The sequence below is a fragment of the Caballeronia sp. SBC1 genome, assembly GCF_011493005.1.
GTDB lineage: Bacteria > Pseudomonadota > Gammaproteobacteria > Burkholderiales > Burkholderiaceae > Caballeronia.
In genome coordinates this window covers 1-57671 of record NZ_CP049158.1, presented here as the reverse complement: position 1 = coordinate 57671, position 57671 = coordinate 1, and the positions used below count along the sequence as shown (strand labels likewise).

At 60.1% G+C, this 57671-nt stretch carries 47 protein-coding genes and 1 pseudogene (1 of these 48 running past the window's edge); 15 read left to right on the top strand and 33 right to left on the bottom strand.

Going from position 1 to position 57671, the window contains the following annotated elements:
* The 4 genes in view from SBC1_RS27160 to SBC1_RS27145 are tightly spaced (at most 52 nt apart) and all read right to left on the bottom strand, a layout consistent with a single transcriptional unit that may run on beyond the window.
* Positions 1–1913 carry the 5' portion of a sarcosine oxidase subunit alpha family protein gene (locus SBC1_RS27160; RefSeq protein ID WP_165989072.1) on the bottom strand. It extends 1090 nt beyond the left edge of the window, so only the first 1913 of its 3003 coding nucleotides appear in the window; the start codon lies at positions 1911–1913; the stop codon falls past the left edge of the window.
* Positions 1910–2212, bottom strand: coding sequence for a sarcosine oxidase subunit delta (locus SBC1_RS27155; RefSeq protein ID WP_165101915.1), 303 nt, complete (start codon positions 2210–2212; stop codon positions 1910–1912). Before SBC1_RS27155 ends, SBC1_RS27160 begins: the two co-directional genes overlap by 4 nt.
* A gap of 21 nt (positions 2213–2233) precedes the next feature.
* Positions 2234–3478: a sarcosine oxidase subunit beta family protein gene (locus SBC1_RS27150; RefSeq protein ID WP_097268962.1), complete on the bottom strand. Its 1245-nt coding sequence runs from the start codon at positions 3476–3478 to the stop codon at positions 2234–2236.
* A gap of 52 nt (positions 3479–3530) precedes the next feature.
* Positions 3531–4925, bottom strand: a complete 1395-nt coding sequence (locus SBC1_RS27145) for an L-serine ammonia-lyase (RefSeq protein WP_165101912.1) — start codon at positions 4923–4925, stop codon at positions 3531–3533.
* A 302-nt stretch (positions 4926–5227) separates the two neighbouring features.
* On the opposite strand from SBC1_RS27145, the gene SBC1_RS27140 reads away from it, so the two are divergent.
* The 3 genes from SBC1_RS27140 (at position 5228) to SBC1_RS27135 (ending at position 7293) form a co-directional block, all read left to right on the top strand.
* The gene (locus SBC1_RS27140) at positions 5228–5509 is read left to right on the top strand and encodes a hypothetical protein (RefSeq protein WP_165101909.1); all 282 of its coding nucleotides are present in this window, start codon (positions 5228–5230) and stop codon (positions 5507–5509) included.
* Positions 5510–5753: 244 nt separating this feature from the next.
* The gene (locus SBC1_RS40425) at positions 5754–5888 is read left to right on the top strand and encodes a hypothetical protein (RefSeq protein WP_255541718.1); all 135 of its coding nucleotides are present in this window, start codon (positions 5754–5756) and stop codon (positions 5886–5888) included.
* Positions 5889–6186: 298 nt separating this feature from the next.
* Positions 6187–7293, top strand: coding sequence for a GlxA family transcriptional regulator (locus SBC1_RS27135; RefSeq protein WP_165101906.1), 1107 nt, complete (start codon positions 6187–6189; stop codon positions 7291–7293).
* A gap of 74 nt (positions 7294–7367) precedes the next feature.
* Here the strand turns inward: SBC1_RS27135 and SBC1_RS27130 are convergent, their stop codons facing one another.
* The 4 genes from SBC1_RS27130 to SBC1_RS27115 form a co-directional block, all read right to left on the bottom strand.
* Positions 7368–8267: a choline ABC transporter substrate-binding protein gene (locus SBC1_RS27130; RefSeq protein WP_370469705.1), complete on the bottom strand. Its 900-nt coding sequence runs from the start codon at positions 8265–8267 to the stop codon at positions 7368–7370.
* A 134-nt stretch (positions 8268–8401) separates the two neighbouring features.
* Positions 8402–9406 (bottom strand): GlxA family transcriptional regulator, encoded by a 1005-nt coding sequence (locus SBC1_RS27125; protein ID WP_165101899.1) that lies wholly within the window; start codon positions 9404–9406, stop codon positions 8402–8404.
* A 63-nt stretch (positions 9407–9469) separates the two neighbouring features.
* On the bottom strand, positions 9470–10372 hold the full coding sequence (gene choW / locus SBC1_RS27120) for a choline ABC transporter permease subunit (protein ID WP_165101896.1): 903 nt from the start codon (positions 10370–10372) through the stop codon (positions 9470–9472).
* Positions 10365–11543, bottom strand: coding sequence for a glycine betaine/L-proline ABC transporter ATP-binding protein (locus SBC1_RS27115; RefSeq protein WP_165101892.1), 1179 nt, complete (start codon positions 11541–11543; stop codon positions 10365–10367). Before SBC1_RS27115 ends, choW begins: the two co-directional genes overlap by 8 nt.
* A 454-nt stretch (positions 11544–11997) precedes the next feature.
* Between SBC1_RS27115 and SBC1_RS27110 the strand changes: the two genes are divergently transcribed.
* On the top strand, positions 11998–13983 hold the full coding sequence (locus SBC1_RS27110; protein ID WP_165101889.1) for a methyl-accepting chemotaxis protein: 1986 nt from the start codon (positions 11998–12000) through the stop codon (positions 13981–13983).
* A gap of 68 nt (positions 13984–14051) precedes the next feature.
* Here SBC1_RS27110 and SBC1_RS27105 read toward each other — a convergent pair whose 3' ends face one another.
* The 4 genes from SBC1_RS27105 to SBC1_RS27090 form a co-directional block, all read right to left on the bottom strand.
* Complete coding sequence (locus tag SBC1_RS27105; RefSeq protein WP_165101886.1) at positions 14052–14672, bottom strand: flavin reductase family protein; 621 nt, start codon at positions 14670–14672, stop codon at positions 14052–14054.
* Positions 14669–15568 (bottom strand): 3-hydroxyacyl-CoA dehydrogenase family protein, encoded by a 900-nt coding sequence (locus SBC1_RS27100; protein WP_241202390.1) that lies wholly within the window; start codon positions 15566–15568, stop codon positions 14669–14671. The genes SBC1_RS27105 and SBC1_RS27100 overlap by 4 nt, the downstream gene beginning before the upstream one ends.
* A 313-nt stretch (positions 15569–15881) precedes the next feature.
* Positions 15882–16190, bottom strand: coding sequence for a hypothetical protein (locus tag SBC1_RS27095; RefSeq protein WP_165101880.1), 309 nt, complete (start codon positions 16188–16190; stop codon positions 15882–15884).
* A gap of 571 nt (positions 16191–16761) precedes the next feature.
* Complete coding sequence (locus SBC1_RS27090) at positions 16762–16914, bottom strand: hypothetical protein (RefSeq protein WP_165101877.1); 153 nt, start codon at positions 16912–16914, stop codon at positions 16762–16764.
* A gap of 421 nt (positions 16915–17335) precedes the next feature.
* Between SBC1_RS27090 and SBC1_RS27085 the strand changes: the two genes are divergently transcribed.
* A complete protein-coding gene (locus SBC1_RS27085; RefSeq protein ID WP_165101864.1) occupies positions 17336–19456 on the top strand; it encodes an FUSC family protein in 2121 nt (706 codons plus the stop codon).
* A gap of 149 nt (positions 19457–19605) precedes the next feature.
* On the opposite strand, the gene SBC1_RS27080 is transcribed toward SBC1_RS27085, so the two are convergent.
* From SBC1_RS27080 to SBC1_RS27070, 3 genes are read right to left on the bottom strand one after another with little or no spacing between them, the layout of a single operon-like run.
* Positions 19606–20961 carry a DUF3100 domain-containing protein gene (locus tag SBC1_RS27080; protein WP_165101861.1) on the bottom strand — a complete coding sequence of 452 codons (1356 nt, stop codon included), beginning with the start codon at positions 20959–20961 and terminating at the stop codon, positions 19606–19608.
* A gap of 55 nt (positions 20962–21016) precedes the next feature.
* On the bottom strand, positions 21017–22528 hold the full coding sequence (locus tag SBC1_RS27075) for an aldehyde dehydrogenase family protein (RefSeq protein WP_165101858.1): 1512 nt from the start codon (positions 22526–22528) through the stop codon (positions 21017–21019).
* A 36-nt stretch (positions 22529–22564) separates the two neighbouring features.
* Positions 22565–23434, bottom strand: a complete 870-nt coding sequence (locus SBC1_RS27070; protein WP_165101853.1) for an NAD(P)-dependent oxidoreductase — start codon at positions 23432–23434, stop codon at positions 22565–22567.
* Between the two features lie 168 nt (positions 23435–23602).
* Here SBC1_RS27070 and SBC1_RS27065 point away from each other — a divergent pair, with 168 nt between their 5' ends.
* The 3 genes from SBC1_RS27065 to SBC1_RS27055 all read left to right on the top strand — a co-directional run bounded on the left by SBC1_RS27065 (position 23603) and on the right by SBC1_RS27055 (position 26313).
* Entirely contained in the window at positions 23603–24514 is a 912-nt protein-coding gene (locus tag SBC1_RS27065) for a LysR family transcriptional regulator (RefSeq protein WP_165101850.1), read from the top strand.
* 116 nt (positions 24515–24630) lie between these two features.
* The gene (epsC, locus tag SBC1_RS27060; RefSeq protein ID WP_241202344.1) at positions 24631–25416 is read left to right on the top strand and encodes a serine O-acetyltransferase EpsC; all 786 of its coding nucleotides are present in this window, start codon (positions 24631–24633) and stop codon (positions 25414–25416) included.
* A 9-nt stretch (positions 25417–25425) separates the two neighbouring features.
* Entirely contained in the window at positions 25426–26313 is an 888-nt protein-coding gene (locus SBC1_RS27055) for a VOC family protein (protein WP_165101847.1), read from the top strand.
* Positions 26314–26380: 67 nt separating this feature from the next.
* Here the strand turns inward: SBC1_RS27055 and SBC1_RS39665 are convergent, their stop codons facing one another.
* Together SBC1_RS39665 and SBC1_RS27045 are read right to left on the bottom strand one after the other, a co-directional pair.
* Positions 26381–27817 (bottom strand): hypothetical protein, encoded by a 1437-nt coding sequence (locus SBC1_RS39665; protein WP_206366134.1) that lies wholly within the window; start codon positions 27815–27817, stop codon positions 26381–26383.
* A 162-nt stretch (positions 27818–27979) separates the two neighbouring features.
* The gene (locus SBC1_RS27045) at positions 27980–28663 is read right to left on the bottom strand and encodes an MgtC/SapB family protein (protein WP_165101844.1); all 684 of its coding nucleotides are present in this window, start codon (positions 28661–28663) and stop codon (positions 27980–27982) included.
* Between the two features lie 224 nt (positions 28664–28887).
* Between SBC1_RS27045 and SBC1_RS27040 the strand changes: the two genes are divergently transcribed.
* Positions 28888–30009 (top strand): AGE family epimerase/isomerase, encoded by a 1122-nt coding sequence (locus tag SBC1_RS27040; protein ID WP_165101840.1) that lies wholly within the window; start codon positions 28888–28890, stop codon positions 30007–30009.
* Positions 30010–30359: 350 nt separating this feature from the next.
* Positions 30360–30803 carry a PaaI family thioesterase gene (locus SBC1_RS27035; RefSeq protein ID WP_165101837.1) on the top strand — a complete coding sequence of 148 codons (444 nt, stop codon included), beginning with the start codon at positions 30360–30362 and terminating at the stop codon, positions 30801–30803.
* Between the two features lie 344 nt (positions 30804–31147).
* Here the strand turns inward: SBC1_RS27035 and SBC1_RS27030 are convergent, their stop codons facing one another.
* From SBC1_RS27030 to SBC1_RS27010, 5 genes are all read right to left on the bottom strand, one after another.
* Positions 31148–31996: an ureidoglycolate lyase gene (locus SBC1_RS27030; RefSeq protein WP_165101834.1), complete on the bottom strand. Its 849-nt coding sequence runs from the start codon at positions 31994–31996 to the stop codon at positions 31148–31150.
* 418 nt (positions 31997–32414) lie between these two features.
* Positions 32415–33263 (bottom strand): amidohydrolase, encoded by an 849-nt coding sequence (locus SBC1_RS27025; protein WP_165101831.1) that lies wholly within the window; start codon positions 33261–33263, stop codon positions 32415–32417.
* Entirely contained in the window at positions 33260–34369 is a 1110-nt protein-coding gene (locus SBC1_RS27020; RefSeq protein ID WP_165101828.1) for an aldo/keto reductase, read from the bottom strand. The genes SBC1_RS27025 and SBC1_RS27020 overlap by 4 nt, the downstream gene beginning before the upstream one ends.
* Before the next feature lie 74 nt (positions 34370–34443).
* Complete coding sequence (locus tag SBC1_RS27015; RefSeq protein ID WP_165101825.1) at positions 34444–35733, bottom strand: UxaA family hydrolase; 1290 nt, start codon at positions 35731–35733, stop codon at positions 34444–34446.
* Between the two features lie 4 nt (positions 35734–35737).
* Positions 35738–36076 (bottom strand): UxaA family hydrolase, encoded by a 339-nt coding sequence (locus SBC1_RS27010; RefSeq protein WP_241202343.1) that lies wholly within the window; start codon positions 36074–36076, stop codon positions 35738–35740.
* A 224-nt stretch (positions 36077–36300) separates the two neighbouring features.
* Between SBC1_RS27010 and SBC1_RS27005 the strand changes: the two are divergent.
* Together SBC1_RS27005 and SBC1_RS27000 are read left to right on the top strand one after the other, a co-directional pair.
* Positions 36301–37077, top strand: a pseudogene (locus SBC1_RS27005) (IclR family transcriptional regulator); the annotation flags it as partial.
* 372 nt (positions 37078–37449) lie between these two features.
* Positions 37450–37995, top strand: a complete 546-nt coding sequence (locus SBC1_RS27000; protein ID WP_165101816.1) for a hypothetical protein — start codon at positions 37450–37452, stop codon at positions 37993–37995.
* Between the two features lie 98 nt (positions 37996–38093).
* Here the strand turns inward: SBC1_RS27000 and SBC1_RS26995 are convergent, their stop codons facing one another.
* On the bottom strand, positions 38094–40472 hold the full coding sequence (locus tag SBC1_RS26995; protein WP_165101813.1) for a GNAT family N-acetyltransferase: 2379 nt from the start codon (positions 40470–40472) through the stop codon (positions 38094–38096).
* A gap of 282 nt (positions 40473–40754) precedes the next feature.
* Between SBC1_RS26995 and SBC1_RS26990 the strand changes: the two genes are divergently transcribed.
* Entirely contained in the window at positions 40755–41624 is an 870-nt protein-coding gene (locus tag SBC1_RS26990) for a LysR family transcriptional regulator (RefSeq protein WP_165101810.1), read from the top strand.
* Positions 41625–41860: 236 nt separating this feature from the next.
* Here the strand turns inward: SBC1_RS26990 and SBC1_RS26985 are convergent, their stop codons facing one another.
* From SBC1_RS26985 to SBC1_RS26945, 9 genes are all read right to left on the bottom strand, one after another.
* The gene (locus tag SBC1_RS26985) at positions 41861–44554 is read right to left on the bottom strand and encodes a fimbria/pilus outer membrane usher protein (protein WP_165101805.1); all 2694 of its coding nucleotides are present in this window, start codon (positions 44552–44554) and stop codon (positions 41861–41863) included.
* A 184-nt stretch (positions 44555–44738) separates the two neighbouring features.
* On the bottom strand, positions 44739–45482 hold the full coding sequence (locus tag SBC1_RS26980) for a molecular chaperone (RefSeq protein WP_165101802.1): 744 nt from the start codon (positions 45480–45482) through the stop codon (positions 44739–44741).
* 85 nt (positions 45483–45567) lie between these two features.
* A complete protein-coding gene (locus tag SBC1_RS26975) occupies positions 45568–46128 on the bottom strand; it encodes a fimbrial protein (protein ID WP_165101800.1) in 561 nt (186 codons plus the stop codon).
* Between the two features lie 382 nt (positions 46129–46510).
* Complete coding sequence (locus tag SBC1_RS26970) at positions 46511–47920, bottom strand: MFS transporter (RefSeq protein WP_370469685.1); 1410 nt, start codon at positions 47918–47920, stop codon at positions 46511–46513.
* A gap of 95 nt (positions 47921–48015) precedes the next feature.
* Positions 48016–49461 carry an NAD-dependent succinate-semialdehyde dehydrogenase gene (locus tag SBC1_RS26965; RefSeq protein ID WP_165101798.1) on the bottom strand — a complete coding sequence of 482 codons (1446 nt, stop codon included), beginning with the start codon at positions 49459–49461 and terminating at the stop codon, positions 48016–48018.
* Entirely contained in the window at positions 49458–50495 is a 1038-nt protein-coding gene (locus tag SBC1_RS26960; protein WP_165101796.1) for an aldo/keto reductase, read from the bottom strand. Before SBC1_RS26960 ends, SBC1_RS26965 begins: the two co-directional genes overlap by 4 nt.
* A gap of 95 nt (positions 50496–50590) precedes the next feature.
* Positions 50591–51130 carry a formaldehyde-activating enzyme gene (gene fae, locus SBC1_RS26955; RefSeq protein WP_165101793.1) on the bottom strand — a complete coding sequence of 180 codons (540 nt, stop codon included), beginning with the start codon at positions 51128–51130 and terminating at the stop codon, positions 50591–50593.
* A gap of 187 nt (positions 51131–51317) precedes the next feature.
* A complete protein-coding gene (locus SBC1_RS26950) occupies positions 51318–51608 on the bottom strand; it encodes a DUF1272 domain-containing protein (protein WP_165101789.1) in 291 nt (96 codons plus the stop codon).
* 67 nt (positions 51609–51675) lie between these two features.
* Complete coding sequence (locus SBC1_RS26945; protein WP_165101785.1) at positions 51676–53061, bottom strand: gluconate:H+ symporter; 1386 nt, start codon at positions 53059–53061, stop codon at positions 51676–51678.
* A 1402-nt stretch (positions 53062–54463) separates the two neighbouring features.
* Here SBC1_RS26945 and parA point away from each other — a divergent pair.
* Together parA and SBC1_RS26935 are read left to right on the top strand one after the other, a co-directional pair.
* Positions 54464–55126 carry a ParA family partition ATPase gene (gene parA, locus SBC1_RS26940; RefSeq protein WP_165101782.1) on the top strand — a complete coding sequence of 221 codons (663 nt, stop codon included), beginning with the start codon at positions 54464–54466 and terminating at the stop codon, positions 55124–55126.
* 24 nt (positions 55127–55150) lie between these two features.
* Positions 55151–56215, top strand: coding sequence for a ParB/RepB/Spo0J family partition protein (locus SBC1_RS26935; RefSeq protein ID WP_165101779.1), 1065 nt, complete (start codon positions 55151–55153; stop codon positions 56213–56215).
* Between the two features lie 106 nt (positions 56216–56321).
* Here the strand turns inward: SBC1_RS26935 and SBC1_RS26930 are convergent, their stop codons facing one another.
* Complete coding sequence (locus tag SBC1_RS26930; protein ID WP_165101774.1) at positions 56322–57671, bottom strand: replication initiation protein; 1350 nt, start codon at positions 57669–57671, stop codon at positions 56322–56324.

Sequence of the window (57671 nt, the reverse complement as noted above, 5' to 3'; positions counted from 1 at the left end):
TAGTACCACGGCCGTTTCCAGTTGCCGACGTCCTCGAATGCCGCCCCGTTTTCCACATGCCATTCGTGCACGGCAGTCTTGCGGACCGGATCGAGGAACTCACCCAGTTCGCGGCCGGCGAAGGTGCCGAATGTGACCGGCGTGTAGTTCGGACGGAACGTCGTGGTGCCCGTTTCGGGGATCGTCTTGTTCAGCGCCTGAGCAAGAATCGCCATGCCGTTGATGTTGCCGAGCTTGCCCTGATCCGTGCCGAAGCCCATCGCCGTGTAGCGCTTCACATGCTCGACCGACTCAAAACCCTCACGCGCGGCGAGGAAAATATCGGCGGCCGACACGTCGTTTTGGTAATCGATAAATTGCTTAGGACCCCGTGTCGCCAACTCGCGGCCACCGACCAGCCACAACGGCATGAGCGGGGCCTCGCCGACCTCGGCCACTTGTACAGGCGTCGGGCGTGCAACGATCAAACCAGCGGCACGCGCAGCGTCCACGCCGGCATCGACCGCGAAACGGATCGCACGGGCGAGTGTGAATTCGCCAGCGCACGCGCCCACGCTGCTCTCGGCCTGCATCGCTTTGCCGGGTACAAAGCAGAGCTTTTCGTCATGCCAATGTGCCTTGCCGCCGGACTGCGCGAACAAGTGCAGGATCGGGCTCCAGCCGCCGGACACAGCGAGCAGGTCGCAAGACAAATCAGCTTGCTTCACGCCAACCGTACCGTTCGAATAGGCGCTGACTTCGACCGACGCCACGCGCAACTTGCCATGCGCCACCGTGACAACCGATCCATTCAGAACCTTCACGCCATAGCGTTTGGCCTGGGTCTGCAACGCGCCCTTGTTGTCTGCGAGACGCGGGTCCACTACCGTCACCTGCGCGCCTGCCGCCTTCAGGTCGAGCGCGCATTGGTAGCCGCTGTCATTGTTCGTGAAGACGACCGCGTTGCGTCCCGGCAGCACAGCATAGCGATGCAAGTACGACGACACCGCCGACGCCAGCATCACGCCGGGAAGATCGTTGTTGCCGAACACAATCGGGCGTTCCTGCGCGCCCGTCGCGAGAATGACGCGCTTGGCGCGCACTTTCCACAGCAATTCCCGCGTGCCTTTGCGCATCGATACCGGCAAGTGCTCGGTCAAGCGCTGCGTGATGGTGACGAGGTTGTGGTCCTGATAACCGAACGCCGTGCTGCGGCACAGGATCTTTACCTCCGGCATCTTGCGCAGTTCGGCTTCAATTTTTTGCGCCCATTTCAAGCCGGGCGCGCCATCGATTTCCGTGCGATACGACAGCAACGAACCGCCGAGTTCCGGCTGGTCATCGACGAGAATCACGCGTGCACCCGACAAACCCGCCGCATGCGCCGCAGCCAGACCCGAGGGCCCCGCGCCGACCACGAGCACGTCGCAATGCGCGAAGCACTTGTCGTAGCGATCCGCATCCAAGTGTTCCGGTGCCTTGCCGAGACCCGCCGCATCGCGGATCACTTCTTCGTATTTCGGCCAGAACTTGCGCGGCCACATGAATGTCTTGTAGTAGAACCCCGCCGGAATAAAGCGGGCTATCTTCTGGTTCACCGCCATGCGATCGTTCTCGATGCTAGGCTTGGCATTCACGCTCGTGGCCACCAGCCCCTGATACAACTCAATCTCGGTGGCGCGCGCATTGGGCACGGTATAAGCGCCGGTTTCGAGCTGAACAACGGCATTCGGTTCTGCCACATCAGCCGTCACAATGCCGCGCGGCCGGTGATACTTCCAGCTACGCGCAACGAAATGCACGCCGTTCGCGAGCAGCGCGGAGGCGAGCGTGTCGCCCTGATGGCCCTGATACGTCTTGCCGTTGAACGTGAACGTGAGCGCGATGGCACGGTTGATGCGCCCGCCCGTGGCGAGTCGGTCTTTCTGGCTCATTTCGGTTGTCCCTCTTCTTTCTGTTCCATCACGGCGAGCGGCCGGGCGAACGTTTCATAGCCCTGGAATGCGTAGCTCACGGTGTCGCGTTGCGCCATGAACCAGCGGCGGCATCCTTGCGTGTGCATCCATTGCTCGCGGTGCACGCCACGCGGGTTTTTGCGCATGAACAGGTAGTCGCCCCATTCTTTGTCCGTGAGTTTTTCGGTGTCGAGCGGGCGCGCGATATCGGCTTCACCGCCGCACGAGAATTCGCTTTCAGCGCGTGGGCCGCACCAGGGGCATTCAATCAGCAACATGTCTTCTCTCCCAAATGCCGGTTAGTGGGCAACGGCCGCAGCGCCGTGCTCGTCGATCAGATGACCTGTGTAGAAACGGTCGATGGAGAACGGCGCGTTCAACGGATGCGGCTCGTCCTTCGCAATGGTGTGCGCGTAAGCCCAACCGGAACCCGGTGTCGCCTTGAAGCCACCGGTGCCCCAGCCGCAGTTGAAGTACAGGCCCTTCACGTCGGTCTTGCTGATGATCGGGCACGCATCCGGCGACACGTCCACAATGCCGCCCCACTGACGGTTCATGCGCACGCGTGAGAACACCGGGAACATCTCGACGATGGCCTCAAGCGTCCCTTCAATGATGTGAAAACTGCCACGCTGGCCGAAGCCCGTGTACTGGTCGACCCCGGCACCGATCACGAGATCGCCCTTATCGGACTGGCTGATATACGCGTGCACCGCGTTCGACATCACCACCGTGTTGACCACGGGCTTGATCGGTTCGGACACAAGCGCTTGCAACGGATGGCTTTCCAGGGGAAGCCGGATGCCGGCCATATCGGCGAGCGTGGAAGTGTTGCCGGCAGCCACGACCGCGACCTTCTTGGCCTTGATGAAACCCTTCGTTGTATCCACGCCGATCACCTGACTGCCGTTACGGCGGATACCCGTGACCTGGCAGTTCTGCACGATATCCACGCCGGCCTGATCCGCACCGCGCGCGAAACCCCACGCCACGGCGTCGTGACGAGCAACGCCGCCGCGTCGCTGGATGGATGCACCGAGCACCGGATAGCGGCTATTCAGGTTGATGGTCGGCTCGATCTGCTTGATCTGTTCAGGCGTGAGAAATTCGGCATCGACGCCATTCAAACGGTTTGCGTTCACGCGACGTTCAGTATCCCGAACATCTTGCAGCGTATGCGCGAGGTTCATCACGCCGCGCTGGCTGAACATCACGTTGTAGTTCAGGTCTTGCGAAAGCCCTTCCCACAACTGCATCGCCTTTTCGTACAGCGCCGCCGATTCGTCCCACAGATAATTCGAGCGCACGATGGTCGTATTGCGCGCCGTATTACCGCCGCCGATCCAGCCTTTCTCGAGCACAGCGATGTTGCGCACGCCATGTTCCTTGGCAAGATAGTAGGCTGTCGCCAGGCCATGGCCGCCGCCGCCGACGATCACCACGTCGTATTCCTGCTTCGGCTCCGGGCTTTTCCACTGGCGTTCCCAGTTCTCGTGATACGACATGCCGTTGCGCAACAGGCTGAATATCGAATAGCGGCTCATGGTGTTTCCTTAAACTTGTTGATGTTGCCAACGCGGTTGCCAAACCTAAAAATCAGCACTCGATGACGTTCACGGCCAACCCGCCGCGTGACGTCTCCTTGTATTTCGTCTTCATGTCCGCGCCGGTTTCGCGCATGGTCTTGATCACGTTGTCGAGCGATACATAGTGCGTGCCGTCGCCTTTCATGGCCATGCGCGCCGCGTTGAGCGCCTTGATCGCGCCCATCGCATTGCGCTCTATGCACGGGATCTGCACGAGCCCGCCAACCGGGTCGCAGGTCATGCCGAGGTTGTGTTCCATGCCGATCTCGGCGGCGTTCTCGACTTGCGTCGGCGTGCCGCCCATGACAGCGGCCAGCGCTGCTGCGGCCATCGAACACGCCACGCCGACTTCACCCTGACAGCCAACTTCGGCGCCGGAAATGGACGCTGTTTCCTTGTAGATGATCCCGATAGCCGCAGCCGTCAGCAGGAACGTGACAATGCCCTCGTCGGTCGAGTTGTGCATGAACTTCACGTAGTAATGCAGCACTGCGGGGATCACGCCGGCCGCGCCGTTCGTGGGTGCGGTAACCACGCGACCACCGGCGGCGTTCTCTTCGTTCACGGCCATTGCGTAGAGGTTGACCCAGTCGAGCATGGAGAGCGGATCACGCAACGACTCCTCCGAGTGCTTGCGCAGTTGCGCGGAGAGATCAGCTGCACGACGCTTCACGTGCATCGGGCCGGGCAACTCGCCTCGCACCTTGCAGCCGCGTTCCACGCACGCCGCCATCACGCGCCAGATCGCGAGCAGGCCGTCGCGCACTTCACGCTCCGAGCGCGATGCGCATTCGTTGCGCAGCGTAATTTCAGCGATAGACAACCCCGTCTCGCGGCACACGCGCATCAGGTCGTCGCCGGTGCGGAATGGGTGTGGCACCTCGCCGCCGGATTGCACGCCGTTCACGCGCGTGCCCTCATTGTTGATCACGAAACCGCCGCCAACCGAGTAGTACTCCTTTTCGACGACGAGTTGGCCGTTTTCATCGAATGCCTGGAAGCGCATGCCGTTCGGATGCACCACGCTCGAACCCGGCGCGCCGGGCATCAGCTTGCGAAAGAAGCCAATATGCTCGCGTTCGTCGAATTTAATCGGGTGCTTGCCGAGCAGGTTCAAGCTCTTGCACTCGCGGACCTCCCGCAGACGCGGTTCGATCGCATCCGGATCGATCGAGTCGGGGAGATTGCCTTCGAGTCCAAGCAGCACGGCTTTATCGGTCCCGTGGCCCTTGCCGGTTGCGCCCAGCGAGCCGAACAAATCCACCCGCACTCGGCGCACGAACGCGAGCAGGTTGGCGTCCTCAATATGCGAGGCGAAGCGGCACGCTGCGATCATCGGGCCGACCGTATGCGAACTTGACGGACCGATGCCGATCTTGAACAGATCGAAAACGCTGACGTTCATGGGGTGCCCTTTTCGGTGGACTGCATGGGATTTCACTAGGTAGCCATTGCACCGCACGCCAATTTCCGCTGATAGAACAAAAACGGCATGCACGTGGGATGGCGGCGTCAGTAGGGCAATACGGGCAGATGGAGAGGCGCTTTGGCGACGATCGGCCGCGAAAACTGGCAGGCGGCCCGTGGCGCCGCAGCGGTGGCACGTCACATGCTGAATAGGCTGTCGAGCAAGCTAGAGAGCGTCCGCTTGCCCGCCATCGACAATCCATGGACGTCTCTCCCCGTCTTACAGAAAGGAAACCAGGCATGAAGCAATTCTCAATGGCATACGCGATCAGCGCCGTACTTTTAGTCTCCAGCACGGCTTTCGCCCAAACCAATCCGCCAAGCTCGAGCACCGGCTTGCAGGCTGGTGACAACGCCCAGACCACTAGCCAGTCGCCGGGAACCACGGCAAATCCTGGCATGTCGCACAAGAAAAAGACGCAGCACACCAAGACTTCATCGACAGGAAGCAAAGCCGGCATGGGAACCGCGACTCCGAGTGGTCCCGGGGCTCCGGTGACAGCGAGCGGTTCGGGCAGTTAAGCGCAGCATGGCGCTTTATCGATCTTGACTATCGATCTTGATACATGGGGTGTCGCAACAAATCGGGCAGAAATCAGAGACGGAAAATCGGCGCAAATTTGACGTGTCGGCGGTATACAACACTTTGAACGCAGGTCTTATTTACCCTTTCCGGGTTACAGAATCGCTGCGATACACTGTGTCCGCATTTTTAAATGCGCTTGAATTAACCAGTCATCAAACTCTCGCCCATCAGGTTCGCTCCATGAACAATATTCTGAAGAAAGTCCTCGCGGTCTTTATCGTTGCGGCTGTTGCTGCGCCGGCTGTGTCGTACGCAAAGCCGCATCATCACCACAAGTACACGAAAGCTAAGCACGTCAAGCACGTCGCTCATTAATTCGGCTTTCAACCCCAGCTTTGAAGCCGGCATTAAGCTCGTACTAAACTCACTGCAATGCTTTAAGAAATAGCCGGGCAGTCAGCCGGCTATCGGAAACGGCTTGCCCTGACTGGGGCAAGCCGTTTCCCGTTTTGGGTTATCTCCAGCGCTTAGCCCAATCCAGAACGCCGCGATGCCCGCGTGAATTCCGGTATTTCAAACTGGTTAATGACGGTGATATGCTGGATGATTACCGGGTCGGCATATCACCCATCACCCATGGCCCGAATGACGGCTGCACATCAACGGCAAGCGCATGAATCCCGCTGACCTTCTTCCCGCTCAATCGCCCGACACGGCGTCCAAACAGCGAATCCGTTTTGGCATTGTGTTGCTGCCAAATTTCACGTTGACAGCGTTTTCCGGCTTCGTCGATTTATTGCGCCTGTCTGCCGATGAAGGCGATTTCAGCAAGCCGGTGCGGTGCTCATGGAGCGTGATTGGGGAAACGCTTGCGCCGGTGCGCGCGAGTTGCGGCATCCAGATCACGCCGTGGGAAACCTTCGAGAAAGCTGAGCCCTTCGACTACGTGGTGGTCGTGGGTGGCTTGCTGCATTCCGGCCCGGGCGCGAGCGATGCCACGCTGCAATTCATCCGCCGCGCCGCGACCACGGACGCCACGCTTGTGGGCATTTGCACGGGGGTGTTTTCCCTGATGCGGGCGGGCGTACTGGATGGTTATCGCATTTGCGTCAGCTGGTTCCACTACTGGGATTTCGTCGAGCGCTTTCCCGGTGTGAATGAGGAGATGCTGGTCGCAGACCGTTTGTTCGTGATGGATCATCGGCGCATTACGTGTTCGGGCGGACGGGCATCCATAGACGTTGCCGCGGCAATCCTGCTGCGCCATTTCGAGGCTGCCACGGTACAAAAGGCGCTACGCATTTTGCTGGTGGACGACATGCAGAAGGGCAATGCGCCGCAGCCGCATCCGCCGGGGCTCGCGCCTGCCACGCATCCGAAAGTGAAGCGGGCAATCCTGCTGATGGAGCAGCACGTGGGGCGTTCGTTGACACTCGATGAGCTTGCGCACAAGCTGGATTTATCGACGCGGCAGTTGGAGCGTTTGTTCAAGGCGGAGACCGGCAAGGCGCCGCAGGCTTATGCGAAGCAGGTCAGGTTACGGACGGCGGCCTGGTTGCTGACGAGTTCCGACAAGACGGTGGCGGACATTGCATCAAGCTGCGGTTTTTCCGATGCATCGCATTTGGGGCGCGAGTTCAGAAAGCAGTTCGGGCTTCCGCCAATGATGTACCGCGAGCAGCGCGGCACGGCAGCGCCGGACAACGCAGCGAGCACTGCGACGCTCGAACTTGCGGCGGATTTCGATGAGACTTTTCCGGGGCGGGCTCAGGCTATTTAGATTTTGTCCGTGCGCACTGATCAAGTGTGTCACCCGCGCCAGCAGCCCCCTTGGCCCGCTGGCGCAGACGAAATTTACTGCGCTGCTACATAAGCCTTCACAGCCGGCAACCCATCCTTGCCGTCAAACGTCTTCACCCCCGCCAGCCACTTGTCCAGCACAGCCGGATTCGCCTTCAGCCACTGCTTCGCAGCAACATTCGGGTCGGTCTTGTTCATGATCGGCGTCATCACGTGATTCTCGATGTCCGTCGAAAACCGCAGATTATCGACCAGCTTCGCCACATTCGGGCATCGCGCAGCGTAATCCGGCGGCGTCACCGTCATGACCTTCGCCTCGCCGTAATTCGGCCCGAACACGTCATCCCCGCCACTCAGATAATCAATCTTCATCGTCACGTTCATCGGATGCGGTTCCCAACCCAGGAACACAATCCACTTCTTCTCGCGGATCGCGCGACCCACTTCCACCAGCATGCCCGCCTCGCTCGACTCGACCATCTTGAACTTGCCAAGCCCATACTGATTCGAATCGATCATCTTCTTGATCAACGCATTGCCGTCATTGCCCGGCTCTATTCCGTAGATCTTGCCGTCAAGCTTGTCGTAGTTCTTGGCAATATCGGCGAATGACTTCAGGCCGCCGTTATACGCATAGTCCGGCACCGCCAACGTGTATTTCGCGCCCGTCAGGTTAGGCGCCGTCAATACCTTGACCTGACCAGCCTTCTGGAACGGCTCGACAATGGGATCCATCGTCGGCGACCAGTAACCCAGGAACACATCGATCTGCTTGTTCTTGATACCGGCAAAAGTAATAGGCACCGACGCGATGGTCTTCGTCGGCTTGTATCCAAGGCCCTGCAGCACGGTGGTCGCCAGACCCGTGGTCGCGGCAATATCGGTCCAGCCCACATCGGCGAAACGGACGTTCTGGCACGTGGCCGGATCAGCCGCAAACGCGCCGCCGGACATCGTGACATTCAGCAAGACAGCCAGCGCGCACGATGACGCGATTCCGTGAAGTTTCATGATTCTCCCTATTTTGGAAACTGCCAGACACGACGATGCCGCGCCCCAACGAGCGCACCACGTCTGAAAATGGATCATCAAGCCGTCTGCCTGCGCTCAATACTCGGCGCGTGGCCAAACTGCGCGCGGTACGCCTTGCTGAAATGGCAGGGCGAATGAAAGCCGCAAACGGCCGTCACGCGCGAAATAGATGCATCGGTATTACGCAACAACTCACGCGCTCGGCGCAGCCGCAACGTGAGGTAATAATGCGTCGGCGAAACACTCAGGAACATCTTGAACATACGCTGCAAGTGACGCTGCGATAGCTTCACCAGCCGCGCAAGCTCATCAAGCGATAAGGGTTCCTCAATGTTCGCCTCCATTAGCCGCACCACTTCAATCAATTCGGCACGCGAAAACCCGACACGGGCATCGACGGGAATGTGCTGGTAATCAGTCGTGCCGCGAATGCGCTCCACAATGAACTGCTCGGACACCTGCGCCGCATGCGCCTGACCAAGCCGCTGGCCAACCAGGTTCAGCATGAGGTCAAGCGGCGCGGTCCCGCCCGTGCAAGTCACACGGTCACGGTCGATCACGAAGAGTTCATCGGCGAATCGCACATCGGGGAAACGCTTGTGCAACGGCGACATGTCCTCCCAATGCACCGTGCAGCGATACCCGTCCAGCAAGTTCGCCGCGAGCAACGCATACGCGCCCGTGCACACGCCGCCAAGCGGCACGCCTTGCGCCGCGACGTGCTGCAATAGCGCAATCACCTTGTCATCCACGTAATCGCTCACGTGCCAGCCTGCGCACACAATCAGCACGTCTGGCATGCCCGCTTCGGCCAGCGTTTTCGTCGGCTTCACGGTAATGCCGTTGCTCGCGCGCGCCGGTTCGCCGTCCGGCGTGATCACCGACCACGTGTAGTGTTCAGCCCGGCCAACATAGTTCGCCATGCGTAACACTTCGATCGCGCTGGTGAACGCGATCATCGAAAAATTAGGCAGCGTCAGGAACCCGAAGTGCGCCAGCTTCGATAACGGTGAATTCTCAGGAGGATGAATCCTGTCCGGCACCACCGCGTCGCGTTTCATCGGGTTTTTATCCTTGGGCCTTGGCCTGACTTCGCTGCCTGATCTGATCGCTTGTCTTGTTGCTCAGCTTTGCTGTGCAGCCGGTGCGCGGCGCACGCGCATCACGCTGCGAATCCCGGACAACAGCGGCGCCCGCGCCATACCCGGCGAACGGCCAAAGCTTTCCGTGATGCGGTCAAGAATGATCGCGAGCAGCACCACCGACAAGCCGCTCTCAAACCCCAGCCCGATATCCAGCCGCTGAATACTCGCCAGCACGTCGTTGCCGAGACCGCCTGCACCGACCATGGAAGCGATGATGACCATGGACAGCGCCATCATGATGGTCTGGTTGACGCCGGTCATGATGGATGGCAGCGCGTTCGGAAACTGCACCTTGTACAGCAGTTGCCACGGCGTGCAGCCGAATGCCTGACCCGCCTCCACAATCTCACGGTTGACATGCTTGATACCCAGCGACGTCAAACGCACGGCAGGCGGCATGGCGAAGATCACCGTCGACAGGATCCCCGGAACGCGGCCAAGACCGAACAGCATGGCTGCCGGAATCAGGTACACGAACGCGGGCATGGTCTGCATCAGGTCGAGCACCGGTCGCACCATCGTCTCGATCGTCTTGCTCTTCGCCGTCCAGATGCCGAGCGGAATGCCGAGCAGCAAACTGATCAGCGTGGCGGACAGTGTGAGGCCGAGCGTGATCACCATCTCGTCCCAGAAGCCCGTGGCATAGATCAGCAGCAACGACAGCAACGTGAATAGCGCAAAACGCCAGCCGACGCGCCACAAGCCGATGCCGACGAAGATCGCCATCATCAGCCACATCGGAATGGACTGCAGGCCGTGTTCAATCAGCGCCGCGAAGCTTTCAATGACTTTGCCGATTGCGTCGAAGGTGTTTGCATCGTGGTCGAGCAGGTATTTGACACCGTGATCGACCCACGTGCCGAGCGGGATAATTTCAGACATGGGAACCTCGATGCCGAGTCAGAGCCTTGAGAACATTCGTCTTGTTGACCGAACCACAATACGATCCGTCCGCCTCCACCACCGGTAGCGGCGCGCGGCTGTTGACCACCCGGCTGACAACAACGTCAAGCGGCGTGGTGCGCTGGATACATTCGATAAGATTGATTTCCGGCGAAGCCTGTCCAATCGCATCGCGGCAAACAAAACCGCGAATCTTGCGCTCGTGGTCCATCACGAACGCGTAGTCGGCGCTGCCGTTGAGCGCTTGCGAAACGCTCGATGCATCGATGTGCGAACCGTGCTTCATCAATGGCACCACGTCCGTCTGCATCAGGTCGCCGGCGGTCAGGTAACGGCTGGTGTCGATCCCTTCGAAGAACGCTCGCACGTAGTCGTCGGCCGGGTTCGAGATGATTTCCTGCGGCGTGCCAATCTGCACGACCTTGCCGCCTTCCATGATCGCGATCCGCGTACCAATGCGCAGCGCTTCCTCCAGATCGTGCGACACGAACATGATCGTGCGCTGCTGTTCGCGTTGCAGATCGAGCAGCACGTTCTGCATTTCCTTGCGCTTGAGCGGATCGAGCGCGGAGAACGCCTCGTCCATGATCATCAGCGACGGGTTCACGGCCAGCGCCCGCGCCAACCCCACACGCTGCTGCATCCCGCCCGACAACTGCGCCGGCAGCTTCTGCGCAAACGGCGCAAGACCAACCTGTTCGAGTACGGCCATCGCGCGTTTCTCGCGTTCCTTGCGCCCGATGCCCGCCACTTCCAGCCCGAACGCGGCGTTCGACAGCACCGTGCGCTGCGGCATCAGCGCGAACGACTGGAACACCATGCTCATGTCTTTTCGGCGCAGCGACGTCAGTTCGGAACGCGGCACGGACGCCACGTCGCGGCCATCGATCAGCACCTTGCCGGCGGTCGGTTCGACCAGCCGGTTGATCAGGCGGATCAGGGTTGATTTGCCTGAACCCGACAGGCCCATCAACACGAAAATCTCGCCTTCCTTCACTTCGAAGGACACGTTGTGGACACCGACAATCTGTCCGGTGCGGGAGAAAACTTCTTCCTTCGTTGCGCCGCCGGCAAGCATGTCGATCGCCTGCTTCGGGCTCGTGCCGAACACCTTGCACAGGTTTTCGACCACGACCTTGTGGGAATTCATCGAACGCTCTCCTGGTTGGCGGACGTGCGTCCGCGCTCTGCATACATAGTTGCCAGAAAAAAGTGCGGGTTGCCGACTATTTCCGACAGGCACATGTGGAAATACGACACCCCGATTTTCGCTTTCTGGCCGATGAAAAGCCGGAGCCTTGTGGGGCAAGGGTTTGCGGGCGTCATCGAGCCGATTTAGGCGTTTTTTTACATGTCGCGCCAGAGCAAGTGATCGGCTGTTTCGTTAAGTTTTTTTGCGGGTTCGCTGGTGTGTCGTCCGGATTGCAAGGCGCTTTTACCGTCCCGTCCATCATATTCCAGGAATGAGGCCGGTTGGACGATGTCGGGTTTTGGCTGCTTTGCAGCGCTTGTGAACAGGGCTCGGCGGAACCGGGGCGATCAAGAACCACGCGCCAACGCCGTTAACCATTCACGTTCCCACGTTTCGCTTATCTGGTTCATCCATGCCTCTATTCAACATTCGCCGGGCCAGTGTCGGCGCGAAGTTCGCCATCCTCGCGTGCACACTCGCGGCCACGGTCGTAGCCGGGTTTACCATCGCAGTCACGCATCTGGCCGGTGAGCAAATCGATGCTCAGGCGCTCGAACGCATGGATGACGACGGCCGCGCGATCGGCACGATGATCCGCCTCTACGACAAAGCCGTCAGCGCCGAAGTCGAGCGCTACATGACGCTGTTCTCGAGCTTCCTGCCAACGGACTTCGCGCTCGATGAAACGCAGAAAGTGGATATAGGTGGCGTGGCGACGCCCACGTTCAAGGCCGGCGACAAGCCGATGAACCTCGATTTCTCGATCCCCGATCAGTTCCTCGAACGCAGCGGCGCGATCGCGACGGTGTTCGCGCGCACCGGCGACGATTTCGTGCGCGTGACGACTTCGTTGAAGAAGCAGGACGGCGCGCGCGCGATTGGTACGCTGCTCGACCGTAAGGGTCCAGCCTATGCGCCGATGATGGCCGGGAAACGCTTTATCGGCATGGCAACGCTCTTCGGCAAGCAGTACATCACCGAGTACAAACCCGTTACCGATTCGTCGGGCCGCGTGATCGGCGCGTTGTTTGTGGGGGTGGACGTCACGCCGGAAGTTGCAACGCTGCAGCAGAATATTCGCGACCTGACGATCGGGCAGAACGGCTATTTTTTCGTCGTCGACGCGTCGAATGGGCCGAATCGCGGCAAGCTGCTCGTGCATCCCGGCTTGACCGGCGCGGGGAGTGCGGCTTCTACCACTGCCCCGCTCGCCGATGAACACATCGCGCCGTTCAAGCAAATGCTCGACGAGAAAGAAGGCCGTCTTTCCTTCGATGCCCCCGCGATTCCCAATGCCGCCGATCCCAAGGTTCATGGCGGGGCGAAGGAAATCGTGTTTCGCACGGTACCGGAATGGCAATGGCTGATTGGCGGGATCGCTTACCGCGACGAGTTGCTCGCGGGCGTGCGCGCCACGCGCAACCGTTTTCTGCTGATCGGGCTAGTGGTGATCGCCGCGTTCGTGGCCGTGCTGCTCTTTGCCGTAGCCAAGCTGGTGGGCCGGCCGCTCGCGGCACTGACGCAGGCCTCCGAACGCATCGCTGCGGGCGATCTGAGCGTGCGGCTGGCGACCACGCGGGAGGACGATATCGGCCGGTTGATGATTGCCATCGATGGGATCGCGACCGGTCTTGCGCGCATTGTGACGCAGGTGCGCAGCGCGTCGGCGGATATGTCGGACGGCACGGGACGAATGGCAGCGGGCAGCAGCGACATCTCGCAGCGCATCGCGACGCAGGCCAGCAGTCTCGAAGAAACGGCGGCGAGCATGGAGCAGATCACCTCGACCGTCCAACAAAACGCGGCCAACACGGCGCAAGCGGATCAGCTCGTGGCATCGGCATCCGATGCGGCGCGCGCAGGCGGCGAAGCGGTCAGCCGGGTGGTCGCGACGATGGGCGAAATCGATGCGTCCGCGCGCAAGATTTCAGACATCACGTCGGTGATCCAAGGGATCGCGTTCCAGACCAATATCCTCGCGTTGAACGCGGCCGTGGAAGCCGCGCGAGCCGGGGAGCACGGCAGGGGCTTCGCCGTGGTGGCGTCGGAGGTGCGCGGACTGGCTCAGCGCAGCGCGGCGGCGGTCAAGGAGATCGAGGCGCTGGTTGCGGACTCGGTCGGCCGTGTCGCCGATGGCTACCGGATCGCCGAAGAAGCCCGCGGCACGATGAACGGGATCGTGGAACGCGTCGCGCGGGTGAACGCAATCATTGGCGAGATCAGCGTGGCGTCACGCGAACAATCGAGCGGCATCGAGCAGGTGAATCTTGCCGTGGCGCAGATCGGCGAAGCGACTCAACAGAATGCGGCGCTGGTTGGAGAGGCGGAACAATCGACTGCCAGCTTGCTTGAGCAAGCCGAACAGCTAAGCCGTGCGGTGAGCGTGTTCAGGCTTTAATTGCCGGCGGCTGCGGCGTTTATTGCGAACGCCGCAGCCAGGAATAAACACCGCGCCTTAAACCATCACTATCCCGGCCGGATCATCTCGAACATTTCGCCGATCCCCGCGTAGTCCCCGCGATACCCCGCACGCATGATGGGCTGCGCGGCGGCGGTATCGAAGAGACCGTCCTTCAGGAACTCGCGCCGGATATGCACGCCAACCACTTGCCCAAGCGCGAGCCAGTTGTTCATCGGCGTGCCGTCCAGGGACTTCAGCCTGATGATCTGCAACAACTTGCACTCAAGCGCGGCCGGTGACTCCGCCACATGCGGCACGGCCACGTTCACGCCCGGCGCTTTCGTCAGTCCCGCCAGCTCGAATTCATCGATCTCGTGAGGCACGGTTGCCGAGGTCTGGTTCATCTTTTCGGCAAGCGGCTTGCTCGCCAGATTCCAAACGAATTCGCCGGTCGCTTCGATATTCGCAATGCTGTCCTTGAACCCCTCGCTCGAGAATCCGATGATGTACGGGAACGTCGCGAACGCGCCGAAAAAACTGTAGGGCGCGAGGTTCACGTGGCCGTTCGGATCGCAGCTCGAAATCCAGCCGATCAGGCGCGGCGCGACGATTGCCTTGAACGGATCGTGGCGTAGCTGGTGGCCCTCGTCGGGATTGTAGAAATGGTGCGCGTTGTTATCGCTCATGAGTGCTTTCCGGTCTTCTTTGTGGTGTGGTGAATCAGGCGCTTGCGTCCGTCTTTCACGCGCGCACGATGCGCGTCGTCCCATTCATAAAACCCTTGCCCGCTGCGCACGCCCACCCGCCCTTTCTGCACGTGCTCGCGCATCAGATGCAATACGTCTTCGTCCTTTGCCAGCTCCGGCATCAGGTGCGAGCCGATATCCAGTAACGTATCCAGCCCGCCGAGATCCGCGCTTTCCAGCGGTCCGACCATGCCATAACGCCGTCCGAGCGACGCCTTCATCACGGTGTCGACCACCTCCGCTGTCGCGGCGCCCGAACGCACAATGGCGAGCGCTTCGCGTAACACGGCGAACTGCAACCGGTTACCGACAAAACCCGGAATAGCCTTCGTCAATACAACTGGTTCCATGCCAATAGCCGTCATCAGTTCAGCCGTGCGACGCGTGACATCCGGATCGGTCTCGGTGCCCGGCACGACTTCAACCAACGGAATGGTGTGCGGCGGATTCCAGAAATGCGCGATCACGAAACGAGCCTTGTTTTGCAGCACTTGCGCGAGCAAATCGGGCGGAAAGCCGCTCGTGTTGCTCGCGAAAATTGCGTCGTCGCGCAGCAGCGGTTCGAGCGCCCTGTAAGTGCGGTTTTTCAGTTCGAGCACTTCCGGAATGGCTTCCACAATAAAACTCGCCGTGGCTACCCGCTCCAGTTGATCTGTGGTTTCAATCCGCGCGAGTACGTCCTGTTTATCGCCCGCATTGAACACGCCAGCGTCGATCAATTCGTCGAGGATTGCTTCTGCCTTCCCGTGCACCGACGCAAGCCGCGCGGCGTCTATGTCGTGAACAATGGTCGGATAGCCGTGCAGCGCCGCTTGCGTCGCAATGCCGACGCCCATCAAGCCGCTGCCCACCACGCCGATAATGATTTGATTCAAATTTTCCCCGCAATGCTTAAGTTCCGAGCTGTTCCGAGCTTCGATTCGACAGCCAGTTCGAGTCCCAAAGCGGCACTTCGAAACCGGCCGATACGGCACTCAAGGCCGTGCCAACTAGGATAGCGCAGCGCCTCAAATCACGCGGGACAGCAAATGGCCTATGACTTGAAGCAGATTGCCCGATACGGCCGTACAGACACTAAGCAAAGGGCGAAAAAAAACCGGCTTCCGTTGCGGGAAGCCGGTTTTTGCAACGAGGTCCTGTGATCGGCGATCAGCCGTGATCCGGACCGTGGTCGTCGTGGTGATAAGCGTGCGGCGGCGGATGATGCGGACCCTGATCATGCGGATGGTGGCGCATCCATTCGTCGCGCTGCCAGTAGCGGTGGCCGTCCCAATAGCGGTCGCCATGCCAGCCGAGGTTGATCACTACGTCAGCCTGCACCATGTGCGGTTGCGCATAACCCTGCTGGGGCACGGGCCCGTGGATCATCCCGTTGTCGACTTGAGCGAACGCAGTCGTCGCGGCTAACAGCGCGCCGCCGGTCAGCAGCACAGCCAAGATCGAGCGTGAGGTGTTCATGACTATTCTCCCTTTTTAGCTTGATTGCATTTCAGGACGCGCGGCCAGCCGGAGCGAGAAACCGTTGGCGGATGGTTGGCGGATGTACCGTCAGTTGCCGCGTCGTTGAAACCACTTTAGCTGGGCGTAAGGTTGCACGACGTGAGGGCTTGTAAGTGTTCGTATCAAGGAACTTGGCGCGTCCGGAGCGCTTCGAAATTTTTCAAACCCCTGATTTCATTCGCCTTTACGTCGACCTGACGAGCTAACCTGGCACTCTTTCACCGAGCTGCGTGTAAGCAACGAAAATATGAAACCGTGGATTTGGCCGAGACGAGCGCCGGAAGATAAAACGGGGAGCGATCTGGAGGGTGCGCGCAGAGTTGCGCTGGAGAGGAATGTCGCAAATCAGCGACGTGATGGCCGCGGAATCCGTAAGGACTAATGTGGCAATCGGCAAAACTTTGAAGCTAGAAAAACTACATAATCCACATCAATGAAAGCAGACGGACCGCATTACGAAAAAACCTTGTCAAGCACAAACTGACAACACTTCAGTTTTCCCTGCAGTCCGCACTGCCTTCCTTGCAGCTCACAGACGGATACCCATGATCGTGCCGCGCGACTTGCGAATGCGCTCTGCTTCTTGTTGACGTGCTTGGTACGAGTAGTCCGAATCCATCGGAAGATGTGGCGATTCGAACAGCGATGCGAATTTTTGCAACAATGCGAAGAGGTAGCTCATGTCAAACTCCTGGTAGATGGTCAAGGGTTATCCCTTAGACGTCATTATAGGGTTTTCGCTAGCTTATTCCTAGTGCAATGCAACATTTTCACCGTAGTTTTTCTACATCATTGCGTTTCAGCCACACCTACCGAGCGTAGACGCGGTCGAAATCAGTAGGAATGACTGAATTTTCTGCGCACACCGGTAACTGGAACACGGGCGCGAAACGACGGTCGCGAGAAATACCGGACACCCCGATGTTCTTGGCTGAATTCACATTCGACTTTTTGGGATTTTATTTTGGTGCTTCGAAAATTAGTGCGCATACACTTGGCGCCCCCAAACGACGTCCAGGATTTTCCCCGCCCGATAAAGGCGCTCAGGCAACTCACTCAGTAGCCACCCGATCACCCGCACTCACCCCTTGATAAGCCAGGCCATGTTCCGCCTTCGCAACTTTCACCGGCAGTCTCGACAAGCGGCAAGCCGCCGCACAAAAGCGTTCTCCCGAACGCTCGATTCCATTGCGCGCCACCGGCCCGTCTGGATGGTTTCGTTCGCGTTGAGCCAGGCCGATTTGTCCGAAGGGCTGCGCGCCGCATTCGCGTCGACCGCCATGCTGCTCCTCGGCAACCTGTTGCACATGCCCGAGTTCTCGTGGGCCGCCATCGGTGCGTTCTGGACCTGTCTCGCCGATGCCGCCGGCTCGAACCGCATGCGTTTCGCGTCCATGTTGGGCTTCGCGGTGCTGTCGACCGTCTGCGGCGGACTGACCGCCTATGCGTCCGGCGTGGGTATCGCGGCCGCGGCCGTCGCCGTTCTGGTCTTTTCATTTCTCGGCGCGCTCGCGCGCGTATGGGGCGCTGCGGCCGCCCAGGTCTCCATCCTTGCTGCGACTGCCTGCGTAGTCATGGTGGACCGGCCCATCCATGGATCACTCGGCGAGTTGCGCTTCCTCGCGCTCTACTTTGCAGGCTGCCTCTTCGCAACAGTGCTCAGCTTCACCGTGTGGCGGATTCACCCGTTCGGCGCGAGCCGCGCGGCCATGCGATCGGCTTATGCGAGTCTCGCGGGCATCGCAAGCGACAGTGCACGGCTGCTCAAACGAGAAAGCGCAGGCTTCGGGGAATGGGCATCGCACGCTTCACGTTTTCGAGGCAAGGCGCGCAGTGACATTGAATTGGCGCGCAAGGCGCTGGCACGCGTGCCGGCATCGAAGACAGACCGGCGGGACACGTACAACATGCTGCTGCTCGCGCTCGCGGACAGTGAACGGATCTTCGCGTACCTCATTGCAGTCACCGATGCCTGCGAGCGCGGCCATCACCGCTTACCCAATTTGCCGCGCGCAGTGCGTGTGCTCGACGCGTTCGCCGAAGTCCTCGCACGGTTCATCGCCGATAACCCCTCGGAGCCGCCAACGGCACTGCGCGAGCGGTTGCAATCACTCGCCCGCCAGCTAGAAGTTGCCTTGGGCGAGCCCGTGTCGCTGCGCTTCGATGTCGACTTCAGCGAGCTCGAATCCCCGGCTCAACGACGCGCAACCGTGTGGTCCGCTGCGTTCACCACTTTGAGGCGAGGCGTGGAAACCTTGAGGGCGACTGCATCGACGCAATCGATAGGCGCGCGCCATGCCGCTCGCGTTGGCGTGGCCGCAACGGCAGCCTTCCTGACCGTCAGGCTGCTTCATTTGCCCTTTGGTTATTGGGCGACCATGGCAACGCTCCTGATCCTGCAGCCGTCCATTGCGACGAGTTGGCCGCGCAGCATCGAACGTGCGGCGGGGAGCATTGTCGGCGGATTGCTCGCGGCCGCGATCGGCTTGGTCGTTCATTCGCCGATCGCGATCTCGCTGGTGGTGTTCCCGCTTGTGTGCGCGACGATGGCCCTCCGTCCGGTCAGCTACAGCTTGTTCGTGCTGTTCATCACCCCAGCCTTTGTGCTGGTCGCCGACTTTGCCGCGCCGGGCGGCGGCGAATTTGCCTACGCCGTCACGCGATTGGAAAACAATGTGTTCGGCTGCGTGATTGCGTTGCTCGCAACATTCCTTCTATGGCCCAGCCGCGAGCCCAGCCGCTTCAGCGACCGGTTGGCGAAGGCCGTGTCGGCGAACCTTGGCTATCTTGGCGCCTCGCTGGGACGGGGCGAAGACAGCGAGATCGAGCTGGAACGGCTACGTCGTGCGGCTGGGTTGGCCAGTAATAACGCGGAAGAGGTGCTGGCTCGGCTGAGGCTGGAAAAGCTCGATACGAGTAACGACGACCGGACCGGCTCAACCGCCCTCGCCATGTTGCGGCGCGTGGCGGGCACTGCGACCCGGGCTCGTTTTGGCCGGGCCGGCGCCGCACCGAACCGGGATCTTGCAGCATGGGTTGAGAGTGTCGGCAAGGGCATCGAAGCGCGGATAGGGAGTGACGCGAGCACTGCGGGCATCGACGCGCAAGAGGTCTTTCCCAAACACGGGCTCTCTCTGCTTGAAGCGGATGCTGTTAATCAGGTCGTGTTGCTGCGCCGGTTGCTGATGGAACACGCCGACGGTCTGAAACGCGGGGAAGTATGAGGTAGCGTTCGCACCGGGGCGTGCTTCTCCGGCAGCCCGGCGCGAACAAAACAAACAGGTGCGGATTCAACCGATCGACGAGCAAAGCGCGCCGATGCGCCGGCACACAATGCTATCGAAACATTGCTGTCCTAGACCTAGACCTAGACCTAGACGTGGAAGATCTGAGCCACGAGCGTAGCGCCGAGAAACGTCCCGGCATTCGCCACAAACGACACCAGCACGATCCGCCACCCCAGCCGGCGAAACGCCGGAATATCCTTGGCGATGGACAACCCCGCGAACGTCAGCATCGGCGTTGTTATGCCCAGGAAATCGTTCTGCGCGCTATATGTCGATATCTGCGATGCCCAGGGACACAGCGGCGACGTCATGAACATCGCGACGATCGACACCCAGCAGACCGCCGGAATCTTGCGCCCGGTCACGGTATAAATGGCGTCGCCGACAATCGTCGCCAGCACCATGATCAGCATGCCCGGAAGGCCCATGAGCGGTGTGGTGCCGTGGGTGATCCAGTCGCAGCCGAGCGCGAATACAGCAGTGACGCCCCACGCGAGCAGCTTGCCGCGATAGCCCAGTTGAGGCGCAGCCGTTTCTACATCGCCCAGCTTCGGACGGGACTTTTCAATCGCCTCCGATGCATCCGATGCTCGGCTCGTCCGGCCGATCAAAGGCTCAAGCAAGCGATATCCCCACACGGCCATCGGCAACGAAATAAACAGCGTGAAATACGTGCCGATCGTCGTCGTGATCAGGTTGCTGGCCGCAGCAAATGTGAGGACAGTCTTCGCCATTTCGGGCGTCTGCTGCGCGGCGATGGCACCTGAAGCGGCGGCCATCATGCTGCCCGAGCCCACGCCTGAACCCATGGCGAGCGCCAGAGGATGGAAAATATTCAGGCTCGCTACGAAGCCCGCGAGGATCGCGATAAAGACCGCACCAAAAACAGTACCCGTCAGATACTCAGCCAACACACCACGCCCTTCGGGAGAGTCCATGCCGTACTTCTCGCCGATGATCGCAAGGCTCGGCTCACGGCCGACCGAGAACGTTGCGCCGATTGCTTCCCGCTTGATACCGAGCAGCAACGCGAGCGGAAGTCCCAGCAGGATCGTGCCGACAAAATGTCCCAGCTCCTGAAAAGCCAGCGCCCAGCCAGCGGCGGCAAGCTTCGGCAACGCGCCGCCGACCATCAGGCCCAGCTTGGCGACGAAGAGCAACAGCGCTGGCTGCAAGATGGCCGCAGCGAGGAACTGGGTCTTGACGTCGAGCCGCGCAGCGCCGCTCCATCGTTCACTCGCCAAACCTAGCGCGGCGCCCAACAGCAGTGCCCAGATCATCGGCAACAGAACGACTTTCCCCGGCCCAACCTTGAACGTGAACGAGCCGATAAATTCAGCGATCACCAGGATGATCGCCGCGTAAAGAAACAGCTTTGCGCTCCTCAATCCACGACTATCCCCACCACTACCCCGTTGCTGCGCGGCCAACGTACTGTCCATTGTTATCTCCCGATTGCCCTCTCGCGCTTCATTGGCAGCGAGAGGACGCGTTGCTCTACAAATAGCCGAACGTCGTAGCCGGCTCTCTGGCGGTTTCCACCCAGACGCTCTTGGTCTGCGTGTACTCGTACAACGCTTCAACACCACTGGAACGTCCGTATCCGCTCAAGCCATAACCGCCGAACGGAGACGCCACGTTAATGGTCTTGTAGCCATTGACCCAAAACGTTCCCGCGTTGACCTGCCCCGCCACCCGATGAGCCCGGCCTACATCGTTCGTCCACACTGCACCGGCCAAACCAAACTCGGTGTCATTCGCGATGTTAAGGGCTTCTTCCTCAGTATCGAAAGGAATTGCAGCGACAACCGGGCCAAAGATTTCAGTACGCGCTACGTCCATCTCGTTCGTCACGTTCGACAACACAGTGGGCGAAACGAAGTAGCCGCCTGACGAACGTTCAACCGACCCTGCCGCAAGTGTGGCGCCAGCCTGAACGCCGCTCGCGATCATCTTCATGATGTGGTCATACTGCGTGCGATTGTTGATCGGCCCGACTTCGGTTGCATCATCGAGCGGTGCACCCACCTTGATCTTTTTCGCGCCCGCCGCAATCATTCCGACGAACTCGTCATAGATCGAACGTTGCACGAGCAGGCGCGAACCCGCCACGCAGCTCTGCCCCGCGCCGGCGAAAATCGCGGCCTGGGCAGTCAACGCGGCACGCTTGAGATCGGCATCGGCGAAGATGATGTTGGCGGACTTGCCACCGAGTTCCAGCACGCAAGGAAGCACGCGTTTTGCCGCGGCTTCGGCAATGCGCACGCCGGTTGCAGGCGAGCCGACGAACACGACCTTCTTCACGACCTTATGCGCGATGGCCGCTTGGGCGACGGTCTGGCCAAGCCCTGCAAGAACGTTGATGAGACCCTTCGGCGCGCCCGCTTTCTCGGCGAGCAACGCCACCACCAGCGACGTGAACGGCGTCAGTTCCGAGGGCTTCAGCAAGACGGCGTTGCCCATCGAGATAGCCGGCGCAACCTGCCATCCGCATGTGAAGACAGGTGCATTCCAGGGCGTGATTTGCAGGACCGTGCCGGCCGGCTCGCGACGCGTGTAGTTCAGGTGCGAGGTCGGAACCGGAATGACATCGCCGTAAAATTTGTCCGCCCAGCCGCCGTAATACTCGAACATCTCGGCGACTTTCGCCACTTCACCCCGGCAGTCGCGAATTGGCTTGCCCGAACCGAGCGACTCCAGGCGAGCAATACTCTCCGTGTCTTTGCGCAACTCACGCGCGATCTCGAACATCACGCGTCCACGCGCAGCATGCGTCAATGCCCACCATTGTTGCTGAGCGCGCTGCGCCGCATCGGCAGCGAGTTCGACCACTGCCGCGCCGCCGTCCTTGTACGCGAGGCTTGGCTTACCCGTCGATGCATCGTACAACTGAATAAGTTCGCCCGTGCCTTCAATCAGTTCGCCGCCAACAAACGAGCCAATCGTCTTGGCGTTCGGGAAGAAATGCGCGAAGGCGGCCAACAGGTTTTCTGCCGCGTTGTTTTCCATATCTGGCTCCGTGTTCTGGTTACTCTGCTGACTGCGTTACTTCTGTTCGATGAATTGAACGATGCGATTGAAGTCTTCCGCATCGCCGATTGTCTCGGCGCTTTCTGCCCACAACCGCCCTGCTTCGGCGGCAATCGGAGCGTTGATGTTCTGGCTGCGCAGCAAGTCCATCGCCAGGCGAACGTCCTTGCGCATCAACTTCATCGTGAAACCGGAATCGAACTTGTCCGTGAAGATCCACGTGGGGTAATTCGTGAGCGTCGCGCTGTTGCGCCCGGAGCCGCCGTTGAGCGCTTCAACCAGCTTCTCGGGATCGACACCGGCCGCCTGCGCCGCGCGGACCGCTTCGCTGGTGGCAAGCAGGTGCACGCCGGTGAGCAGGTTGTTGATGATCTTCGTCACGTGTCCCGCACCAATGGGGCCAACGTGCACCCGCTTCGCGCTCATGACCGCGAGGATCGGTTCGACAGCCGCGACGTCTTCGTCGGAACCGCCCAGCACCATGGTCATGGTCGCAGTCGCCGCGCCCTTCGGACCGCCGCTGACGGGGCCATCGACAAAGCCCACGTTCACTTCAGCCAGCGCCGCCGCTACCTTGCGCGTGCTGTTGGGCTCAGCGGTGGTGGTATCGACCACGATCAGGCCAGGCTTGGCGCTTGCCGCCACGCCAGCGGGTCCAAGCACGACCTCTTCCACAATCGCCGACGTGGGCAGCGAAAGAATCAGGACGTCCGAATCGCGCGTGATGTCTGCTATGGACGCGCGCTCGGACACGCCCTCTGCGTCTAGCTTGCTGGCGACGCCGGACGCCGAGTCGAAACCGAGCACGGTGTAGCCGCCGCGCTTGAGCGAAAGCGCCATTCCGCGCCCCATGTTTCCGAGTCCGATGACCCCAACCGTCTTCATAAATCCACTCCGTAGCGAATACGCTGTCGACCGGATAGAGCGGGTCTAGCCGTTGGCGAGCGTGTTTTGGAGTTGTCATCTTCGGCCGACGAGCCCCTATAATCAATCAATGCCAATATTGAGAATGTTCTAATTATTAGAACGCTCAGAACACAGAGACGCTGAACGATGGCCGACAACCTGACCGAAAGCAGAATCGTCTATTTTTTTGAAGCCGTTCGTTGCGGGACTATCCGCGCCGCTGCCGACTGGCTCGATGTCGCGCCGTCCGCAGTCAGCCGGCAGATCGGCTTGCTCGAAACGGAACTCGACGTTGCGCTGATCGAACGGCACGCCCGCGGCGTCAAACCGACGGAAGCCGGCCGGTACCTGATCGAATATTTCCGCGAGCAACTTGCGCACAAAGACGACTTGATTTCGCGGCTGCAGGAACTACGCGGACTGCGAACCGGGAACGTCAACGTGATCCTGGGCGAAGGTTTTGTTTCCGATGTGCTGGCGGGACCCATACAGCATTTTTGCAAGCAGTATCCCGGCATCAAGCTCAATCTGGACCTCGGCAGCACCAACGACGTCATGCGGCGAATCTCCGAAGATGAAGGCGAGATCGGGCTGGTCTACAACCCGCCGGGCGATCCGAAGATTGTTTCTCGCGCGATCAAGCGACAGCCAATGATGGCAATCGTCAAGCCTAACTTCCTGCGCGGGAGCAAAACGAAATCCATGAGCGTGCAGGAGCTGGCCACCTATCCGATTGCAGCGACCCATCCCACCTATGGCACGCGCCAGATGCTTCAGGCAGTTGAGTTCGCGGAGAAGATTCGCCTGGAGCCGGTTGTGACGACCAATTCGATCGGCCTCCTCAAGCAGTTCGCCATGTCAGGACTCGGCCTGGTTGTGCTGCCCGCGTTCGCCGTGACCATGGAAGTGGATGCGGGCACACTCGTCGCCATCGAGATCGATCATCCGATCCTGATGAAAGCCGAGGCGCATCTTGTTACGCGCGTGGGGAGGAAATTGTCCGTGGCTTCGAACAAGATGCTGCAATTAATGTCGTCGCAAATGCAGGCGTTTCGGTAAGCGCGGTGTGCACAGCAGCAAGTTGCTCAACATCTAATTTTTAGAACAATTTTGCCCATGCCGGGCATCGCTGATTCAATTTTCGCGGTGGACACTGTCGTGACAGGAGACAGACCTTGATCAACATAGATCCCGCTACGCTTTGGCAAATCATCCGCGCGGAAGCGGAACACGAAGCGCAGGCCCGACCCGCCATGCAGCGATACTTCGACGCGTACGTCCAGCGGCACGAAACATTCGGAGAGGCGTTCGCTGCGCTGCTTGCTGCCGACCTGATGCGCTCGGATGCGACGCTGCCAGACATGGCGGCCGAATTCAGCACCGTCATCAAGCAGACCGGCAGCGACACAAGCGCCGCGGCCGACGTGCACAAGATTGCCTCGTCCAACCCGGCTTGCCCGAACGTGCTGACCGCGTTTTTATCGTTTCGAGGGATTCACGCCATTCAATCTCATCGCATCGCGCACGCTCATTGGCTTGCCGGTGAAAAGACGTTCGCCGTTCTTCTGCAAAACTGGTGCGCGAAGTCTTATAACGTCGATATTCATCCGGCAGCCAGGATCGGCAAAGGCCTGTTTGTCGATCACGCCATGGGCATTGTGATTGGCGAGACCGCGGTCGTTGAAGACGAAGTCAGCATGTGGCACGGCGTCACGCTCGGAAGCACATTCGCCGAAGCCGGAGACCGGCACCCGAAAGTCCGTCGCGGCGCAACGCTTGCTGCTCACGCGATCGTTCTTGGCAACATCGAGATAGGCGAAGGCGCCGTCATTGCGGCGGGCAGCGTGGTTCGTACATCGATTCCCGCCGGCATGGTCGCGGCCGGTGTTCCCGCGAAGATCATCAAGGCGGTTTCAGGCACGTACGCCGCCATCACCGCGCCTTCTTCCCTTGATAGATAGGATAACAAAATGATTCCGCCGCATCAACATCGACTGGGTATCGACCATCCGGTGGTCTCCGTCAGGAATCACCCGAGGGCCGTCGAGCATTACATCTTGCTCGGCTTTTCACCTAGTCCCCTTTCGTATCACCCCTGGGGTTCGGTGCTGACGCTGATGATGTTCGAGAATAATTTCATCGAATTGATTGGTATCGATGATGCCTCGAAGTTCGGAACGAATGCCGTCGATGACTTCTGCTACGGACGCACACTAGGCCAGTTTCTGGAACGCTCCGAAGGCCTCGGATTGCTTGCTCTTCATAGCAAAGACATCGAAGGCGACTATGCCGCCGTCAAAGCCACCGGGCTGCCCGTGCAGCAGCGCGTGGACTTCCGGCGCAAGCTGATCAAGGCGGACGGCACGCCCGATGAAGCGGTCGTCTCGCTCGGCATGGTGATGGACCCCGACTTGGGCGATGTCTCCAACTTCCTGTGCCAGCAACATCGGCCGGAGTTCATCTGGCGGAAGGATTGGCAAGATCATCCGAACGGCGCGAATGCAGTCAATGAAGTTATCTATGTCGCCGATGAACCCGGGTTGCTCGAAGCGCGTTGGGCGAAGCTGTTCGGGGCTGAGAACACGTCATGGGTCGACGGTCATGTTGAAGCTGACACGGGTTGTGGACGCGTAGTGGCTTTGACACGATCACAGGCACTTGAACGTTTCGCCTGCGTCGGTTTGCCGATGAACTACACCGATAAACCCCACGGGTTCGCATTGCAGATTCGCGTTCGCGACTTGCGCGTCGCGGAACGCATCCTGTCGGAGAACGGCGTCATGCATGGCGATACCGCTCGCGGCGTTGCCGTCGCTGCCGAAGCCGCCGGCAACACGATTATCGAATTCGTCGAGTGATTGGGGGTGGGTGCGCGGGCAAGGCTGCTGTTAACGCGCCTTGGTTGCGCGCGGCGGTGTTTCGATATCAATGCGATTTGCTCTGAGCCCGCTTCGCGGCGCGGCTATGCGGCCCGGAGTCCGGATTCCTGTTAGCAGCGGATGCGTTCGCATTGCCCCGGTTCGGGACCTCGACGATGGAGGAGTCCGTATCGAAGAAAGACGCCAGCGTGGCCTGCTGATTCAGCATCAATTGCTCGATACGCTGTTGCTGCCCCGTGTTTTCACGCGTCAGGCGAAGCAGCGCGATGCTTTGCGCCACACCCGTCGCAACAGTCACAAGCAACACGCAGATCACGATCATCAGGATCGCTTTTACTCGCCGCGACAAGGCGGCCGCCGCGCCACGCTGGTCCGCGATAACGGCATACAACGCGTCGATTGTGTCGGCGTACGCGGTCGCGCGAGCGGTATCAAGTTCCGACGCTTCGCGGGAAGGTGCTTGGGAGGTGCTCGTGCGAGCCCGGCGGTCATCTGCGATTAGTGCCGCCGCCAGGGATTGCGGCTGCTCACGATGCGGGGTTGTTGCGGCTCGTGTGGGGACGCGTGGGGACGGGGATGTGCCCGATGTGCTTGATACGTTCGATGAGTTCAGTGCGCTCAGTGCGCTCGTCGTTGCGTTGGGTTCGCTCAGCGCGTTCGATGCATTCGACGCGTCCGATGCACCCGGCTTACCCAGCATGCTCGGCGTGTCCGGCGAACCAGTCAAAACCCGCGCGTCGGCATTGGTCCTCCCGCCCTTACCATCCGCCGTCGCAACTTCTGACATTGCAGTGGCCGGTGACGGTTCCGTTATCGACACATTCCGGGCGGCGCCCCTGCCGCGCGCCGCGGATGCGCGCTTGCCGGAACCCTGCCCACTGCCTTCTCCCGATGCCACCGCGACCGTTGCGCCCTGCGTACCGTCGTCCAGCGGTCCGGGCTGCACGGGCCGGGCAACCATGTCATGAGCCGGGACAACATCGTCGAACATCAGGTCCAGCGTTGCAGCGTCGGCTGTCTGGCTATCCGTTTGCGCCGCCGCTGCGTCGTCGCGCGATACGGCGACGCTCGACGCAGCCGACCCCTCCGCCGATAACGCCCCAGTGCGCCACGCCCGCAGCGACCCGGACGATCCGTCGTCGCCCGGCACGGCCGCCATGAAAACCTCGGGCAACTCGAAGCCGGGCAACGAAGATTGACGAATATCGGTATTCAACGCCTGAAGCGTGGCGCGCTCAGCATCTTCGGCGAACAGATCGAGCGTGGGCGCGCCGTAGGGCGCCCGGCTCAGCAACGCCAGACGCTGCGCCGAGCGCGCGGCACGGGCGAGCTTGGCATCGGCATCCGATTCAGCCGGACGGCGAGCCGACGTAGACTTGGAAATGGAAGCAGGAGCAAGGGCAGGAGCAGAAGCAGCATCGGTACGACGCGAACCAGCGTTATCAGCAACTTGGAGAGCGGGATTTACGGCGGAATCTGGCATAAGTCGATGATTGACAGCGCGGCCAGACGCGACCCCGGGCGGCTAAATCACGCCCGATGAAGCGGCCCGGCCTGGCGCCTCGCAACAGAAAAAGCGGCTGCATGGGTTTTCGAGGCCGCATTGTCGCACGCTTGCACGCCCGCGTTACGGCCGCGTGCGGTCTCAAGCAGGGCCTTCTTCCTTGAATTCCCGCACGGTTTCCAGCGCGCGCAGCCGCGTGCAGATCGCCTCGTATTCCGTCGACGATATCCTTGAAAGCGCGATCTGCACTTCATCGAGCTCAGGGGCGTCGTCGCTTTGCTGCACCACGAACTGCTTCACGCGCACGCTGCCCGCGCCCAGCGCCTCATGCAGCGCATGAAAATTCAACGTCCCCCGATCGACGAGCAAGGTCAACTGGCGTCGCTGTTTCACAGAGATGAAGCGCCGCTCGAGCGGCTTGATCCCTGCGAGGATGATCAGAATGATGACGGTTGCAGCGATGGATGCTGTGTACATGCCGCCGCCGACCGCAAGCCCGATCGCCGCCACGGACCAGAGGCTCGCCGCCGTCGTGAGGCCACGGACGATCTCGCCGCGCAACAAGATTGAACCCGCGCCGAGAAAACCGATTCCCGACACAACTTGCGCCGCGATCCGCGACGGATCGAGAACGACGTGGTCGCGGCTGAGGACATCGAAAAAACCGAATGCCGACACCATCATGATCAACGTCGAGCCGACGCAAACCAGCATGTGCGTGCGCAGGCCGGCGGCCCACGACAGCCGTTCGCGCTCGAAACCGATCACGCTGCCGAGCGCCGCGGCCAGAACCAGCCGGGAAATGAGTTCTACATTGCTTAACATGAGTGGATTTGCTCCTTATAGGTGTTGTGGAGTCGAGTGATGGCGCGGCGCGGTGGGGCACTGGCGTAACAGCGGCCAACCGGCTCAGCGCGGATAAACCACCGTTGTACCGATGCGCGCGTGTTTTGATTTATCCTTGGTGCCCCGCATCGGGTGGCGCACCGGATATGTTCCACGTACGCCGCCGCGCGCAACTACCTTCGTAACTACCATCGGTAAGCCGTATGCACGACCCAGATCCGACCGCCGCAACGCCCCCGACCGCCGACACCCTTCGTGCGCACTATAAACATGTCGTGCTGCCAATCTGGCGCGGGCACGGCTTCAACACGGTATTGCGACTGGCGTTCGAGGCCGTGGCCGAGGACGGCCGCACGCCCTTGCCGCCACAGCGGTATCGCACCATGGCCTGCGCTCGCCAGCTATTCGTGTTCTCGCAAGCAGGCGATATCGATCACGCCGATACGCTGTTCAATTCGCTTCGGACCTATTTTCAGGACACGAAAAACGGCGGTTGGTTCTACAGCGTCGACGCAAACGGCGCGCCGCATGAGCGCCACAAGGACCTGTATACGCATGCGTTCGTGATTTTTGCGTGCGCGGAATATGCGAAACGGGCCGGCGCAACGGCCGCGAAAGAAGCCTTGGCGGTGCTCGAAGAAACGTCGGTGGTGATTGAACGGCGGATGGCAATTAGCGGCGCTGGTGGTTTGTTCAGTTCGGCGATGACGGAAGATTTTTCCACCGCGCTCGGGCCACTACTGCAAAACCCGCTGATGCATCTGACCGAGGCGTGGCTCGCGGCGCGTGAAGCAACCGCGGATCCGCTTTTCGATCGCCGGTTGGAAAAGCTCGCAACAGCGTTCGCGGAGGCTTTTGTACATGACGAAACCGGCTGCATCGCCGAATTGACGATTGGCAGCGCCAATAACTGGCTGGAACCGGGGCACCAGTTCGAGTGGCTGTTTCTCGCTGAAGCCAGCCGGCATCCGGCTTTCGATGCAGCGGGCCTGAACCGGGCGCTAGTTCGTGGATTCGATTTCGTGCAGCAGTTCGGAGTCGATCCGGTAACCGGCGGCGTGGCGGCGTCGCTGAACGAACAGGGCGGCGTGATCGATTCAACACAGCGCATCTGGGCTCAGACCGAATATCTGCGGGCCCTCGCAACGCATGCAGACGAGTCCGTGCGCACACAATTGACGGCGCAGATTCCGCGGTTTGCCGAACGTTTTCTTCGACCTCAAGGGTGGATCGAGAGTCAGTCAGCAGAAGGCGTGGTCATGCGCCCGGAGTTGCCGTCGACAACGCCTTATCACCTTGCCACCGCCTACGCCGCGTTGCCCTGACATTGAGCGCTTGGCGTCTGGCGCTCTCGCAATAAACGCCTCGCCAAACTGAACTGCAGCCCAAATCGTTGGACGGGTGTCCAACTTTGCGGGGTCAGTTCAAACCGCGAGGCGTTTTTTATTGCGGCTGGAGAAATCAGCGCAATACTGAACGCTTGGTGTGCTTTCGTTTCAAATCACTGAGAAAGCCCGCGCAAACCCGGTAATTTGTCCGCGATTTTGAGATCGTCCTTGCGGAGTGACCATACGCTACCTACAGTCTTGTGCAGGACCGCGACGAAGGCTCCTGCCCCGATGCGGATTGTGGGACTCACGCTGACTGGACCGAAACCAAGTGTAGGAGTGTCCGAATGGCTGAAATTGTCGATATCGCACGGGGCGCGTTGAATGCGCAACCGTTTAGCGCCTTGCTGGGTACGAAGCTCATGCAGGTCGACTCCTCGAGTCTCACGCTCTGTCTGACCATCCGCGACGAACTCAGGCAACAACACGGTTTTGTGCACGGCGGCGTGGTGAGTTATCTCGTCGATAACGCGTTGACCTTCGCGGGCGCATTGCGCCTGGGACCGAAAGTGGTCACGGGCGAATACAAGATCAATTATTTGCGGCCGGCGGTCTCAGGCACCTTGATGGCGCGTGCGCGAGTCATCTACGCCGGCATGACGCAGGCGACCTGCCAATGCGACGTGTATGTCACCGATGGCGGCGCCGAACGGCTCGTGGCGGTCGCGCAGGGAACCATTCATCGGATCAGCGAAATGGCCGCGGAACTTGAGCCGGTGCTTAACGAGTGAGAGAGGTTGGGTGTGCTGGGTTGCCGGAGTTTTCATGCCTTCGCCGATGCGGTGGTTTTATGGCGGCAGTGTTGAGACCCGGCTTTATGCGCTTAAAGGTTAATTCGGCGAAAACGTTCAAGCTTTTGAGGTTTTGAGGCAGCACCGACGCGTTTTGGTTTGGGATGACGGCAACGAACCATTCCTTCCGCCAGAATCGCTGTTATATAGCCCTTGAAGCTGCCGCAAAAAAGGTCGTTCCAACTGACGTTGGAGCGACCTTATTTTTTAGCTTTCCGGCCCGGCGTTAATTTGCTCGCTAGGTTGCTTGGTTGCGTTGCAACAAGCGGCTTACTTCGAAGGGTTTACTTCGCGTCGACCGTGCGTTGCTGCTGTTCGCCCAGGCCCTGAATCCCAAGCCGCATTGTCTGCCCAGCCTTCAGGTAGACCGGGGCCGGTTTCACGCCCATGCCCACGCCCGGCGGCGTGCCGGTGGAGATGACATCACCGGGTTGCAGGCTCATCACCTTCGACAAATACGACACCAGTGCGGCTACACCGAACACCATCGTCTTCGTGCTGCCGTTTTGATAACGATGTCCGTCCACTTCGAGCCACATGTCGAGTTGCTGCGGATCGGCGATTTCGTCTTTCGTGACCAGCCACGGACCGATTGGGCCAAACGTATCGAAACCCTTGCCCTTGTCCCATTGCGTGCCGTGCTCGAGCTGCCATTCACGTTCGGAGACGTCGTTGATGACGCAATATCCGGCGACATAATCCAGCGCGTCCGCCTCGCTGACATACTTTGCTTCCTTGCCGATCACCACGCCGAGCTCGACTTCCCAGTCCGTCTTCTTCGAGTTGCGCGGAATTTCGACGTCGTCGTTCGGACCGCAAATGGCGCTCGTCCACTTACCGAAAAGCACCGGTTCCGTTGGCACGGGCAAGTTCGATTCGGCCGCGTGATCGGCGTAATTCAGTCCGATACAGACAAACTTGCCCACAGCGCCCACGCACGGGCCAATGCGCGGTTCGCCCGGCACTTCGGGCAGAGTTGCCGGATCGAGCGCGCGCAACTTGGCCAGCGTGGCGTCGGACAGCGCCGCGCCAGCGATATCGTCGACTACCTTCGACAAATCGCGAATCTTGCCGTTCTGATCCAGCAAACCCGGTTTTTCCTGACCCTTCGGCCCATAGCGCAGCAGTTTCATCGTGAGTGATCCTTCAGTTTTCAGGTTTTGATTCGGTTTCGAGATGTTCGGGTCGAGCGGTCGTTCTTACAGGTGAGATCGCTCAAGCTTACTTTCGATCGCTTTTGGTCAAATTTCCGGTCAAACGATGCGGGCCGGTCGTAACCTACGATTCATCGGACGCGGGTTACAACGCAGGTTACAACGATAGCATCGCGATTCCTTCTGATCCCGCCTTCGCGCTTCGCTTGGATCATGCCTCCGAATGCGGGTTTCACGCCTCTTTAACGCTATATGGCCGTCTTCATCAGCATGACACGGCACGGCATGCCGGCAGCTGGGGCGCTAATCTTGCCAATCTTTTTACCATCCTCTGCTTTCGTTGCAATTGCAGTTGGGGAATTCCGGGTATACCGCGCTAATTCTTCACGCGGTTTTCTCAACTTTGCAGCCGGTAAAACCCGCGCGCGGTATCGCCGAAAATTTTCTGCTGTGCGGACGCATCAACGTGCGCCGTCAATTGCCGCGCCGCATCAAACCACTGCGCATAGTCACCGTTCAGGTTCAGCACCGGCCAGTCGCTGCCCCACATCAACCTCTCAGTCCCAAAATGGTCGAGAAGATGATCGACATAGGGTCTGAGCGTTTCTACAGACCAACCGGGCGAGGCCTCCGTCGCCAGACCTGAGAGTTTGCAAACCAGCGGTTGTGGCAATGCGGCCAATTCGGCTATGCCGTCCGCCCAGCTTTGCCAAGCCGCGTGACCCTCTCTGATTGGCGGCTTCGCACCATGATCCACGACGATTCGCAGTTCAGGAAAGCGCGCGGCGAACACCTTCAACGAAGGCACGTGACGCGAAAATATTAGTGCATCGAAGGCGAGATCGTTTTTGACCAGCGCTTGAATGGCCGGAGTCAGCGCAGGATTTTCGATCCAGCGGTCGTCGGGCAGATCCTGCAGCATCGGGCGCACGCCCTTGAATTTGGGCTCGCGCGCCAGTTCGTCGATCAACTCGACACTATTCGGCGCATCAAGCGGAACCCAGCCAACAATGCCGGCGATAGACGCGTCGTCGCGGGCGAGATCGAGTAAATAGCGCGTTTCATCGACCGTAGGCGCAGCCTGGACCACCACTGTGCGCGCAACATGGGCTGCTGCACGAAGAGGCTTCAGGTCAGCGGGACCGAAGACGCGGTACAAGGTCTGCAACTCGGGCGTCAACCAGCCATAGTCACCACGAGATGGGTCCCAGAAGTGTTGATGTGCGTCGATTCGTTCAGCGCTCATGGTTTTCCTGCGTCGGCTTGGTCGATGCGTTCGGTATCTGCTTGATCCGTGCGTGGCACAGGCGCGTCACGGTGCAGCAAACCGGCTGCTCGCAACGCGTCCCATAAAGCGTCAGGCAGCGGATCAGCGAACGAAGCCGCGTTCAAACGCACTTCCACTGGATTTCGTGCGCCCATCAGGACTGTGGCCACAACTTTATGCGCATAAGGAAACTGGAGGGCCGCGCTCGACAAGGCGACGCCATGCGCACGACAGATCCTTTCCAGCGCATCGACGCGCTCGACAATCAATGGCGGCGCATCGCCGTAGTTGAACTTTTGGTTGTCCGGTCTTGGCGCGGTATCGGACGTCAGTCCCCGGGCGAGAATGCCCGAATTGAACGCACCGCCCAGCAAGATGCTCACGCCGCGCTGCTCGCATTCCGGCAGCAAGTCATCGAGTACCGCCTGCTCTAACAACGTGTAGCGTCCCGCCAGCAACGCGCAATCGATGTTGAATTCGGCCATCGCCTCCTGGATTGCGGCGCCTTCGTTCACACCGAGCCCGACAGCTTTTACGCCGCGCGATGCACGCAGTTCATCAAGCGCCCGGAAACCGCCTTCATCCGTGAGTTGCCGCCAATAGCGCGCGTTGTTTTCTCCGTGCGTGACGCGGCCAATATCGTGGATCAGCACGATGTCGATATCGACAATACCCATGCGTTGCTGGCTGTCCTCGAACGATCGAAGAATGCCGTCGTAGGTGTAGTCGTAGATCGCCTGGAATGGCAGCGGGTCCGACCAGCCTTCGCTGCCGTCGTAAGGCGTGGTGCGCGGGACAAAGCGCCGGCCAACCTTCGTCGACAACACGTAGTCTTCGCGCGGGTATTCGCGCAACGCGTCGCCTAGCCGGTGTTCGGCTTTCGTGTGGCCGTAATGCGGAGCGGTATCGAAGAAACGGATACCGCTTTGCCACGCGGCGTCCACGGTCGCTTGCGCGTCTGCTTCGGAAAGATCGTGATACAGGCCGCCCAGCGGTGCGGTGCCCAGCGACAACGCCGTAACTTCCAACGACGTTTTGCCCACCTTGCGCTTTTTCACAACGGGATTTCCGGTGATTGGGTTCATTGCGAGGACTCCGTGCGTTGGAGTGACGAGTTGCACCGATGAGTTGCACCGATGAGTTGATCAATAAATCAGGCTCAAATCGACGTAATCGATACCGCGTGCCGCGGCGTCGCGCTCGCCGGGAGACACGCCGGACCAACCGGATCAAAGGTCTTGTAAGTCAGGATGAACTCCTGATGACCAAGCGACTCCGACTTCGACGCGGCGCCGGCCGCCACGCTCACGGTGGCATCGAATACTTCGCGGCCGACCTCGTCCAGCGTGGCACGGCCTTCCAGGATGCGGCCCGCATCCACGTCCATGTCACCGGAAAGATTTCGATATGTCGCCGGATTCGCGCACACCTTGATCACGGGAGAAATGGCCGAACCGACCACCGAACCGCGTCCGGTCGTGAACAGGATCACGTGCGCTCCGCAAGCAATCAGTTCGCCGATTTCCGCGTTGTCGCTGATGTTCGGAAAGCCGAAACGCGGTTCGCCATCGGGAACCACATCGAGCAGATACAAACCGCCGACGGGCGGAATGTCACCGGGCTTGACGATCCCCACAATGGGCGACGCACCGCTTTTCGCATACGCGCCGAGGGACTTTTCTTCCTGCGTGGTCAGGCCGCCATCCGCGTTGCCGACCGCGAACGAACCGTGTCCCATGATGGAGTAATAGCGCGCGGCCTTGTCCACGCACGCCACAATTTCACGGCCCAATTCCGGCCGCGCGGCCCGGCTTTCCATATGGAACTCGCAGCCGACCAGCTCGCCGGTTTCCTCGAAAATACACGCGGCGCCAGCGTTGATCAGCGCATCGAAGGCGCGACCCACAGCGGGATTCGCCGTAATGCCGCTCGTGCCGTCCGAGCCACCGCAAATCGTGCCGACGATCAATTCGTCGAGCGCCATCGGCACTTTCGTTTGCTGCGCGAGCGTTGCGCGTGCATCACGAATCCAGTCGATGCCGTGCTGAATCGTGCTGCGCGTCCCGCCTTTTTCCTGGATCGTCAGAACCTCGGCCGGTCGGCCGCTCGCGCGCACGGCGTCGACCAGATAGTGCTTGTTCATGCTCTCGCAGCCGAGCGAGACGAACAGGACTGCGCCTACATTCGGATGCGTGGTGAGCCGCTCCATCATCTTTTCGGCATAGCCGTTCGGGTAGCAGCCCGGAAAACCGATCAGGTGGACGGGTGGATCGCGGTCGGCACTGGGGTCGTCGAAGGCGTCGAACGCCGGACGAAACTGCGTGACGATCTCCCTCGCGACGTGATGCGCGCATTCGACGAGATACGCAACCGCGATGACATTGCGAATGCCCTTGCGCCCATCGGCACGCTGAAATCCTTGAAGCTGCGGAGTGGTGGCTGCTGTCATCGGCTTAGCGATCCCGGTGATCCACGAAGGCGTGACCGGCGTCGTGGGTGTAGGTCGGGAGATAGTCGCTCTCGAGATTGTGCGTATGCAGATGTTCGCCGGGCTGAACGTCCGACGTCACGTGGCCAATGATCGCGCCATACCGAAGGACTTTTTCGTCGGTCCGCAATGCGCGGCGCGCGACTTTGTGCCCAAGATCGATAGTTTTCGCCAGCGTGACGAACTCCCCCTCAATCTCCACGCGCTCCCCCGCTTGCAGACGCGCGCCGGCAATCAGGCAATTGTCCTGCGGGCTTTGCAGAATCAGCCGGGCGTCAGTAGGCTTTTGAGGAGTTTGCTGCACAGAAACTTCCTTGAGATCGAGCGGCATTCAGACGACATTCGAGCGGCATTGGAAGGCATTCAAGCGGTCGTATTAGCAATGCCGCGGGTTTGCATCACTACAATCATTCATCAGTGAACGTATTATTCATATGCGGACAAGTCGAAGTCAAGCTAAGTGCGCCGCTTAGCGGCCCGTGTTTTCCCTTAGCATCTTGCTTTTAAGCGACCCAACTGAAGGCCATCATGCAGGCAGACGATCTCACCGACGCCGACCGCTATCGAGCGCCCGCGCTGGATAAAGGTCTCGATATCCTTGAGCTTCTCGCCGAGCAAAAGGATGGACTCACGCGTGCCGAGATCACGAAATCGCTCGGGCGCAACGCAAGCGAGATGTACCGGATGCTCGAGCGGCTGGTCGCGCGGCAGTACGTGGTGCGCTCGCCCGCGGGCGACCGCTATTCGTTGAGCCTGAAGCTGTATGCGCTTGCGCACCGGCACCCGCCGATGAACCGCCTGATCGCGGAAGCCTTGCCAGTCATGCAGCGGTTCGCCGATCGCGCGGAGCAGTCGTGTCATCTCGCCGCCTATGACCGGGGCAATCTGCTTGTGATCGCGCAGGTCGACGGACCGGGAACATGGGGGATTTCGGTCCGGCTCGGCGCGAGGGTCGGGTTGATCGATACCGGTTCGGGCCGGGTGATCCTCGCGTTCCAGAGTGCGGAACAACGCGCGCACATGCTCGCCGAGCACACGCGTGTAAAGGGTGAGTCAGCGCCCGATCCTCTCGCGCTGGAAAATGCGTACACACAGATTCGCGCGGACGGTTTTCTCCACAAGGAGAGTCAGCAGACCTTCGGCGTGATGGATGTGAGTTTTCCGCTGCTCGGGCCATCGGGCCAGGCGATCGCGACGCTGACTTGCCCGTATCTCAGACGTATCGACGAATACGTGGCGCCGTCCGTGAGCGAGGTCAGTGCACTGCTTGGAGAAGCGGCGGCGGCGCTCTCGATGTTTCGCGAACCGGATACGGAGTTCAGCGATTCTCGGGATTCTCGGGATTCTCGGGATTCTCGGGATTCTCGGGATTCTCGGGATTCTCGGGATTCTCGGGATTCTCGGGATTCTCGGGATTCTCGGGATTCTCGGGATTCTCGGGATTCTCGGGATTCGAGCGCAGCTTAGGGGCGGACAAATTCGGTCGGAAGATTCAGCGGGAACTTTCGGTTCGCTTCGCGGGGAAGATCCGGGGAAAGGGTCGGTTGGCTTTGTTGGGATGATCAGGTTCGCGGATTCCTCAGGTTCCAGATCCGCGCGACGCGTTAGAATGGCGACCCTCTCAAAAAGCGGATCGTCGCTCCACGCGACGTTTCGCGTCTTTTTCTACGCAAGGCAATGGCGAAACTCCTCTCCGATCCCGAATTTCAGCGCTTCTCCGAACTTCAGCAAAAGCAGTCCAGCTTCACGATCACGAGCGAGGAAGCGGACGAACTGCGCGATATTGTCGCTCGCGCGCAGCAAAAGCGCGACGACCGCGCCGCCGCGATGCAGTCGATCGAAACGTTTATCAAGCAGTTCGACATCGGCGCGGACGAACTCTTTACGGCTGACCAGATCGCCGATGCCGCGCGCAATTTCGGCCTGATTCCTGCAGCGAAGAAAGAACGCGTGCTGCCGCCGCAGTTGTCGTTCAACGGCAAGCCGTATCAATGGACCACTCGCGCCCTGCCGGACGACATTCGCGTGCCGCTGTTCGAAGCGTTCACGTCGGGCGCGTCGGTTAAAGCGTTTATTGCTACGCCTAAGGACGCTACGCGTTGCGCGGCGACGATCGCGCGTCTGGAGCGTGAAACCGGCAGCACTTACGCCGATGCGTGGCTGGACGAGTTGACCGTATCGCGCGCACAGGTCGACGAAGCGCTCGCAAAGCTGCCAGCTTGATTCGAAGTTTGATTCGAAGAGCGACGGTCGCGGGCAAGCCCGCCGCGCCCACATTCTGGCCGCTCATTGCAGCGGCCAGATTTCAACGCCGGTCCCCTTCATGGCGACAGCGCGCCGGCGTCTGTTTCGGCCAGCCGCATCCTGAAACCGGTCACGCCTGGATCCTCCGTGGCCGTTATCTCGAATCCTAAACGGCGCGCGAGTCCGATCATGCCGGTGTTCTCGCGCAACGCCTCGCCGACCAGCCAGCGCGTCCCGCGCGCGCGGCAGTACGCGATGATCCGTGTCAACAGCAACATTCCCAGCCGCTTGCCCTTCAGATCCGAGCGCACCGCAACCGCGAACTCGGCCGTCTCATTGTCCGGATCGGCGATGGCACGCACCACCCCCAACGTCTCAATAGCGTTGTGTTCACCCGTGACGGCGATAAACGCCATCTCGCGGTCATAGTCGATCTGCGTCATCCGGGCGAGTTGTGAGTGATCGAAACTGCGCACGGAGCTGAAAAACCGCAGACGCAGATCGTCTGGCGTCATTGCAGCAACGAAAGCGCTGTGGGCGGCCTCGTCGTCGGGACGGATTGGCCGCACGGTGATACGGGAGCCGTTCCAGTCGAGCGTCTCCTCCAGCTGCCGTGGATACGGTTGAATGGCGAGCGGCGTGCGATGCGCGGCCAGCGTCAGGTGGGGCTCATACACAACGACGGCCTGACGGGCCACACGTACCGTCAACCGCAACGCGACAATCTGCTCGATCTCGCAGACAGCTTGCGACAACCCCGTCAACGCCGCCAGCAGGTTCTCCGCCGGGAGTTCGCGCGCCCTTGGTGAACGCATCACGAGGTCACGCGCCAAAACCGGGTTGAGTGGCGGAAATGCAAATTCGTGCATTGCGTCCGGCAACCCTAGGGCACCAACAGCCTTGAACTCGAACACCGGTCCGAATACGCGATGATTCAGCAGTCGGACATCGATTTCGATGGCATCGACACTGCGCGGACCTGCCGGTCCCGCCTTCACGACAACGCCAAACTGCGCCAACACCCGCGACGCCCGCTCGCCATCCAGTTCCGCTACGCCCGCCTTCAACGCGGCCATGACCTGAGCCTGTGCGCTGTCCAGCGCGACCAGGGTCTGAGGGCGCGGTCCGTCGGGTGTCTGCATCAACAACTCGCGACCCTGGCGATAGTCCACCAGCCGTGCGAAACCTCGCGCCAGGCGTTGAGGCGTGGTATGGACGGGAATGCCGTGGGCATGCAACGCGTCGCGCGTGGCCTGGTCCACGCAGCCGAAAAAGCAAGCCAGCAAACCGCGATACGCGTGGCTTTGCTGCTCGATCAGCACGCGCGCGACGTCCGCGACAGGCGCGGTGTGCGTTGGCGCGTGCACCACGAATGCCGTCCCGGTCTCGCGGTGCGGCGCCAGTGCTTCGAGCACTGCGCCGAAGTCCGCCGCAGTAGCCGTGTCTCCGAGTTGCAGCGGGTTCTCAAGCCGCGCGCGCGGCAGCACGGCGGCGACTGACACGCGCGCGGCCTCGGGCCAGAGTGCGAGCGCGTCACCGGCGGCAGCAAATGCGTCGGCCGCGAGAGCGGCGACGCCGCGATCACTGGTGATGACGGTCGCCCGATCGCTCGCGGCCACACGGCCTACGCCAAGGGTTTCGATTTCATCGAGCAGATCGTCCAGCGAATCCACCCGTACCAGGCCCGCGCGCCGGAATGCGGCGCTGTAAAGCGCATCGAAAGGATCGTCGCGCCCTGTGCGTAAAACCAGCACGGGTTTGTTGCGCGCCGCCGCCCGCGCCGCCGACATGAACTTGCGCGCCATTCGCACCGATTCAATGGCCATCAGGATCGCCCGCGTCCGTGAGTCGCTTGCGAGGAAATCGAGGATATCGCCTACATCAACGTCAGCCTCGTCGCCCAGCGCGACCACTCGCGAAAAACCCAGGCCACGTGCGTTCGCCCAGCCCGTCACGCCGTTGGTCAGCGCGTTCGACGCCGATACCCACGCCACCCCGCCCGCCGCAATGGCGCATGACGGCGCCCCCAGCACCGCGCCCACAGCCGGCGTTGTCACGCCGACACTCGCCGGGCCCACCACGCGCAGCAAGAACGGCCGCGCAGCTGCAAGCGTTCGGCGTGTCCAGTCCTTGCCCTCCGACTCCCCCGTCTGCCCGATTATGACTACCGCCCGTGTGCCACGCTCCCCCAGTTGGCCGACGATTTCCGGCCAGGTAGGCGGTGGCGTGCACAACACCGCCACGGTCGGCGTATCAGGCAAGTCTTCGACGCCAGCAAAAACCGTGATCCCGTTCAACTGACGATGCTTCGGATTCACCGCCCAGACCGGGCCCGCGAAGTTAGCGGCGCTCAGCCGCGACCACACCATTTCGCCAATACTGCCCGCGCGCAGCGACGCCCCGATCACGGCAATCGACTTCGGGTTGAACAGTGCGTCAAGGTTACGAACGGTCATGCGGCCTCCATATCGGGATCTATCCAGCATAGGCGATTCACGAGCCCCCAACTACTAGCCGGATGGCCTATGTCCCGCCTTTTACAACAACCGTTCTCACATTTCCTGATGCCCAGTATGAGAATTCGTTTTGTCTCAACGTCAACCGAACGGGCTATTGTTTCGCACCGGGAACCAAGGTAATTTGATCGAACGCGGGACAGGAGCGATTCTGGTTCGCAGAGGAGGCATGTTTACTCGGCCACAAGAAAAACCGAGAAGGTTGGGCGGTCAGGAATCACTATGCGACATCTTCCATCATTGATTGCGTTGCGTTTCTTCGAAGAAACGGCGCGTCATTTGAGTTTCAACCGCGCGGCACGAGCGTTGTGCGTCACACAAGGAGCTGTAAGCCGTCAGATCAGGCTACTGGAAGAGTCACTGGGCGTGAAGCTTTTCGAGCGCGACCATAAAGGAATCCGCTTAACGCAGGCCGGTGTGTTGCTTATGCCGTCGGTAACAGAGGCATTTGACGTGATCGAGCGCGGCACGCGTCACCTGACGGGGACCGTCGAGCGCAAGCGCTTGATTGTCTCATTGCCGCCCACGTTCGCCACGCAGTGGTTTTCGTCGCGGCTAGGTGCATTGGCGGAACAGTTACCGGACGTCGATCTGTCTATTCGTACGCAGGAAAGCGACGAGTGTCATTGCAGCGTGCGCTTTGGGCGCGACGCTGCAGCGCATGGGTGGTCGGAACTGCTGATCGTAGAGCGGCACGCGCTAGTGGGGTCGGCGTCATTCATCGGCACACCGGTCGAGATCCTGCTGGATCGATTACCCGCACTTCATGTGCTACACGAGGACGTGCGTTTGAACCTGTGGCCGGACTGGCTGGCGAAAGCGGCACTGCCGCCACGTTATGCGGAGAATGGCATTGAATTTTCGAATCTGCAGCAGGCAATCCATGCGGCACGACGCGGCGTAGGCTTGGCCGTCGTGGACCTGAACATGATTGCTGATGAGTTGACCGAAGGTGCTTTGGTGAGGATGTCAGACGTCGAAATCAGCGGGCCATTCGGATACTGGCTGGACGTCCCGGAAGCGCATCGCGACGCAAGCACCGTGACCTCCTTCGCCGAATGGTTGCGCCACGAAGCTGCCCTGCCCGTTTGAATGGCGGCCTCGACTTAAGACAGAAGTACAGAAGCGCGATAAGGAACTTACCGGAAACATCGTTCAATTGGATGCTTGCCGGTATGAAATGGTGAAGGTTGTTTTTGCATTTGCCGATCCGCTGCGAGCGCTGCCTCATTCAGATAAGCAGGATGGCCCTATGCATTCAGCGGCTTTGGAGAACGATTCGAGACACTACATTTCGCTCACCCGTTCAAACATCCGCCGACCAAGCTTTACCGTGCAACAGTCGCCGCCATTGCTGCGTTGCTCTCACCCGCCGCCCCACTCGCCTGCATTTCACTCCCCGGCACGCAATGCGATTGCAGCGACAAATACCCGGGGTTATAAGCCTTCGCATCTTTCTTGGGCAACGTATAAGCAATCCGGCATTGCTCGACCGGACCGCTGCCCCACTTTACCGTCAGCGCACCCTGGTCCTCAAGACCCCGTGCAAATATTCTGCTGTCCTGACCGACCACACCCACGCTCTTGCCTTGTTCGTCTTCCACACTCGCTCCAAATGGCAACGCACCACCACCCAGTTTCGGCGCCTGAATCAATGCAGCCCGTCCACTCACCGTCTCGTACTTCATCATCACTATAGAGCCTGCACGCGGCGCCACTTGCGCGGAGGTCGATTTAAATTCGACATCGGTGGACGTGCCTTTCGGGTCGATATCCACCACGTTCATGCTGTACGGCGACAAGTACGGTATCACCGCAAACCCGCGCGAATCAACCTTCGTTCCCGGTGAACTCGTCACCATTGCACCGGCCGCAGCAGGCGCCTCCACAATGCCGATCGTGTCACCAACAGTCTGCGAGAACGTCACGCCACCCGGGTGCGCCACCACCGAACCCTGCACCCCCGCCGACACCTGCCGCGTTCCAGCGCCACCACTCGCCGATGCATTCAACGTCGCATAAGGCGCACGATACGTCGCGCTCGCGCCCGCATTCGCATTGTTCTTCGCCGCGCTGCCGCCCGCGTTATACGTGCCATAGCCGTTGTACGAGATCTGGTTCATTTCGCCCAGCGAACCACTCACGTTCGCCTGCGTGTTCGTCGCGCCATCGGAGGTGTGCGAGGCGTTCGTGGTCAGCATCGGCGCATGCGCCTTGTGGCCGAGAGGAATGGTCGTGCTCAGCATGAAGTCATTCGATAACTGTCCGTCCATCGAGCGCGTGCGACCCGCTGTCAAACTGTACGTGCCGTACTTGAACGAGTTCGTGTAGCCGGCCTGGAACAGCGTGTCGTTACCGCCGCGATTCCAGTAGTTCTGCGTCGAGCCCGTCACGAACATCGTGCCGTGGTCCCCCAGCTTCTGGTTCACCGACACCTGCATGCGGTTACGCTGCCTGTAAATCGAGTTGATATCGCCACCGTGGTCCGCGATATCCCTCACGGTCGCCGCATCGTTCAGGTTCATGTAACCCGCCGTCGAGAAGCGATACGCGGCCACCGACACGTTCGTATCGGTGGCCGCGATGAACTTGCTATAGCCCACGCGCAAGCTCGTGCCGTGCATCGACTGTGCGTTCGGGATGCTGGTGAACGCGCCCGTGACGTCCATCGAGAACGCGCCAATGCCCGTGTTCAACGCCCCGCCCACGTTCATCGCGCCATAACCGGACGATGCCACCACGCCGCCGTAAGCGGTGACTGTGTTGGTCAGCCCGCGCTGGATCGTGAACTGGCCGAAGACGGGTTTTGTATCGAGCGAATCGTTGCGCAATTGGCCGGCGGTTGCGCTAAAACGCGTGACGCCGGGGCGCAGCAATTGCGCCACCGAGGCAAACGGCACCGTGAATTCCTTGCTGCGGCCATCGGCTTCGGTCACGGTCACCACCAGATCGCCGCCGTAACCGGTCGAGTAGAGATCGGTGATTTCAAACGGGCCGGGCGCGACATTCGTTTCCTGCAGCACCTGGCCGTTCTGACGGATCGTCACGCGCGCGTTCGTTTCTGCCGTGCCGCGCACGACCGGCGCGTAACCGCGCATCGATTCAGGCAGCATGCGGTCATCGGTCGCGAGTTGCACGCCGCGAAACGACACGCCATCGAAGATCTCACCGGTCGTGTTGGCATCGCCCACGGTGAGTTGCGAGCCGAGCCTGGTGATATCGCGCTGCGCGTAGGTCGCGATGTTGTCGAACTGGGTCTTCTGGCCGGTGCCGGCCGACACTGACGATTGATGCCGCAAATGCCACGCGCCAATGTTCACGCCCGCGCTCAGGCCAAGGTAGCTCTGGCTCGAACCCACGCCAGAACCCGCCGTGTGATACGTGTTCGCGTTGTAGCTGATGAAACCACCATTGACGCCCTGGTCCCACTGCTCGGGCGGCACATAACCACGCGCCGAATTCTTCATGAACGCTTGCGGCACGCTCAGTTCAAGCGTCTGTTGCGTGAAGTCGAAATCAACCGTTGCGCCGGGTACGACGGTGCCAATTTCATCGCAGGTGTCTGCGTTCGCAGCCGTTGCAGCAGCGGTTGCAGCGCTACGTCCCGCGGCTGCATCGGCCTTGGCCAGATCCACGCCCGCGCGCTGCAACAGCGCCCGGCTGAAACAGGGCTTTGAGCCCAGCTTGCCGTCAGTTGAAACAAAGCGAATATCTTCACGCGCCAGACGCGTGCCATTCACGATCAGGTCCACCGAATACGTTCCCGGCGTCACCGCGTTGCCGCGCGTGAAACGGCTGGTATCGACTGCGCTGCCCGCGTCCCCGCGCAGGTACATGTTGTCGAAGCTGACTTCATCGACGGCGCCGGTCTGGGTTTGCGGCGTTATCGCGGCATCGGCCACGGCTTGAGGAATCGCACCGCACGCCATCATCGAGAAAACGATCGCAGCAAGCGGCTTCAGGCGCAGCCGGAATGCGACCGGGGACTGAGCATTGAATGCGGTTTGAGCAGAGAGTTTCATGATTCAGCCTGCGTTTGATTGGGTCCATTCAGACGCGACTTGACCCATCGGGCTGTTCGGAACAGTCCGCTCGGTAAAACGCGTGTTGAGTGTTGGGGAAGGCGTCGGCCGGGTACCGCCCGCGACACCTTCAATCCGCCCCGATGCGGGGCGAAGCCTTACGGCGGGTCTTTAAAACGGGGACTTATGGAGCAATAGGCGTGTCGAACGGCAAGGAGCCACCGAAATCGCTGATACCGACAGACTTGACGTGCGCGTTAGCCGGCACTGCCTTGAGGTTCTTCACCGGAAACTGCGCGCTGCCGCGTGGCTCGACCATGCCGCCTACGTCGTTCGCATAGGTCTGGCCCGCACCCACTACTTCGATCTTGCTGAACGACACGTAATAAGCCGTCGGGTTCGTCGCCTTCACGTCGTAGCCCTTGTTATCGGCTGAGGGCACCAGCTTCCAGGTCACTTTTGAGGGGGCGTCATCCGCCGTGCCGGCCAAGCCCTTCGGACGCGCAAACACCTTGATGCGCGTGCGAAACGCAAACTGCAGCGAATTGGTGTCCGAGGTCTTCGCGGTCTTGGGCGGCACGTCGAGCACGTTCAGCCAGAACACCGACTCGCGGTCCTGCGGCAGCGCATCGCCCGTGTACATCATGCGCAGCGTCTGCGACTTGTTGGCCTCCATGCGAAAGATCGGCGGCGTCAGCACGAACGGCGCGCTCGCTTCACCCGGCTTCGCATCGGCGTTGCCCTTGTCCATCCAGACCTGCACCAGCGACGGCTCGGCGCGATCGTTAGTGAGCTTGACCGTCATCTCACGATTTTCAAGGGGATACACCACCCGCGTGCCGCCCACAGTCACGCTTGCGCCCGCGCTGCCGCACAAGAGCGCCGCGACCAGACCCAAACCACAGGCAATTCGATTAAGGGACTTCATGATTGATGTATCTCCGTAAAAAACGTATCTCGATATTTCGGTAAAAAAACAGGCATCTGCACCCGCAGACACCTGTCGATACGGCTTACTGGTAGTCGACCGTGTACTGCACCGAGGTGTTGACAGGACCCGCGGTGGCCTTGCCCGTGGCGTAGTACTCAGCGAAATACTTCAGGTCCGCAGCGCCTGAAACAATCGCCGCGCCGTTGCCTGCCATGTCGTTGTTTTCGCCGGTGACCACGTTGATGGGCAAGTGCGATGCGTTGAGCAAGCGAACCTGGACGTTCTGCGCGCCGGCCGGGGCCTGGTTCGTCAGATAACCGGTGGTCTGGTCAATCGTCGGGCCGTTTTCGAAACGCGCGACGGCCTTGGTTTCGGTCGAGCAGCCGCTCAGCGCGAAGGTCATGTCAGTGGCAGCGGTCGTGCCGGCGGTTGCGCCCTTGGCCCCCAGGGTGCTGTCCGTCACGGTCGGCAGCGTGACATTCTTGTCAGCGGCGCCCGCCGTTTTTGCATCGATCGAGCACGTTGTATCGGTCACGGCCCCCGTAAAGGTGATCGTGCCGTCAGCCGCGGCGGCGCCAGTTGAAGCCAAAGCCATAGTGGCCAGGGTTGCAGCAGCAGCGAGGGTGGAGATGAATGATTTCATGAACGTTTCCAATAGAGAAATGAATGATGTCGTGTAGACGCTTTCGGCGCTTAGGACTACTAGCCCAGTTAATGCCGAGCGCATGCGAGCCACCGTTTTTTCATCGTCTGGATTCGTGTGGGAGGCGATGAACCGGTTCGTCTGCGAGTGAATGAATATTAAGACGGGGCACCTCGGATGCCTCTCGGAACTCTCCGAAAGAATTAGGACGAAATTGAGAATTATTAGGAGTGAAACGGTGCGGGCGGGGGGTGAGGCGAGCGCGTTCGGGAACGCCAAAAGGCGTCCGCGAATGCGGACGCCTTTTGGGGGTTTAGCTTTTAGATAGGCTCAGGCGGGTGAGGAGTTTCGGGAGCGGTGGGGCGTGCGGGGTTTGTTCTCGTTATGAGGAACCGCTTGCGGCGCGCAAAGTGAGGTTACGCGTCTCGGGCGCCCAAGCCATCGATACGATCATGCCAATCAGCAGCACAGCGGCCAGCACCATCATTGTGTAATGGAACCCGATCTCCGCGATGCCAACGGGCAACAGGAACGTGCCGATCGCCGAACCGAGCCGACTGCATGCAATGGCTAGCCCAACACCTGACGCGCGCACTTCTGTCGGAAAGCATTCCGGAGGGAAGACACCGACGAGATTGCTGAATGCCGACATGGTCAAGGTGAAGACAGCGAACGCAACGATCATGGCGAGCGTTGCGGACGATGGCAGCAAGCTCATGGTTACCAGCATTGCGCAGGTGACTGCGAACGATCCGATCAGGAAGTGTCGGCGCGGCAGCTTGATGGTCAACCAAATTCCCAGCACCGCGCCAATCACCAGCACCGCATTCAGCAGCAGATCCGCACCGAAACCATTGCTCAAACCGATGACCTTCAGGATGCCGGGCAGAAAGGTGTAGATAGCGAAGTAGGGAATCACCAGGCAGACGAAGAACCCGCAATTAAACAGCGTCCTGCGGATCAGGTCGGGCTGAAACAGACGCGCATAACCCTGTTTCGTGGTGACGCTGGCCATTGCATCTTCCGCGTCAAGCGTTACGCCGGGCCCGAAGTGCTTAAGCACAATGTCATTCGCCTCCTTGACGCGCTCCTTGCCAAGCAGCCAGCGCGGCGATTCCGGCGTACCAATACGCAATACCAGCACGATAAGCGCAGGAAGGCTCGCGGACGCGAGAAGCCAGCGCCAGGCGTCGGGTCCGGCGTCTCCATACGACATGCCGAGCACGTTCGCTACGACGTAACCGATAGTCCACACCACGCTGAATGAACCCAGAAGTGCACCACGATGCTTTCGCGGCGAAAATTCGGCGAGGATCGCGTGGCCCACCGTGAAGTCGCCACCCATACCGAAGCCGATCAATACCCGCAACGCGAATAGCTCCATCGGCGAGGTAGCGAAGAATTGCAGGAACGCCGCTATCGTGATGATGACAAAGCTGCTAAGAAAGATGCTCTGACGTCCCAGTCGATCCGACAGCCGGCCAAATACCAGGCTGCCGAGGAAAATCCCGATCAAAGCGGAACTGCCGATTGCCCCCATCCAGAATGAGTCGAGTGGCATCTGCCGGTTCATCGATGCCAGCGCGTATCCCACCGTGCCGAGCGCATAACCCTCCGTAAAGTGCGCGCCAAATGTCAGGCCCGCAATTTTCATGTGAAACCGGTTTAACGGAATGTCGTCGAGTAAAACCGGCTTCGGCGTCTGCGGCGCTTGCGCACGAACAGGTGTTGTGCCCGCATGAGGCGGCGGACTGATCGGGAATGCATTGCTTGACGTGTCCTGATGACTCACTGCGTCTCCTTACCTATATGTTCTTCAATTGCGCCGATGCCGGCTAAAAGCGCGGGCGGCTTCACCACTTGCACGTAGCCGGCATCTTTCGGCGTTCAGCGCTCAGTGCCCATCAGGCCGCTGATCATCATGTACTTCATTTCCATGTATTCATCGAGGCCATACTTCGATCCCTCGCGGCCCAGACCTGATTGCTTGACCCCGCCAAACGGCGCCACCTCCGTCGATATAATTCCTTCGTTGATACCCACCATGCCGGTCTCGAGTGCGTCGGCCACCCGCCACGCGCGGCCCAGGTCACGCGTATAGAAATAGGCGGCAAGTCCGAACGGCGTGTCGTTGGCAAGCGTGATCGCTTCGGCCTCTGTTTCGAAGCGGAAGCAAGCTGCCACTGGTCCGAACGTTTCTTCCTGCGCGATCGACATGGTGCGGTTCGCGTGAGCGAGCACCGTCGGTTCGTAGAACGTCCCGCCCAGCGCATGGGGGCACCCCCCAGTTAGTACGGTTGCGCCCTTGCTCAGCGCGTCCTGGACGTGATCGCCGACTTTCCTGAAAGCGGCCTCGTTGATGAGTGGCCCCTGATCGACTTCCTGCTCGAGCGCGTCTCCTACGCGAAGCTTGCGCACTGCCTCGGTCAAGCGTTGTGTGAATTCTGCATACACGCCCGCCTGCACGAAAAATCGATTCACACATACGCAGGTCTGGCCGGTGTTGCGAAACTTCGATGCCATCGCGCCTTGCACGGCAGCGTCGAGATCGGCGTCGTCGAACACAATGAACGGCGCGTTACCACCAAGTTCGAGCGAGAGCTTTTTCAGCGTGTCCGCCGATTGCGCGGCGAGCAGCTTGCCCACGCGCGTTGATCCGGTGAAGGACAACTTGCGCACCACGGGTGATGCGGTTAACGTCGCGCCGATCGCGACAGCGTCTCCGGATACGACGTTGAACACGCCTGCCGGGATGCCGGCTTCCGCCGCGAGCACAGCGAGTGCGAACGCGCTCAACGGCGTTTCCTCGGACGGCTTCAGCACCATGGTGCAACCAGCCGCCAACGCAGGGCCGGCTTTGCGCGTGATCATGGCAAGCGGGAAGTTCCAGGGCGTGATGGCTGCGACCACGCCGACCGGCTCGCGTGTCACGATGATCTTCGAACCGGGCTTCGAACTCGGGATCACGTCGCCATAGCTGCGTTTCGCTTCCTCGGCAAACCACTCGAGGAAGCTTGCAGCATAGGCCACTTCGCCTTTCGCTTCCGCGAGCGGCTTGCCTTGCTCACGGGTCAGCAGTTCAGCGAGCGCGTCGCGGTGCTCAAGCATCAGTTCACCCCAGCGCCGGACCCGCGTCCCACGCTCTTTCGCGGTGAGCGAGCGCCAGACAGGAAACGCGATCTCCGCAGCGCGGATGGCTTCGTGCGTTTGCGCTGCGCCGGCCTTCGCGACATCTGCGATCACTTCTCCCGTAGCCGGATTACGGACGGCGTAGGTCTCGGCGCTTTTGTGCCAGGCCCCATTGATGTAATGCTCTTTGCGAAGCAGATTCATGCGGCGTCCTTCATCGGTTGAACGAAGTCGCCTTGCGGCGCGCGAGCTTCGCGTGCTGTGCGGCGTCCAGCCGTGTAGTCATTGATGACGTCGCACGGCGTGTAGTTACGGTCGAGTTCGTACAGTTCTTCGGCGTCCAGGCGCGTGCCGAGCGCACTGAGCGCGCTATCGAACTGGGTGGGCGAATCTGCACCCACCAGCATGCTGGCGACGCCGTCGCGCTGGAGTACCCACGCCTGCGCGATTTGCGCCGCGCTCACGCCACGCCGCTTTGCCACGCGCGCGACCGACGCCGCAATCTCCCGCGACGCCGCGTCGCTGTACATTTGCGACGTGAAGAAGTCGGTCTGGTTACGCGTGGACGCCGGGTCGCACGTCAGGAGACCGCGCGCCAGCGGGCTGAAGACGGACACGCCCAATCCCTGGTCGGCGCAATACGGCATCATTTCGCGCTCCTCCTCGCGGTATGCGAGATTCAACTGCAACTGCATGTTGATAGGCTTGTGCCAGCCATGCCGCTCGCAGATCTGGACAATCTTCGCCAGTTGCCACGTGTACATGGTCGATACCCCGATATAACGCGCCTTGCCCGAACGGACGATGTCGTTCAGCGCGCCCATGGTTTCCTCCACGGGCGTGGCGGTATCGAAGTAATGCAGCATGTAGATGTCGACATAGTCCATGCCCAGCCTGCGCAACGATGCGTCTATACCGTCAAGCACGTGCTTGCGCGAATGACCGCCGGCGTTCTGATAAGCGCCCATGTCATAGCCGACCTTGGTCGTCACCACGATTTCCTCGCGCCGCGCAAGACGTCCGAGAATGCGGCCGACGACTTCCTCTCCGACGCCAGCCGAATAAAAATCCGCCAGGTCGATGAAGTTCACTCCGGCCTCCAGCGCGTGCCGGACGATTGGCTCACTCTTTTGTTCGTCAAAAATCCACGGCTTCCATTGCGGGGTGCCCATATTCATGGTCCCGAGACACAGGCGCGATATTTTCAGGCCTGACTGGCCAAGACGGACGTATTCCATTCTTTGAGTCTCCATGACGCGTAGCGACGGTTGCCGACGCACGGCACCGGCACGCTGATTTTTAGAGGGCTGCCTGCATTAGAGGGCGGCCTGCATCAAAGGGCTGCCTGCGGCGAGCGGGGCGTGTAGAAGGGATTCGATACTTCACGCGCCGCGGCGAACACGTCTTCCTTCGACGGCAAGCCGAGCATGGCGGCCTTGATGGCGTTTTTTGTCGCGCGGTAGTTGTTGCGAAAGACGGCGTCGAGATCGTCTGTAGACGGGTTCACCCAGTTCGCTGTCACCACGACCCAATCGTTTTCCGCTTCAGGCGGCAACGTACCGTCTTCGAGCGATTCCGCGACGGCCTTCGCTATTCCCGCTTGCGATGCGCCCCAGGTTGCGTTGCCGTGGAATTCACCGGCGATGGGGGCCTTGTTGACATACAGCGTAAGTGGTTTGGTCGGCACGCCAGGCTGCGCGATGACGACAAACGGCGCGTGGCCAGCCGAAGGCGTGGCGAGCGCGGTGGCGAACGCTTGACCGGCAGGGCCATTGCGCGGGCCGACGAGCACGTTGATATGAGCGAGATTGACGCCCGGGCCTTCAAAGCCCTCGCCAATATGGAGGGTACGGCCGGTTTGGGGTGTTGGCATGCTGGCTTCCGTTCATGGAGTGGATCGATGAACAGATTGTGCGAGCGCGCGTCGATGAGGAGGAATCGACGATTCGTGCGGACGGGTATGAGCGCCGCTCAGATCCGGGAATGCCCTGAGGCGGGGGAATGCGGCGATTGTGACGAATGCAGCGTCATCGGCTGACGACCCTCACGCCTGCTTGCGTTTATCGTTCGGACGGCGGGATCGCACTGTAGCGATCGAAGAATGCGCGATGCGCTTGTTCGTTCACGCCGGCCGGGTGCACGTCGGTTGACGCCGGCCGGTGCTCGAGCATGGCTTTCGGTCGAATCGGGCGCAGCTGGAAACCGCCACCGCAATTGGGGCACACGTTGCTGAGCCGGGACAACACGCAGGCTTCGCAGAACGTGCACTCGAAGCTGCAGATCATCGCGTCGCGCGCGTCCGGCGGCAGCGCTTTTCCACAGCATTCACAAGAGGGGCGCAAGGCAAGCATGATCGATATCTCTTTTTTTGCAGTTTAGGGTCGGAGTGCCCGCTTGCCCTGCCAATCTGCCCACGATTTACGTCAGCACGCCCCACATGACCAGCGTCAACGCGAGGCCGACCACCGAGACGATGGTTTGCAACACCGACCAGACGTAGACGGTCTGCTTCAACTGCAAGCCGAAATACTCGCGGATCATCCAGAAACCGGCGTCGTTGACGTGGCAGAAAAACACCGAACCGGCGCCGATCGCCAGCGCCAGCAGCGAGTTGTGGGTCGTGCTTAAGCCCGCCACGACCGGGGCGATGATCCCCGCGGTGGTCGTGGTCGCGACGGTCGCCGAGCCGGTCGCCTGCCGCAAGGCCACTGCGATCAGCCAGGCCAGCAGGATCAGCGGCATGTGCGAGCCAATGGCGATCTTGCCGATCGTCGTGCTGATACCGGCGACGACAAGCGTCTGCTTGAGACCGCCCCCCGCGCCGATGGTCAGCAGCAACGCGCAGATCGGCGGCAAGCTTTTGCGCAGGATGCCGCCCACCCGGTCACGCGGCATGCCGCGCGACCAGCCCAGCGCGACGATCGCGAATAGAACGGTGAGTCCCAGGGCAACAAGTGGCTCACCGAGAAAATTGAGGGTATCGAAGAGAAGGGTTTCAGGCTGAATCGCCAGTTTCGCGACCGTTCGGCCAAGCATCAGGACGACGGGCAGAAGAATAGTCAGCAACGAGATGCCGAAGCCTGGCGCGTCGAGCGCTCCGTTTGCATCGACTTTCGATGAGAACAGCTTGCCCATCTCCTCCGGCTCCTCCACGTGCATGCGACTCGACAGCCACATGCCGTAGACCGGCCCGGCGAGAATCACCGCGGGAATGGCGATAATGAAACCGAGTCCCATGGTGATCCCGAGGTCCGCATGCAGCGCACTGACGGCGATCAGCGGACCTGGGTGCGGCGGCAGCAGCGCGTGCAACGTTGTCATGCCGGCGAGCGCGGGAATCGCAATACGCAGGATCGGCTGCTTCGAGCGGCGCGCCATCACGAAGATGATCGGCACCATCATCACGAGACCCACCTCGAAGAAGAGCGGCAAGCCGATGATGATGGCCACCAGCGCCATCAGCCACGGCAACGTGCGCGGTGTGGAGTGATCGAGGATGGTGGAGACCAGCCGGTCCGCCGCACCCGATTCCGCCATCAGCGCACCGAGCATGGCCCCGAGCGCGATGATGATTCCGACATCCCCCAGGATTCCGCCCGCCCCTTTGCTGAATGCGCTCGCGACTGCTTCCAGCGGCAAGCTCGCCGTGAACCCGGCGACAAAAGTGCCGACGAGAATTGAGAGAAACGGCGCAAGTTTCAGCGCGCTGATGAGAACGATGATTGACGCCAGACCGAGCGCGCATGCAATGAGAAGACGCGTGTCGTGGGCGGACCACGCGGCGAGAGTCGAGGTCAGATGCACTGAAATGCCCTTGGCTAAGTGGAGGGAGTGACTGGTTTGTCCGTTTGCTCTTTGTTCGCGACGGCCGGTGCTGCGGCACTAGTACGTCGCAGGCATCGCACGGTCGCCGGATTTTACGAGCGAACGCTTACTAAATACTTGGGATGCTTGCAGATCGTAGGGATTTGGCGGTGATTTTAGGTGATGAGGATGACGTTTGATTGGAGGTAGCCGGATTAGTCTCGCTCACTCGTTCTCTAGCGGACACGGGTGGACGCGATTGCGCGCTTTACGACTTCAGTACGTTAACCGGGTTGAGGGCTCGCATTGCTATTTGTCCGATTCATTTCCCGTTCTTTGCGTCTGGAAGTCCCGGTCGATTAAGAGCCTCATCGAGACTAGCTTCCAAGATGGCGGGGGGTGGCCGTCGCATGTGACGTTTATCATGTTTAATAATTGTAATTATTTGAATTTCAATCTGAAGCAGCGATTGTGGTGAGCACTACGACCGCAGTGACCGGCACGGCGAGATGCGCATTGGACAAGCGGAAGCGCGCGATGGCAAATTTCGATGGTGCCAGGAAATGGCAGCGAACAAGCATCTGCAGATGACGTTTTGGCCTGCAGATCATCCCGGGCGTCTCGAACCCGACGCGGACGTTTAGAACTGTTGGAATTGCAACGCCGATTAGGCTGACTGTTGGGTTTTGTTCCAATCATCGAGGCGGCCACCTTCAGTCCCTCGACTAGCGGCTTCGGAAACCACCAAGGGTGATGCCAGACTTTATGCGCATAAAGCTCCCTCCTTGACGGATTCCTGGCTCGCCCCGACTCGTTGTCGCTTTCTGCCGAATGACGCACTCATCGCAGCCGCAATCGCGACAGTCGCGGTACGAGCACGTGTTAGACATATCGTCTTTGGGCAGGACAAAAGGCGCTGTGCATTAACGTCGCCGTGCGATGACTCATTGATTGAGACAAATTTGGCATTCTGCAGCGACCCGGACTTACCCGGCTCCACTATCTCTCACTCAACGCTCGAAGGCGCTGGTGCGCTACTGAAATACCCAATCCACGCACCAAGGCCTCGCGACCAGAGGCAAGATTCCCCAATTCAATCCGACTAGAGATCATGGTCCTGATGCTCACCGAATAGCATCGACTCACTCTCACAAACCACATACAAAAAGCCAGACTGCAGTATGAGAAACCAGCGTCACGTCCCTCAGCCTCTCCGCAAAACCTGCCGTAGATTTCAATCCATGACGACGGCATTAGCGCGCAGCCGAGCAACTCCAGTCCCGCCAAACTTTATGCGCATAAACCCAACAAAAACCCGGCCTAACGGCCAACGAGATGAGTTATCGCTAGAAAAATTGCGTTTTCAATGTAAAATTCAAAAAGCTAAATTTGGGAGCAAAACGTGGCAGCTGAAATCATTGCGATCACGCAGCAGAAGGGCGGAGTAGGAAAAAGCACGATAGCAATGCATCTAGGCGCGGCGTTTCACGAGAAAGGAAAGCGGGTGCTCGTCGTAGACGCGGACGGGCAAAATACCCTGGTCCACTGGGCTAGCGCTGCGTCCGATGAGGATAGCGGCATCCCGTTCCCTATTGTGAACCTGTCCGAAGCAGGGGCCCAGATTCATCGGGAGATCAAGAAATTCGTTAACGACTACGACATCATCGTCGTCGATTGCCCACCCTCAATTACGGAAAAGGTATCGGGCGTCGTCCTTCTCGCTGCGACGGTTGCCATTGTCCCGACATCGTCGTCACCTGCCGACTACTGGTCCAGCGTCGGTCTCGTCAAACTCATTCAACAAGCGCAGGTCATGAATGAAGATCTGCGCGCCGTGTTTCTCCTCAATAAAACCGAGGAAAAACGCATGCTGACGCGCGAACTGAAGCGGGCGCTGGAGGAGTTGGGTTTCCCTTTGCTGAAAACCCAGATTCCTACACGCGAGTGCTACAAGCAGGCGATGGCGCTAGGCCAGACCGTACTTCAGATGAGCGACCGCGGGGCGCGACTGGCAGCCATTGAAATACGTGCGTGCGCAGACGAAGTTCTCGCCATGCTTCCCTGACTTTATGCGCATAAAGGATCCTGAATGAAACCTACCCAGTTCGCAAAAGGGTTCAAAGCCCGGCCCGATACGACCAGCAGCGAAAAGCGCACGGCCCTTGATCGCATCAACGCTATCGATGAAATCGTCAATCAAGAGGCAGGGAATGATAAGCAGGCCACCGGCCGCTCGAGCGCTTACGCCGAAGATGAGTTTCACGATGACGCAACATCGCAGGAGTCGGAACACTTCAAGGCGTGGCGCCGGAAAAACAGATATGTACACGGCCAGGTCATTGAGTTGCCGTTAAAGGCCATCAAGCCGAGCCCGTTCAACCCCAGGCATTTCTATCTGAAGGCGTCCATCGCAGAATTGGCCGTTAATTTGGCGAAGCAGGGCCAGCAGCAAGCCATTCACGTGATCCCCGATCACGAAAGCCCGGGTACTTTCTTTGTTAGCGATGGTGGCCGGCGAGTGCGGGCGTTGAAGGAAGCCAACAAAGAAACCGTGAAGGCGATTGTCATCGACCTTCCTATTGGCATTGAAAGCTACAAGCTCGGGTATGACCTAAACGTACAACGAGACTCGCAAACCGTCTTCGATAACGCCATTGTCTGGAAGCGTTTCCTCGATGAAAAGCACTTCCAGAGTCAGCGAGAACTCGCCGACCACTTGGGCCTCGACGAGTCCACGATCGCCGTCGCTTTGGCTATCGCGAAGCTACCCGAGAACGTGATGCATGAAATGGTCGCCCGGCCGGATCGATTTGGTTCGAATATGGCGTATCAAGTTTCACGCTTTCATACGGCGCGCGGTGCAGATGCCACGCTGCGGTTGATCAACAAAATTGCATCGGATGATCTGAGCACCCGACAAGTCGCCGACATTGTGAAAGGCCGTGCGAGCGCGCAAGAAACACCGAAACCCCCAGGCCGTCAACGCTATGCGCAGCGGTTGGAAATCAAGCTGGACGGGCTTGCGGTGGGCGACCTTAAGACGTACGGGGACGACCGGCTTGAGTTGCGCTTACGTGGTTTATCGAAAGACAAACGCGACGAAATTCTTCAACAGATAGAGAAGATACTGCAGGCGGACACGGTAAAACAATAAGGCAACCGGGGTAACAACGCGCGAGCAAACGGCACACGAGAGAAACGAATAGAGGACGACCGAGGGACAAGCGCGACTTCAGTTGCTATCCCCCCAAACGTGGTTCTTACGCGCTGCGGCTCTGATTCAACGTGAATGCCAGCAGGTCGCCGTCTGTTGGCTCTCCCCATGTCTTGCGCGCAAGCCAGTCAAAAAACGAGGTTTCTCCCATTTTTGAATCGAGCCCCCGCTTGCGCCAATCGTCGCGCATGTGGGTGCCTAGCTCCGGCAACACATCTTCCTCAAAGGTTTGACGGGCCAGCTCCCGTTCAGACTCACCTTGTTCCTCGTATAACGAGCGCGCTTCCTTCCGGCGGAACACAGAATATTCGCTCAGCAAACGTGCCTTCAGGTCGTCCGCTGGCGCTCCATTGGTTTTCGCTGGAGCAGCTACTGCCGGCAATGCTTCGACCTGGGGCGCATAACCCTTCTTCAAAGCATCCTTGAAAAGCGCCGCCGCACTTCGCACCGGCGGCAACGACGTGCTTCGCATTCTCTGCTCGGTCATTTGCAACGCCGAACGAATTCGGTTTTCCTCGCTATCCGCATAAAGCGTTTGCGCATCTTTCAGCGGAATCCCGATTTTCACCATGCGATCGACCAGCGTACTGTCGAACACGTTCGGATGTTCATCGAGCGCGAGCATAGGCTGCTTACGCTCGGTCACGCGAAACTGGATTTCAGCTACCCGCCGGCCTTCCCTGTGCTCGATCAACTCGACAAAGATGTTAGTAACGGCATTGACTTCCGCAATGGCGGGTCGAAGATAGTCGCGCTTGAAATATTTGTACTCGCGCTTGGCTTCGTCGCCCGCTTCGGTGTCAGGCGTTCCTGAGAGGATCGGCCGCCACCATTCCCAAGTCTCGCGCATAGTGAGATGACTCGGGTTCGTCAGATAGCGGACGCAGATTTCGTACAGCGCGAGGCCAGCGCTGCTGCGGAGTTGACTTTGAAACTGCAGACTCAAGCGCGCGTATTGCACAGGGTCGAGCAGCTTTTTCTTGATCTTCGGGGCGAAGGAAAACTCGACCCACACCCGGCGCGTGGCAGGGTCTTCGAGAATTTCGGCGTCGGCAATCAACGTCGATATGCCCCACTTACGCCCAGGCTTCAGACTCGATGTGCCTGTGCTCCACTCAACCTGCACCGACACCATGCGGCGCAAATGCTCTTTTACCAGCGCGGTATCGTTGGAATCGAACGCCGCATTCGCGACAATGTCCGATAAAAGCGCGCGATAAGTGTCCCCGGATTCATCCGCCTGCTGAGCGACAGCCAGCAGCACGTTGAATAACTTACGAGTCAAAAGCGTAATCTTGCCGCTTTTTGGCTGGATAGCAATGGCTTCGACGGCTTTTCGCAGCTCAGCCGAACTCGGACTCACTATGTCGGTCTTCTTCGCGCGTTTGGTTGCCAT

What these genes read in the sequence shown, in the direction of transcription:
- SBC1_RS27155 (WP_165101915.1), bottom strand. Translation starts at nt 2,212, where the DNA reads ATGTTGCTGATTGAATGCCCCTGGTGCGGCCCACGCGCTGAAAGCGAA.
- SBC1_RS27150 (WP_097268962.1), bottom strand. Translation starts at nt 3,478, where the DNA reads ATGAGCCGCTATTCGATATTCAGCCTGTTGCGCAACGGCATGTCGTAT.
- SBC1_RS27145 (WP_165101912.1), bottom strand. Translation starts at nt 4,925, where the DNA reads ATGAACGTCAGCGTTTTCGATCTGTTCAAGATCGGCATCGGTCCGTCA.
- SBC1_RS27140 (WP_165101909.1), top strand. Translation starts at nt 5,228, where the DNA reads ATGAAGCAATTCTCAATGGCATACGCGATCAGCGCCGTACTTTTAGTC.
- SBC1_RS40425 (WP_255541718.1), top strand. Translation starts at nt 5,754, where the DNA reads ATGAACAATATTCTGAAGAAAGTCCTCGCGGTCTTTATCGTTGCGGCT.
- SBC1_RS27135 (WP_165101906.1), top strand. Translation starts at nt 6,187, where the DNA reads ATGAATCCCGCTGACCTTCTTCCCGCTCAATCGCCCGACACGGCGTCC.
- SBC1_RS27130 (WP_370469705.1), bottom strand. Translation starts at nt 8,267, where the DNA reads ATGTCCGGCGGCGCGTTTGCGGCTGATCCGGCCACGTGCCAGAACGTC.
- SBC1_RS27125 (WP_165101899.1), bottom strand. Translation starts at nt 9,406, where the DNA reads ATGAAACGCGACGCGGTGGTGCCGGACAGGATTCATCCTCCTGAGAAT.
- choW (WP_165101896.1), bottom strand. Translation starts at nt 10,372, where the DNA reads ATGTCTGAAATTATCCCGCTCGGCACGTGGGTCGATCACGGTGTCAAA.
- SBC1_RS27115 (WP_165101892.1), bottom strand. Translation starts at nt 11,543, where the DNA reads ATGAATTCCCACAAGGTCGTGGTCGAAAACCTGTGCAAGGTGTTCGGC.
- SBC1_RS27110 (WP_165101889.1), top strand. Translation starts at nt 11,998, where the DNA reads ATGCCTCTATTCAACATTCGCCGGGCCAGTGTCGGCGCGAAGTTCGCC.
- SBC1_RS27105 (WP_165101886.1), bottom strand. Translation starts at nt 14,672, where the DNA reads ATGAGCGATAACAACGCGCACCATTTCTACAATCCCGACGAGGGCCAC.
- SBC1_RS27100 (WP_241202390.1), bottom strand. Translation starts at nt 15,568, where the DNA reads ATGGGCGTCGGCATTGCGACGCAAGCGGCGCTGCACGGCTATCCGACC.
- SBC1_RS27095 (WP_165101880.1), bottom strand. Translation starts at nt 16,190, where the DNA reads ATGAACACCTCACGCTCGATCTTGGCTGTGCTGCTGACCGGCGGCGCG.
- SBC1_RS27090 (WP_165101877.1), bottom strand. Translation starts at nt 16,914, where the DNA reads ATGAGCTACCTCTTCGCATTGTTGCAAAAATTCGCATCGCTGTTCGAA.
- SBC1_RS27085 (WP_165101864.1), top strand. Translation starts at nt 17,336, where the DNA reads ATGTTCCGCCTTCGCAACTTTCACCGGCAGTCTCGACAAGCGGCAAGC.
- SBC1_RS27080 (WP_165101861.1), bottom strand. Translation starts at nt 20,961, where the DNA reads ATGGACAGTACGTTGGCCGCGCAGCAACGGGGTAGTGGTGGGGATAGT.
- SBC1_RS27075 (WP_165101858.1), bottom strand. Translation starts at nt 22,528, where the DNA reads ATGGAAAACAACGCGGCAGAAAACCTGTTGGCCGCCTTCGCGCATTTC.
- SBC1_RS27070 (WP_165101853.1), bottom strand. Translation starts at nt 23,434, where the DNA reads ATGAAGACGGTTGGGGTCATCGGACTCGGAAACATGGGGCGCGGAATG.
- SBC1_RS27065 (WP_165101850.1), top strand. Translation starts at nt 23,603, where the DNA reads ATGGCCGACAACCTGACCGAAAGCAGAATCGTCTATTTTTTTGAAGCC.
- SBC1_RS27055 (WP_165101847.1), top strand. Translation starts at nt 25,426, where the DNA reads ATGATTCCGCCGCATCAACATCGACTGGGTATCGACCATCCGGTGGTC.
- SBC1_RS39665 (WP_206366134.1), bottom strand. Translation starts at nt 27,817, where the DNA reads ATGCCAGATTCCGCCGTAAATCCCGCTCTCCAAGTTGCTGATAACGCT.
- SBC1_RS27045 (WP_165101844.1), bottom strand. Translation starts at nt 28,663, where the DNA reads ATGTTAAGCAATGTAGAACTCATTTCCCGGCTGGTTCTGGCCGCGGCG.
- SBC1_RS27040 (WP_165101840.1), top strand. Translation starts at nt 28,888, where the DNA reads ATGCACGACCCAGATCCGACCGCCGCAACGCCCCCGACCGCCGACACC.
- SBC1_RS27035 (WP_165101837.1), top strand. Translation starts at nt 30,360, where the DNA reads ATGGCTGAAATTGTCGATATCGCACGGGGCGCGTTGAATGCGCAACCG.
- SBC1_RS27030 (WP_165101834.1), bottom strand. Translation starts at nt 31,996, where the DNA reads ATGAAACTGCTGCGCTATGGGCCGAAGGGTCAGGAAAAACCGGGTTTG.
- SBC1_RS27025 (WP_165101831.1), bottom strand. Translation starts at nt 33,263, where the DNA reads ATGAGCGCTGAACGAATCGACGCACATCAACACTTCTGGGACCCATCT.
- SBC1_RS27020 (WP_165101828.1), bottom strand. Translation starts at nt 34,369, where the DNA reads ATGAACCCAATCACCGGAAATCCCGTTGTGAAAAAGCGCAAGGTGGGC.
- SBC1_RS27015 (WP_165101825.1), bottom strand. Translation starts at nt 35,733, where the DNA reads ATGACAGCAGCCACCACTCCGCAGCTTCAAGGATTTCAGCGTGCCGAT.
- SBC1_RS27000 (WP_165101816.1), top strand. Translation starts at nt 37,450, where the DNA reads ATGGCGAAACTCCTCTCCGATCCCGAATTTCAGCGCTTCTCCGAACTT.
- SBC1_RS26995 (WP_165101813.1), bottom strand. Translation starts at nt 40,472, where the DNA reads ATGACCGTTCGTAACCTTGACGCACTGTTCAACCCGAAGTCGATTGCC.
- SBC1_RS26990 (WP_165101810.1), top strand. Translation starts at nt 40,755, where the DNA reads ATGCGACATCTTCCATCATTGATTGCGTTGCGTTTCTTCGAAGAAACG.
- SBC1_RS26985 (WP_165101805.1), bottom strand. Translation starts at nt 44,554, where the DNA reads ATGAAACTCTCTGCTCAAACCGCATTCAATGCTCAGTCCCCGGTCGCA.
- SBC1_RS26980 (WP_165101802.1), bottom strand. Translation starts at nt 45,482, where the DNA reads ATGAAGTCCCTTAATCGAATTGCCTGTGGTTTGGGTCTGGTCGCGGCG.
- SBC1_RS26975 (WP_165101800.1), bottom strand. Translation starts at nt 46,128, where the DNA reads ATGAAATCATTCATCTCCACCCTCGCTGCTGCTGCAACCCTGGCCACT.
- SBC1_RS26965 (WP_165101798.1), bottom strand. Translation starts at nt 49,461, where the DNA reads ATGAATCTGCTTCGCAAAGAGCATTACATCAATGGGGCCTGGCACAAA.
- SBC1_RS26960 (WP_165101796.1), bottom strand. Translation starts at nt 50,495, where the DNA reads ATGGAATACGTCCGTCTTGGCCAGTCAGGCCTGAAAATATCGCGCCTG.
- fae (WP_165101793.1), bottom strand. Translation starts at nt 51,130, where the DNA reads ATGCCAACACCCCAAACCGGCCGTACCCTCCATATTGGCGAGGGCTTT.
- SBC1_RS26950 (WP_165101789.1), bottom strand. Translation starts at nt 51,608, where the DNA reads ATGCTTGCCTTGCGCCCCTCTTGTGAATGCTGTGGAAAAGCGCTGCCG.
- SBC1_RS26935 (WP_165101779.1), top strand. Translation starts at nt 55,151, where the DNA reads ATGAAACCTACCCAGTTCGCAAAAGGGTTCAAAGCCCGGCCCGATACG.
- SBC1_RS26930 (WP_165101774.1), bottom strand. Translation starts at nt 57,671, where the DNA reads ATGGCAACCAAACGCGCGAAGAAGACCGACATAGTGAGTCCGAGTTCG.